The 57,158-nt window shown below is 56.3% G+C and carries 53 protein-coding genes and 1 tRNA gene (2 of these 54 cut by a window edge); 29 read left to right on the plus strand and 25 right to left on the minus strand.

Going from position 1 to position 57,158, the window contains the following annotated elements; genetic code table 11:
- Together bla and EUU23_RS00295 are read right to left on the minus strand one after the other, a co-directional pair.
- On the minus strand, positions 1 to 230 hold the 5' end (the start) of the coding sequence (gene bla, locus EUU23_RS00290) for a class A beta-lactamase (protein ID WP_160352157.1). It extends 724 nt beyond the left edge of the window; 230 of the gene's 954 nt are visible here — the first part of the coding sequence; the start codon lies at positions 228 to 230; its stop codon lies off the left edge, out of view.
- 3 nt (positions 231 to 233) lie between these two features.
- Positions 234 to 728 (minus strand): helix-turn-helix domain-containing protein, encoded by a 495-nt coding sequence (locus EUU23_RS00295; RefSeq protein WP_218939472.1) that lies wholly within the window; start codon positions 726 to 728, stop codon positions 234 to 236.
- 102 nt (positions 729 to 830) lie between these two features.
- On the opposite strand from EUU23_RS00295, the gene EUU23_RS00300 reads away from it, so the two are divergent.
- Positions 831 to 1,787, plus strand: coding sequence for a S41 family peptidase (locus EUU23_RS00300; RefSeq protein ID WP_160352158.1), 957 nt, complete (start codon positions 831 to 833; stop codon positions 1,785 to 1,787).
- A 114-nt stretch (positions 1,788 to 1,901) separates the two neighbouring features.
- On the opposite strand, the gene EUU23_RS00305 is transcribed toward EUU23_RS00300, so the two are convergent.
- The 3 genes from EUU23_RS00305 to EUU23_RS00315 form a co-directional block, all read right to left on the minus strand.
- Positions 1,902 to 3,878 carry a S41 family peptidase gene (locus EUU23_RS00305; protein ID WP_160352159.1) on the minus strand — a complete coding sequence of 659 codons (1,977 nt, stop codon included), beginning with the start codon at positions 3,876 to 3,878 and terminating at the stop codon, positions 1,902 to 1,904.
- 70 nt (positions 3,879 to 3,948) lie between these two features.
- On the minus strand, positions 3,949 to 5,067 hold the full coding sequence (locus EUU23_RS00310; protein WP_160352160.1) for a helix-turn-helix domain-containing protein: 1,119 nt from the start codon (positions 5,065 to 5,067) through the stop codon (positions 3,949 to 3,951).
- Between the two features lie 231 nt (positions 5,068 to 5,298).
- Entirely contained in the window at positions 5,299 to 5,763 is a 465-nt protein-coding gene (locus EUU23_RS00315; protein WP_160352161.1) for a YHS domain-containing (seleno)protein, read from the minus strand.
- A 187-nt stretch (positions 5,764 to 5,950) separates the two neighbouring features.
- Here EUU23_RS00315 and EUU23_RS00320 point away from each other — a divergent pair, with 187 nt between their 5' ends.
- The 5 genes from EUU23_RS00320 to EUU23_RS00340 are packed head-to-tail and all read left to right on the plus strand — an operon-like array spanning position 5,951 to position 10,520.
- A complete protein-coding gene (locus EUU23_RS00320; RefSeq protein ID WP_160352162.1) occupies positions 5,951 to 6,427 on the plus strand; it encodes a hypothetical protein in 477 nt (158 codons plus the stop codon).
- A gap of 1 nt (position 6,428) precedes the next feature.
- Complete coding sequence (locus EUU23_RS00325) at positions 6,429 to 6,998, plus strand: DedA family protein (RefSeq protein WP_160352163.1); 570 nt, start codon at positions 6,429 to 6,431, stop codon at positions 6,996 to 6,998.
- A gap of 21 nt (positions 6,999 to 7,019) precedes the next feature.
- Positions 7,020 to 8,243 carry a tetratricopeptide repeat protein gene (locus tag EUU23_RS00330; RefSeq protein WP_160352164.1) on the plus strand — a complete coding sequence of 408 codons (1,224 nt, stop codon included), beginning with the start codon at positions 7,020 to 7,022 and terminating at the stop codon, positions 8,241 to 8,243.
- Positions 8,230 to 9,339 (plus strand): ATP-grasp domain-containing protein, encoded by a 1,110-nt coding sequence (locus EUU23_RS00335; protein WP_160352165.1) that lies wholly within the window; start codon positions 8,230 to 8,232, stop codon positions 9,337 to 9,339. Before EUU23_RS00330 ends, EUU23_RS00335 begins: the two co-directional genes overlap by 14 nt.
- Positions 9,336 to 10,520 carry a serine hydrolase domain-containing protein gene (locus tag EUU23_RS00340; RefSeq protein WP_160352166.1) on the plus strand — a complete coding sequence of 395 codons (1,185 nt, stop codon included), beginning with the start codon at positions 9,336 to 9,338 and terminating at the stop codon, positions 10,518 to 10,520. The genes EUU23_RS00335 and EUU23_RS00340 overlap by 4 nt, the downstream gene beginning before the upstream one ends.
- Before the next feature lie 90 nt (positions 10,521 to 10,610).
- Here EUU23_RS00340 and phbB read toward each other — a convergent pair whose 3' ends face one another.
- The 5 genes from phbB to EUU23_RS00365 all read right to left on the minus strand — a co-directional run bounded on the left by phbB (position 10,611) and on the right by EUU23_RS00365 (position 15,238).
- Entirely contained in the window at positions 10,611 to 11,333 is a 723-nt protein-coding gene (gene phbB, locus EUU23_RS00345; protein WP_160352167.1) for an acetoacetyl-CoA reductase, read from the minus strand.
- An 89-nt stretch (positions 11,334 to 11,422) separates the two neighbouring features.
- Positions 11,423 to 11,920: a phasin family protein gene (locus tag EUU23_RS00350; protein WP_160352168.1), complete on the minus strand. Its 498-nt coding sequence runs from the start codon at positions 11,918 to 11,920 to the stop codon at positions 11,423 to 11,425.
- 42 nt (positions 11,921 to 11,962) lie between these two features.
- A complete protein-coding gene (locus EUU23_RS00355; protein ID WP_160352169.1) occupies positions 11,963 to 13,102 on the minus strand; it encodes a patatin-like phospholipase family protein in 1,140 nt (379 codons plus the stop codon).
- 19 nt (positions 13,103 to 13,121) lie between these two features.
- Positions 13,122 to 14,444: an NAD(P)/FAD-dependent oxidoreductase gene (locus EUU23_RS00360; protein WP_160352170.1), complete on the minus strand. Its 1,323-nt coding sequence runs from the start codon at positions 14,442 to 14,444 to the stop codon at positions 13,122 to 13,124.
- Entirely contained in the window at positions 14,429 to 15,238 is an 810-nt protein-coding gene (locus EUU23_RS00365) for a 3-hydroxybutyrate dehydrogenase (protein ID WP_281346865.1), read from the minus strand. Before EUU23_RS00365 ends, EUU23_RS00360 begins: the two co-directional genes overlap by 16 nt.
- Before the next feature lie 209 nt (positions 15,239 to 15,447).
- Here EUU23_RS00365 and EUU23_RS00370 point away from each other — a divergent pair, with 209 nt between their 5' ends.
- The gene (locus tag EUU23_RS00370; protein WP_160352172.1) at positions 15,448 to 15,912 is read left to right on the plus strand and encodes a cupin domain-containing protein; all 465 of its coding nucleotides are present in this window, start codon (positions 15,448 to 15,450) and stop codon (positions 15,910 to 15,912) included.
- A gap of 137 nt (positions 15,913 to 16,049) precedes the next feature.
- On the plus strand, positions 16,050 to 16,823 hold the full coding sequence (locus EUU23_RS00375; protein WP_160352173.1) for a GNAT family N-acetyltransferase: 774 nt from the start codon (positions 16,050 to 16,052) through the stop codon (positions 16,821 to 16,823).
- Here EUU23_RS00375 and EUU23_RS00380 read toward each other — a convergent pair.
- The 3 genes from EUU23_RS00380 to EUU23_RS00390 are packed head-to-tail and all read right to left on the minus strand — an operon-like array spanning position 16,793 to position 18,972.
- Positions 16,793 to 17,542, minus strand: a complete 750-nt coding sequence (locus EUU23_RS00380; protein ID WP_160352174.1) for a lysophospholipid acyltransferase family protein — start codon at positions 17,540 to 17,542, stop codon at positions 16,793 to 16,795. The two genes, EUU23_RS00375 and EUU23_RS00380, sit on opposite strands and share 31 nt — an antisense overlap.
- A gap of 9 nt (positions 17,543 to 17,551) precedes the next feature.
- Positions 17,552 to 18,502 carry a YeeE/YedE thiosulfate transporter family protein gene (locus tag EUU23_RS00385; RefSeq protein ID WP_160352175.1) on the minus strand — a complete coding sequence of 317 codons (951 nt, stop codon included), beginning with the start codon at positions 18,500 to 18,502 and terminating at the stop codon, positions 17,552 to 17,554.
- Positions 18,499 to 18,972 (minus strand): DUF302 domain-containing protein, encoded by a 474-nt coding sequence (locus tag EUU23_RS00390; protein WP_160352176.1) that lies wholly within the window; start codon positions 18,970 to 18,972, stop codon positions 18,499 to 18,501. The genes EUU23_RS00385 and EUU23_RS00390 overlap by 4 nt, the downstream gene beginning before the upstream one ends.
- 221 nt (positions 18,973 to 19,193) lie before the next feature.
- Here EUU23_RS00390 and EUU23_RS00395 point away from each other — a divergent pair, with 221 nt between their 5' ends.
- From EUU23_RS00395 to EUU23_RS00405, 3 genes are all read left to right on the plus strand, one after another.
- Positions 19,194 to 19,880: a peroxiredoxin-like family protein gene (locus tag EUU23_RS00395; protein ID WP_218939473.1), complete on the plus strand. Its 687-nt coding sequence runs from the start codon at positions 19,194 to 19,196 to the stop codon at positions 19,878 to 19,880.
- A gap of 272 nt (positions 19,881 to 20,152) precedes the next feature.
- The gene (locus EUU23_RS00400) at positions 20,153 to 20,956 is read left to right on the plus strand and encodes a lipid II flippase Amj family protein (RefSeq protein WP_160352178.1); all 804 of its coding nucleotides are present in this window, start codon (positions 20,153 to 20,155) and stop codon (positions 20,954 to 20,956) included.
- Between the two features lie 114 nt (positions 20,957 to 21,070).
- Complete coding sequence (locus tag EUU23_RS00405; RefSeq protein ID WP_160352179.1) at positions 21,071 to 21,298, plus strand: hypothetical protein; 228 nt, start codon at positions 21,071 to 21,073, stop codon at positions 21,296 to 21,298.
- Positions 21,299 to 21,768: 470 nt separating this feature from the next.
- Here the strand turns inward: EUU23_RS00405 and EUU23_RS00410 are convergent, their stop codons facing one another.
- A complete protein-coding gene (locus EUU23_RS00410) occupies positions 21,769 to 22,191 on the minus strand; it encodes a hypothetical protein (RefSeq protein WP_160352180.1) in 423 nt (140 codons plus the stop codon).
- A 234-nt stretch (positions 22,192 to 22,425) separates the two neighbouring features.
- Here EUU23_RS00410 and EUU23_RS00415 point away from each other — a divergent pair, with 234 nt between their 5' ends.
- Both EUU23_RS00415 and EUU23_RS00420 read left to right on the plus strand, forming a co-directional pair.
- Positions 22,426 to 23,049: a hypothetical protein gene (locus tag EUU23_RS00415; protein WP_160352181.1), complete on the plus strand. Its 624-nt coding sequence runs from the start codon at positions 22,426 to 22,428 to the stop codon at positions 23,047 to 23,049.
- A gap of 171 nt (positions 23,050 to 23,220) precedes the next feature.
- Positions 23,221 to 23,826: a hypothetical protein gene (locus EUU23_RS00420; RefSeq protein ID WP_160352182.1), complete on the plus strand. Its 606-nt coding sequence runs from the start codon at positions 23,221 to 23,223 to the stop codon at positions 23,824 to 23,826.
- A gap of 127 nt (positions 23,827 to 23,953) precedes the next feature.
- On the opposite strand, the gene EUU23_RS00425 is transcribed toward EUU23_RS00420, so the two are convergent.
- Positions 23,954 to 24,028: transfer RNA gene (locus EUU23_RS00425), tRNA-Thr, on the minus strand.
- Between the two features lie 87 nt (positions 24,029 to 24,115).
- Here EUU23_RS00425 and EUU23_RS13955 point away from each other — a divergent pair.
- The 4 genes from EUU23_RS13955 (at position 24,116) to EUU23_RS00440 (ending at position 29,272) form a co-directional block, all read left to right on the plus strand.
- Complete coding sequence (locus EUU23_RS13955; protein ID WP_179956495.1) at positions 24,116 to 24,256, plus strand: hypothetical protein; 141 nt, start codon at positions 24,116 to 24,118, stop codon at positions 24,254 to 24,256.
- Between the two features lie 269 nt (positions 24,257 to 24,525).
- Positions 24,526 to 25,563: a quinone-dependent dihydroorotate dehydrogenase gene (locus EUU23_RS00430; RefSeq protein ID WP_160352183.1), complete on the plus strand. Its 1,038-nt coding sequence runs from the start codon at positions 24,526 to 24,528 to the stop codon at positions 25,561 to 25,563.
- Positions 25,564 to 25,608: 45 nt separating this feature from the next.
- Positions 25,609 to 27,351 carry a gamma-glutamyltransferase gene (gene ggt, locus EUU23_RS00435; protein ID WP_160352184.1) on the plus strand — a complete coding sequence of 581 codons (1,743 nt, stop codon included), beginning with the start codon at positions 25,609 to 25,611 and terminating at the stop codon, positions 27,349 to 27,351.
- Between the two features lie 160 nt (positions 27,352 to 27,511).
- Entirely contained in the window at positions 27,512 to 29,272 is a 1,761-nt protein-coding gene (locus tag EUU23_RS00440) for an AMP-dependent synthetase/ligase (RefSeq protein WP_160353457.1), read from the plus strand.
- Between the two features lie 297 nt (positions 29,273 to 29,569).
- Here the strand turns inward: EUU23_RS00440 and EUU23_RS00445 are convergent, their stop codons facing one another.
- On the minus strand, positions 29,570 to 32,233 hold the full coding sequence (locus tag EUU23_RS00445; protein WP_160352185.1) for a M1 family metallopeptidase: 2,664 nt from the start codon (positions 32,231 to 32,233) through the stop codon (positions 29,570 to 29,572).
- Positions 32,234 to 32,259: 26 nt separating this feature from the next.
- Positions 32,260 to 33,000, minus strand: a complete 741-nt coding sequence (locus tag EUU23_RS00450) for a TlyA family RNA methyltransferase (RefSeq protein WP_160352186.1) — start codon at positions 32,998 to 33,000, stop codon at positions 32,260 to 32,262.
- A gap of 49 nt (positions 33,001 to 33,049) precedes the next feature.
- On the opposite strand from EUU23_RS00450, the gene EUU23_RS00455 reads away from it, so the two are divergent.
- The gene (locus EUU23_RS00455) at positions 33,050 to 33,580 is read left to right on the plus strand and encodes a hypothetical protein (RefSeq protein WP_160352187.1); all 531 of its coding nucleotides are present in this window, start codon (positions 33,050 to 33,052) and stop codon (positions 33,578 to 33,580) included.
- 412 nt (positions 33,581 to 33,992) lie between these two features.
- A complete protein-coding gene (gene sppA, locus EUU23_RS00460; protein ID WP_160352188.1) occupies positions 33,993 to 35,867 on the plus strand; it encodes a signal peptide peptidase SppA in 1,875 nt (624 codons plus the stop codon).
- Between the two features lie 9 nt (positions 35,868 to 35,876).
- On the opposite strand, the gene EUU23_RS00465 is transcribed toward sppA, so the two are convergent.
- Genes EUU23_RS00465 through EUU23_RS00475 form a run of 3 tightly spaced genes read right to left on the minus strand, consistent with a single transcriptional unit; the run spans position 35,877 to position 38,684 of the window.
- Positions 35,877 to 36,188 (minus strand): hypothetical protein, encoded by a 312-nt coding sequence (locus EUU23_RS00465; protein ID WP_160352189.1) that lies wholly within the window; start codon positions 36,186 to 36,188, stop codon positions 35,877 to 35,879.
- Entirely contained in the window at positions 36,185 to 36,721 is a 537-nt protein-coding gene (ppa, locus tag EUU23_RS00470; RefSeq protein WP_160352190.1) for an inorganic diphosphatase, read from the minus strand. Before ppa ends, EUU23_RS00465 begins: the two co-directional genes overlap by 4 nt.
- A 19-nt stretch (positions 36,722 to 36,740) precedes the next feature.
- Positions 36,741 to 38,684: a M61 family metallopeptidase gene (locus EUU23_RS00475; RefSeq protein ID WP_343032662.1), complete on the minus strand. Its 1,944-nt coding sequence runs from the start codon at positions 38,682 to 38,684 to the stop codon at positions 36,741 to 36,743.
- A 939-nt stretch (positions 38,685 to 39,623) separates the two neighbouring features.
- Between EUU23_RS00475 and hisS the strand changes: the two genes are divergently transcribed.
- Together hisS and prfA are read left to right on the plus strand one after the other, a co-directional pair.
- The gene (gene hisS / locus EUU23_RS00480; RefSeq protein ID WP_160352191.1) at positions 39,624 to 40,952 is read left to right on the plus strand and encodes a histidine--tRNA ligase; all 1,329 of its coding nucleotides are present in this window, start codon (positions 39,624 to 39,626) and stop codon (positions 40,950 to 40,952) included.
- 241 nt (positions 40,953 to 41,193) lie between these two features.
- Entirely contained in the window at positions 41,194 to 42,270 is a 1,077-nt protein-coding gene (gene prfA, locus EUU23_RS00485; RefSeq protein ID WP_160352192.1) for a peptide chain release factor 1, read from the plus strand.
- Between the two features lie 64 nt (positions 42,271 to 42,334).
- On the opposite strand, the gene EUU23_RS00490 is transcribed toward prfA, so the two are convergent.
- From EUU23_RS00490 to EUU23_RS00505, 4 genes are read right to left on the minus strand one after another with little or no spacing between them, the layout of a single operon-like run.
- Positions 42,335 to 43,399, minus strand: a complete 1,065-nt coding sequence (locus EUU23_RS00490; RefSeq protein WP_160352193.1) for an LLM class flavin-dependent oxidoreductase — start codon at positions 43,397 to 43,399, stop codon at positions 42,335 to 42,337.
- Positions 43,396 to 44,298, minus strand: coding sequence for an aldo/keto reductase (locus EUU23_RS00495; RefSeq protein WP_246155969.1), 903 nt, complete (start codon positions 44,296 to 44,298; stop codon positions 43,396 to 43,398). Before EUU23_RS00495 ends, EUU23_RS00490 begins: the two co-directional genes overlap by 4 nt.
- The gene (locus tag EUU23_RS00500) at positions 44,295 to 45,323 is read right to left on the minus strand and encodes a LacI family DNA-binding transcriptional regulator (protein ID WP_160352194.1); all 1,029 of its coding nucleotides are present in this window, start codon (positions 45,321 to 45,323) and stop codon (positions 44,295 to 44,297) included. The genes EUU23_RS00495 and EUU23_RS00500 overlap by 4 nt, the downstream gene beginning before the upstream one ends.
- Positions 45,320 to 47,332, minus strand: coding sequence for an alpha-glucosidase (locus tag EUU23_RS00505; RefSeq protein ID WP_160352195.1), 2,013 nt, complete (start codon positions 47,330 to 47,332; stop codon positions 45,320 to 45,322). Before EUU23_RS00505 ends, EUU23_RS00500 begins: the two co-directional genes overlap by 4 nt.
- Positions 47,333 to 47,548: 216 nt before the next feature.
- Between EUU23_RS00505 and EUU23_RS00510 the strand changes: the two genes are divergently transcribed.
- The 8 genes from EUU23_RS00510 to EUU23_RS00545 all read left to right on the plus strand — a co-directional run bounded on the left by EUU23_RS00510 (position 47,549) and on the right by EUU23_RS00545 (position 56,974).
- Entirely contained in the window at positions 47,549 to 50,005 is a 2,457-nt protein-coding gene (locus EUU23_RS00510) for a TonB-dependent receptor (RefSeq protein ID WP_160352196.1), read from the plus strand.
- A 326-nt stretch (positions 50,006 to 50,331) separates the two neighbouring features.
- Positions 50,332 to 50,703, plus strand: a complete 372-nt coding sequence (locus tag EUU23_RS00515; protein WP_160352197.1) for a BlaI/MecI/CopY family transcriptional regulator — start codon at positions 50,332 to 50,334, stop codon at positions 50,701 to 50,703.
- Positions 50,700 to 52,316 (plus strand): M56 family metallopeptidase, encoded by a 1,617-nt coding sequence (locus EUU23_RS00520; RefSeq protein WP_160352198.1) that lies wholly within the window; start codon positions 50,700 to 50,702, stop codon positions 52,314 to 52,316. Before EUU23_RS00515 ends, EUU23_RS00520 begins: the two co-directional genes overlap by 4 nt.
- A gap of 103 nt (positions 52,317 to 52,419) precedes the next feature.
- Positions 52,420 to 53,346 (plus strand): MBL fold metallo-hydrolase, encoded by a 927-nt coding sequence (locus EUU23_RS00525; RefSeq protein ID WP_179956496.1) that lies wholly within the window; start codon positions 52,420 to 52,422, stop codon positions 53,344 to 53,346.
- 60 nt (positions 53,347 to 53,406) lie between these two features.
- Positions 53,407 to 54,183: a hypothetical protein gene (locus tag EUU23_RS00530; protein WP_160352200.1), complete on the plus strand. Its 777-nt coding sequence runs from the start codon at positions 53,407 to 53,409 to the stop codon at positions 54,181 to 54,183.
- Between the two features lie 84 nt (positions 54,184 to 54,267).
- On the plus strand, positions 54,268 to 55,257 hold the full coding sequence (gene nadA, locus EUU23_RS00535; protein WP_160352201.1) for a quinolinate synthase NadA: 990 nt from the start codon (positions 54,268 to 54,270) through the stop codon (positions 55,255 to 55,257).
- A 138-nt stretch (positions 55,258 to 55,395) separates the two neighbouring features.
- The gene (nadC, locus tag EUU23_RS00540) at positions 55,396 to 56,244 is read left to right on the plus strand and encodes a carboxylating nicotinate-nucleotide diphosphorylase (protein ID WP_160352202.1); all 849 of its coding nucleotides are present in this window, start codon (positions 55,396 to 55,398) and stop codon (positions 56,242 to 56,244) included.
- Positions 56,231 to 56,974, plus strand: coding sequence for a ribonuclease T2 family protein (locus EUU23_RS00545; protein WP_160352203.1), 744 nt, complete (start codon positions 56,231 to 56,233; stop codon positions 56,972 to 56,974). The genes nadC and EUU23_RS00545 overlap by 14 nt, the downstream gene beginning before the upstream one ends.
- Here the strand turns inward: EUU23_RS00545 and EUU23_RS00550 are convergent.
- Positions 56,971 to 57,158: the 3' portion of a DUF4112 domain-containing protein gene (locus tag EUU23_RS00550; protein ID WP_160352204.1), read on the minus strand. 235 nt of this gene lie beyond the right edge of the window; 188 of the gene's 423 nt are visible here — the last part of the coding sequence; its start codon lies beyond the right edge, outside the window; its stop codon occupies positions 56,971 to 56,973. The two genes, EUU23_RS00545 and EUU23_RS00550, sit on opposite strands and share 4 nt — an antisense overlap.

Genomic DNA, 57,158 nt, shown 5'->3' on the forward strand with positions numbered 1-57,158 from the left:
CCAAATCGTTCGCCGCCGCGATGGCTGATCGATTGTCCAGTTCGGGTATTGAGAATTGTTGCACCCAGTTTCCCGCCCGCGCTGCGCTCGAGTTCTGCCAGCGCAGTTTCAGCGCCTCCAGCTGTACCAAGTGTCGAGCATCCTGAAGCAAGTGCGAATCCAATCGTCGTCAGGCCTAGGTTAATTTGTCTTCGCGACAGCGAGAGTTCGAGCATGTTGGTCCGATCCATGGGTCATTTATAGGCGTTCGCAGCAGATGTCGGAACATATATTTCTGTAGCGATACGTTCAGCAAATGGCTGGTGCTCCAACGCCGCGATGGCTTCACCGACGATTTGCAGCAGCGATGCCGATAATTCAGTGTCAAGCTTCGCTGCGGCGCGGTATGTTGCGGCCCATTGGATGTGAAGCAGCGGTAGCATTTCCATGAGCTTCTCGGTCGGCTGTGCAATCCGTTCCCTGCTATCACTGCCCGGCTTCAACATTAGCAACCCATATTTTTCCATCTGCGCCACGGTCTGGCTGACGGCGGAGTGGGAAAGGCCACTATGGTGTGCAATTGACTTGATCGAAGCCGGTCCGACTATTTCCAAAGACCTCACTATCGGAGTGAACCGAGCACGGTAATCGAGACCTAGCGACGCATAGCGACGTTCCACATCGCCATCGAGAAGTTCGAGCAGACGGCGAAGTTCGGTACCAAGAGAAGATGGTATTTTCAAGCCCATTGCCAATATATAACAGCGCTATTATATATTGGCAATGGGTTTCGTTTGTATCATGAAGCATGCAGCTTGACTCTCGTGTCGATCTTTTCACCCGGAGAATTTATGAAATATGTCGCAATCGTCTTTGCCCTGTTGATTACTCCGGTCAGCGCGTTCGCTACGCCGTTAACCGCGGAGGATCGCGACGCGGTCCTTCGGGAGACAGCGACCCTGATCGAGGCCCGCTACGTCGATCCTGCCAAGGCCAGGTTGATCGCGCGCGAGATGCGAAAGGCTGCGCCGAACTGGCGGACCATTTTCGATGCGGAAGAATTTGCGCGAACGATTTCGCAATGGCTGCGAAAGACCGCAAGTGATGGTCATTTTGCGCTGGATTATTCTCCAGCCGAAATAATTGAAAATGAACCTTCGTCCTTTGGTGAGGCGGAAATGATCAAATATTATGGTCCACAGGTTAATCATGGCATCGAAAAGATTGAGCGATTACCAGGCAATATCATCCTGTTAGACGTTCGGGTGTTTCCGCCACTGCCCATGGCCGCCGATATGTTTACAGCGATGATGACAATTGCCGCACAAGGTGATGCCCTGATTATCGACCTTCGCCGAAATGGAGGAGGAGCGGACACCGCGAATCTCATGAGCGGCTATTTGCTACCGCCGGGCTCCAAAATGAGCGGCGGATATGATCGGCCAAGCAATAGCTATTCGACGCAAATTTCGCCCTATTGGGTGCCGGGCCGAGTTTTCGGCAGCGAAAAACCGATCTACATTCTCACCAGCAAAAAGACATTTTCTGCTGCAGAAGCTTTCGCCTATGATTTTCAGGCGTTGAAGCGGGCAACCATTGTTGGAGAAGTCACTGGCGGTGGTGCCAACCCGTTCGAGTATCGTCGTGTCCACCCGCATTTTGCTTTAAGCTTGCCTGAAGCACGCTCGATCAATCCGATTACCGGTACAAACTGGCAAGACGTCGGCGTGCAGCCAGATGTTTTGGTAGCCGCAGACCAAGCGCTGGAGACCGCGCTCCAACTCGCCCAAGAAAAATTGAAAAAGTAGCGCAAGCCAATCTTATTGCTTGGGATGTGATGGACGTTGGGGACAGTCCCCAAGGGGACAGTAGCCAGATAACACAAGGCCGGGGACTGTCCCTTTAGGGACTGCCCCCTTTTTTTAACCCCTGGGCCCAAGTTCATAGCTGTGTCGCATAATGAAGGGTTCCCCGGCCTGCTTGGTCATTTTGGTTAACCTCAGCTGCGTTGCGCTCTTGGTCAGGATAAGGCGAGCGGTCACTTTCTTGCCGTTCTCGATAGTGTGTCCGTCGAGAACCATGGTGAGGGCATTACCGTCCTGCGCTGTCCTCAGCTCGGCTACCCGATAGGATTCGGCATTCCCGTCCTGTGTGATGGTGAGCGATTGCCCCGACTGGTCGAATGTCCAAACTTCTGCAGAACGGACAATCTTGTCGGGGCCATCGTCGTACGTCCAGTTCAAGGTAAGGCCATTGATTTCCAATATCGTTTGCAGCGTCGTTCGTTGGTCATTGCCATAATCACGGTAATCCAGCGTACCGGTCCAGCGCCCGGCGAGCGTTTGCGTAATAAGCGCAGCAGGGTCGGCAACAAGGGTCGGCCCGGTTCGCGCAACGTCGACGGCACGATCACGTCCGGCCTGAAAGTCGGCCAGTGTTGGAACGACGAGATGATCGGCTGGCACACCCATTCTGGGCACCCAGCTTTTTATGTTCGTCCGGTTCCATGCCTCGGGTATCCGCACTTTCAATCCGCTTTTTGGCAAAGTCATCAGAAAGATACTGCCCGATGTTGGACCCTCGGCGCTCCCGGAACTATCTTCCCCAATGATGGTTGCATCTGCTTTTTCTTTCAGCTGGGCGATGGTCCGGGTTCCGCCTGATCCATTTTGCGGCCCGCTAAGAACGGTCAGCCGGCCGATGAAGCGATCCGCACCGGCGATTTGATGTTGGACGGTGCTTTCATCGTCACTGTCCTCGGGCGCATTGGATACAGGGATACGGTCATACCATCCATCGGCCGTCTCTTTGAAAAGCGATAGCGGCGGATTGAAGCGCGCTTCCGAGTCTCCCCATGTCTCGATGTGCTGTGCAAGATCGCCAAAACGGACAGCCTTGTAGCGCACCGGCTTCGACCAGATAAATGGCCTGTCGAATAGATAACGGCCAAGCGCGATCGACACATCTTCAGAACCGCCACCATTGTTGCGTAGATCAAGGATGAGATGTTCGATGCCCTCAGACTTCATCGTTTTGAAAAAGCCGCGGAGGAAGGCGGTCGGTTGGACAGGGTTGCGGTAATTGACAAAGGTATCGATTTTCAAACGCGCGACTTTCCCGGCCATCCGCCATGTGACCGAGTTATAAAATTCATTCCGGTATTTGCCACCCGGCGCATCCAATTTGACCCATTTTTCAAAAGTGATGGGCTTTAAGGTCGACAGCGAAACTGATGCGCTGCCCACAATCTTCCAGCCAATTTTCCATTCGGTCGGAAAGCCGAAGAAGGAGGGATAATATTCGTTGAAATCATCCCCCATCAGATCGCTGTCGTCGCCCAGTTTGACCGCAATGGCCTGATCGGTATCGCCGTCATAGGCTATGGTCTTGCCAAGTTTGATAAGCAGATTTGGAACAGTCATGCCATTTACGGTCAGAATCTCTGAACCAAGCGGCGGAGATGATGGCTGGCCGTCACTGGAAATGACGATCATCCGGCCTTCGATCAGGCGGAAGCGGAAGGGTAAATGGGTGGGGTTGGCCTTGCGATATCTCGTCAGCGCATCCGACATTTCGGCTTTGGTATGATCGCAATGGATCTTTGCAAGCATGAGCGCAATTTCACCGTGTAGCGCCAGCTCGGATATGGGACGCGAGGCCGCTTCCTCCAACCTGGCAAATGCTGCGTCGATTTCTTTTTTGGCGGCATATCGGTAAAGGCCTGGATGGATTGTTTCAAATCCGCGCCGAAGCAATGCAACGTCGGCGCGCGCATCTTCGGCAGAGATAGTGCGCGGCTGGTACGCTGCTATTTCCATAGGCTGCTCAGCTAATGCGGACAATGGCGAGAGCATGGTTAGCGCGACTGCGGTGGCAGAGGTGAGGAACAATATACGCATCGGGATAACTCCATTTTGGTGATGACCAAAACGGACTGTTCAAACAGCGAACAAATGTCGCCTCACATCATCAAACGCTTTCCAGCGCCCTTTGTTTTTGTGATTTGAGACGCCACGCACTCGGGCTCATGCCTGCAAAATCGGCGAAAGCGCGGTTGAAACTGGCCTTTGAACTGAACCCGGCTTCGAAAGCCAATGTCATAAGGTCGCGGGCTTCGTCCGGCGAGGATAGCCATTGCTGGATCGCAGCCACTCTGCGCCGATTGATGATTGCGTTGAAATTCTCGCGCGCGCTCTCGTTTAACGCACGGGACAGATAGGCGGTGTTGGTCCCAAGTCGACGGGCAAGTGAGGTCAGTGTCAGTTCCGGGTCCCGCCAATATTCTGCTTCGTCAATTTCGCGGAGCCAATTTTTCCCCCGGCCGGTCCAGTCCCGTTCCATCACTGGCTTTTCTACATCGGACCTGCCGGGCTTTTCCGGTTCCATCCGAAAGGCAGGAAAGGGTGTCTCGCCATGGCGCCATCCCGCAATGCCAAGATAGATGACAAGCAGCGAGAAGACCACATAGAGCAGGAACTGGTCGAAATAATTGCGCGCAGGGTTAATCAAATTGGCAGCCATAAAACCCAGCCAGATTAAGGCGACAAGGGCCAGGGCGATCAGAAAATTGCGTATCCAGCTTGGATCAAAGTCCACGCCGTCAGTCCTGTTGTCGGCGAGCCATTGGCGGTACAGTCGATATCGACGAAGGGCGGCAATGCCGTAAGCGGCCATAGAGATAAGGGTGGCAAACTCCAACATCGGCGAAATGACCGGGGCGTGAGCAAAACCGTCCCACCAGTTTTTGGTTGCAAGAGGAAGTGGGAAGACAATCGCATCTGCCAGAAACTGGAACAGGACAGGAAGGAAATGCGGCCACCGGCGTGTCGGTAACCTGTCCATCAGGCTTAGGGCGTAGAAATAAATGAGCGGACCGAACGCTAATGTGTAAGAAAAAGGCGCAAAGCTGAGCCATGGCCATTTATCATAAAATCCCGCATAACCTATGATGTAAGGTGTGATTAGGGCCGCAACAGCCGTAATGAGAAGTGCAAGAAACCGGTTTGCTGTCTTGTTACGGCGGGCACAGAGTAACAAAAACGCGAGGACCAAACCTTGGCCGGCGCAGAGCAGCAATGTGATACTCATAGGGCCAAAGCTGATCATGCAGCGATATTTGCATCAGACTGTGTCAAATTGAAATCGCAAATTTGGGCGTCCGCGCAACTACAAACCTCGACACCGAAATGCAGGAATAAGCGGTCTGGTCTGACAGCGCCGGTTGCGCGGATAATCCGCTGGATTGGCAGCCGCAGCGTCACATTGTGGGGTTCAGTCGGCGGCAGTTATCTGGGGACGCCCAGCATCGGTAATGCCGACCTATTTGGCAAGAAGCTTTGGCCAATTGGTGTTGGCAGAGCGAATGTGGCCCGGAATGTTCTTTTCCCACCTGCTGCCGACTTCGCGATTGTAGTTGAGGTATAGCTTGCCGTTCACAATTTTCCAGACAGTCGGATCGCCTGACGCGGTGTATCCTTGGCTGACTGCCCAAGCGCAGTAGCCGCCAAATTGAGGGGCGTAGGCTGTTGGATTGGCCTTGAACTTTGCAAGATTAGCTGCATTGGCGAAACGATATTCGGCACCCTTGTGGCTAAACTTATAGGCTGCGTTGCCTTTGACCGGCTTTCCATTGGTGAAATAGGCGACGGGGTCGTAACCTGATACCGCGACATTGCTGAATGTTCCGGTGTAAACCGGCTCGGTTTTGGCAAAGCCTTGAGTAGGATGGAATGCGACTGCACATCCAAGTGCAGCAGCGGCAATGATAGCAATATATTTGGCCATGAATCATCCTTCGCAAAACGTGCAATCGTTTCATGTTCATTCGTGACCTTGGACCCCCCGGTTACAATTTTTTGGCGAAGACGGGCCCAACCCCGTTCGTGCATTGAAACGATAACCAAAGGTGATTTTATCCTCGGGCTAGTATTTGGCATTTGTTCCTCATCGGAACCACCGAGGAGGAAATGCCATGTTACGCAAATATCTGCCGATTGTACTAACGCTCTACATAGCGTTCGTGTTCATCCAGTCGTTGTTTTTCAAGTTCACCAATTCGCCGGAGACGCAGTATATCTTCGGCACCCTGGATGCATGGAGTGGCTCGTTCGGCTGGCCAGGGCTGTTTGCGCCTACCGGTATTTTCTCCCAATATGTCGTCGGAACCGGCGAGCTGATCGCTTCGGCCATCTTGTTAGCAGCACTGTCCAATGGCTTTCGCATTCTTCGTCCGCTCGGCGCGTTGATGGCGATTGGCGTTATTTCCGGTGCGATCTTTTTTCATTTGTTCACGCCACTGGGCGTATCCGTGCTCAACACCGACGGAACGCACGACGGCGGCGAGCTTTTTGCGCTGGCTTGCGGAGTCTGGATATCAGCCGCCGCCTTGCTGTGGATGAGCCGCGATACGATTGCCGACCTTATCGGTCGCGTTCGCGGAGCGCGCTGAAATGCCTAGCGAGCTTCTCCTGTCGCTCAGCCAGCAGCCATTGCTGCTCGGTCTGACCCTGTTTGCAGCCACTTTTGTGGCAGAAGATGTGGCAACGGTCGCGGCTGGCGTGCTGGTCGCACGGACCGGCGCCGATCCATTCGCGGCGCTATCCGCCGTGATTCTGGGCACCGCGGTTGGCGATCTGGCTCTCTATCTGCTGGGCCGATGGGGCGGCAACTCAAAATTAGGACGCAAGTTACGCGGCCGTGCCGATGTACAGCGCGCCGAAGGCTGGATATCGGGCCGGGTTCTGGCTTTGGTGTTTGCCGCGCGCTTCCTGCCCGGATCACGCCTGCCGGTGTTTACCGCCAGCGGCCTGGTCGCAGCACCGTTTGCCGCCGTTGCCGCAATCATCGCCGTTACTACTCCGTTCTGGACAGGCGCGCTGTTTGCCGTCGCCCATTATGCAGGCGAAGCAGGTGCACAGCAACTGATTACCGCCGCACTGCCTGCGGGCATGGCGCTCTTGCTTGGGTCTTTATGCTTCCGTTGGGCAAAGGCCAAGATTTTCGAACCGAAACTCACATAGAATAACTGAGAGGATAGCATCATGAACGAGGAATATTTCCATCTGCCAATAACGACTATCTCGCCGCCCGCTGCATCGGCGATTCACGCCTTTGCTGAAGAATTGCTCAGCCACGGCGCTGGCGCGAAGATCATCTTCGATGCCGTGGCCGAGGACCGTGAATGTGCGCTTGGCCATGCCTATGCAGCGGCAGTGTTTCTAACACAGATGACGTGCGAGGGTCAGGCGCAGGCCGCTCCGCATATCGCGGCAGCCTTGGACAATAATGCCTTGTGCAGTGAACGCGAGAAAGGAACGATTGATGCGATCGCGGCGTGGGGTTGCGGCGATGAGCGGTCGGCGATTTCGTCGCTGCGCCGCGTCGTCGAATGCGCGCCGCATGATCTGGTTGCGGCAAAACTCTGCCAGATACTCGAATTGAGCAAGGGCGATATCATCGGCATGTTGAGGACTTCGGGTATGGCGGCTTCGGTTGAAGGGCGAAGCGGATATGCACTTGGGCTTCATGCCTTCGCGCTGGAGCAAGCAGGTCATGCCGAGCTGGCCGTTCGCTTTGCGCGCCGGGCAATCGATATCAATCCAGATCGCGACCCTTGGGCGCAGCACGCGTTGGCTCATGCCCTGCTGGCGATGGAACAGCCTGTTGAGGCGCGGGCGTTTCTTCATAGTGTTTCGCAAAGCTGGGACCGCTGCTCATCCTTCATGTTGACGCATAATTGGTGGCATCTGGCGTTGATCGAGCTTGAGCTGGGTAACAAGGCGGCGGCACTTGCGCTGTTCGACGACAGGGTCTGGGGCCAACGAAAAGGCCATGCACAAGACCAGATAAACGCAATATCGCTGCTGTTCCGGTTGGAAATGCAGGGCGTCCGGCCCGCGGCTCGATGGGATGAGATTGCAATATATGTCGAGGGACGTGTTACCGACCGCGTCAATGGCTTCCTTGATCTGCATTATCTGATTACACTGCTGAAAAGCGGGCGGACCGATGCGGCAACGCGCCTGACCCAATTGTTGCAGCGCGACCGGGTCGCGGGCGCAACTGCCAATGCTATCCAGTCTTATTCTGCGGAAAATTTCCGCGAAGCCGCAGCGGCTCTCGCCCCTGTCTGTCATCATCTTTCTGAACTCGGCGGCAGTAATGTCCAGCGCGAACTGTTCGAATCGATCTTTGTCGACAGCGTCCAACGCTCACGCTGCCAAACCGTTTCTTCCGCTCACGATTATAGTCGTGTCGCAGCCTGAAGGCCTAATAGCGGGATCGGCGATGCCGCCGTTCGGGGATGGCCCGGCCTTGTCACATTTCGAGTTCTGGCCTGCCTGGAAATTCTACGCGCCGGTGTGGCTCTGGATTGGTTGCCTGATGTTCCGGCATCGAAGCATCCGTGCGCCGCTCGTCGCAAATCCGGGTTTTCCGGCTGGCGGGTTGGTCGGTGAAAGGAAGAGCGAGCTTTTTGCGCGTTTAAGTGGCCCCGAACGCAGGCATCTGCCCGATTATGTCGTGGTAGAACGCCTTGATGCAGCATTCGATGTGCAATGGCAATCAATCGAGGCGGCTATCGAGACTGCGGGCCTGGAATATCCCATGGTTGCCAAGCCCGATATCGGTTGTCGCGGTGCGGGTGTCCGCCCCGTCCGTTGTCCCGCCGAATTGCGCCAATATGCCGAAGACTTTCCGAAGGGCGAAACATTCCTAGTCCAACGCATGATCGATGTCGAAGGCGAAGCAGGTGTTTTTTATGTCCGGGAGCCCGGTTCAAAATCAGGCCATATCCACTCGCTGACGCTTAAATATTTTCCGCATATTGTTGGCGATGGTCGTTCGACCTTGCGTCAGCTAATCCTCGCGGATACCCGTGCAGGCATGGTACCCCAGCTATATCTCGGGCGGTTCGGTAATGCGTTGGACAGCATCGTTCCAATGGGCGAAAGTCGGCGGCTGGTTTTCTCTGGCAGTCATTCGAAAGGTGCGATTTTCCGGAATGGCAACGACTATGTCACAGAAGCGATGCGCGCGCGGTTCGACGCGATTGCCGATGCTATCGATGGCTTCCATTTCGGCCGCTTCGATGTCCGATTTGCTGACTTTGCGGCATTCCAGCGCGGCGAGGATTTTGCTATCATTGAATATAATGGCGCAGGTGCTGAAATGACGCATATCTGGGATAGTCGTACAACAGTGCTGGAGGCATGGAGCACATTGTTCCGTCAGTTTTCGATGCTGTTCAAGGTCGGTGCAGCAAATCGCAAACGCGGTGCGCGCCCCGAAGGCTGGCAGAGCTTCTTTCGGCAATGGAAGCGTGAAAAGTCATTAGTTGACCAATATCCTGTGACAGGATGACATTACCCCCTCCGCTAGATTGGCAGATCGCCAAGATTGGTCCGGGACAAGAGGTGCCGCCCGAACATCGCGTGACGCGCGAAAACTGGAGGCTCTATCCCTATTCACGCTGGGCCTTCCAGCACACAAGGGAGCTTGTACCTTCGCGCGCGCTGTGCCGCAGTACTGCCCCACGCCGTCTCGACGAAGGTTTTGTTCCGTTGGATGATTTGCCTAGTGTTGGGGACGACGCCGGTGGTGCAATCAGTTGGGCCGAATTTGAAGCGCAGACCTACACCGACGCAATGCTGATCATCCACAACGGGACGATCATCCACGAACGCTACTATAATGGCATGACGCGGCACACACCGCACCACGCTTTCTCGGTCAGCAAGTCGTTCATTGGGCTCTTGGCAGAAAGCATGATTGCCGATGACGTGCTAGATAAGGACGCTCCCGTTACGACCTATGTTCCTGAACTTGCCGACAGCGGTTTTGCCAAGGTAGACGTCCACCATCTTCTCGATATGACCGATGGCGTTGCGTTCGATGAAGATTATGCCAATCCGGGTGCTGATGTGCATCGTTATTCGGCGAATTATTGGACGCCTGCGCTGGCTGATGGCGGCGTTCGCGCAGCGTTAGCAAGGCTTACTGGACGAGATCATGATCCCGGTAGCGACTTTTCCTATCGCACCCCGGTCACCGATGCCTTGGGCTGGGTGATTGCTCGGGCGGGCGGAAAGCGGCTTGCCGACCTGTTCTACGAACGGATGTGGCAACCCGCAGGTTGCGCGGATGAAGGGCATTTTCTCGTCGATACCGCAGGCGACGAAATTGCTGCATCGGGCCTGAACACCACGGCCCGGGATATGGCGCGGCTGGCGTTACTCGTAAGTGAAGGCACGGGAATTCCAACTGCGGCGCGGGCCAGCATCCTGAGCGGTGGCAACCGCGACCTCTATGCCAAATCAAAATATGCTGAACGATCACGCGGCTCCTACGGCAGCCAGTGGTGGGTCGCGCATGATGGCTTCGGATCGATTTCAGCGTTAGGTGTCTATGGCCAGCGCGTTCACATCGAGACGGAAACGGGACTGATTATGATCCGCTTTGGCTCGCATCCATTGGCGTCAAATCTCCACACAGACGGTTTGCACAGGCGGGCATTCGAGGCTCTTCGCAATTTCCTGCGCTAGATGGTTGCAATGAACAGGTGCTTTTTGACGCTTATTCTGTAAGTCATCCCGTCGCACGGTATCGCTTTTCGGTGCCCCATTCTTTGGCCTTCAATACATATGCTGGCCGCCGTTGATGCTGATCGTTGAGCCGGTGATGAAACTGCTTTCTTCGGCACACAGAAACGCGACAACGCGGGCAATTTCATGAGCCTCACCCAGTCTGCCGACCGGCACTTTGGCAACGATTTTGGCCAGTTGTTCAGGAGGGACAGCAGCGACCATGTCAGTGTTGATATAGCCTGGAGCGACGGTATTTACGGTAACGCCGAACCGCGCGCCTTCCTGCGCCAGCGCTTTGGTGAATCCGTGGATTGCGGCTTTGGTCGCCGAATAATTGACCTGTCCGAATTGCCCTGCCTGACCATTGATCGAGCCGATGTTGACGATCCGGCCCCATCCGCGCTCGCGCATTGCGGGCAAAACTGCCTTCACCATATTGAAGCCGCCGGTCAGGTTGGTATCGACTACATCGGACCAATCTTCGCGCGACATTTTCAGTACCGAGGAGTCGCGCGTAATCCCTGCATTATTGATGAGGACATCGACCGGTCCCAATGTCGCCGTGATCTGATCGACAGCCGTATGGCAGTCGTCGTAATCGGCGACATTCCACTGGAAGCTGTCGATCCCTGTTCGCTCCGTAAAGGAACGCGCTCGCTCGACATCGCCGACAAAGCTCGCAGCAACGCTGAAGCCAATATCGCGCAATGCAATGCTCACTGCTTCGCCGATTCCGCGAGTACCTCCGGTTACGACCGCAACGCGTGTCATAGATTCTCTCCTAATTTAGGTCGAATATCAGGCGCACCACAGCGTTTGCTTTAATCGAAGCATTGCGGTCAGTGGCGCTTGAATTATCGTTATTCTTTCATCAGATCCTTGATCTGAGCGGCTGTAATCGCCTGTTTCTGCAGCGGCTCGAACATTGCGGTCAGTGTCTGAAACATCGTCTGGGAAAGCTTCGAATATTCCGCGATGGCCGTGGTAAACTCGGTGCGTGCAAATTCACTTTGAAGCTGGATCAGTTCCGGTGCAGTTCTGGCAAGCGCCATGGTCCGGCCAGCAGTCGTCGTTCGTTCGAACGTCTGTTTTCCGTAATCGGCAACTTCCTGCGCTATAACCTGCATGCCACCAGCAGCGGCTCGCGAGGATTCGAGCAGTGCATCGACATTGCCGCGGGTCATCTCCGTGACCACGCCCACGGTCTTCATGCTCTGCTCCATCGCTTCGCGGGATTTCGTGGCGATCTGTTCAAAGCTGGCTTTTGCCATCGTAATCGCCTGTTCAGCCTGCGCCGTCATCAGAGCTGCCGGGCCTGGCGTTACCGATTCTGCATTCTTCTTGGTCATATTACTCATCAGTCTATCCTTTCCATTATTTGTTTCGGGTATTGCCCCCGTTCAATAGGCGGGCGGGGTTTCTACTATTTTGCCTGCCATTGCTTCGTGCAGGACGAACCCTTCCAACGGATCGGCTTCTGCCCGCCAAGGTGCCTTTGCGAGCATCTCGCTGGTGTGCGCGTAGCCGGCCTCCCAGCGATTGCGAATGCCGCCGGGGCTGAAATCCACGTCTTTGGTATGGTCTTCATTGTCGAGTTGCGGCGCGAGCAGGCGGACGACGTGCATTGTCGTCGAACAGCCATAGCTTCGCATCGTCTTCAGATCTTCGTTCGATACGGCATCGGGCGGGACAAGCTGGGCAAGTTGCTGGATGATGTGGCGCAATTTGTGCAGCTGCCGCTGGCGTTTGATATGCGTATTGCCCCGGCTCGAATATTGGACATCCTTTTGCCGGTTGGTGACGTCCCAGATCGACTGCGGCTCAGCGCCGTGCGGGTTCCACAGGTGCACAGCAAAGACGATGGCGTTGCTTCTGGGGTTGTCGTCAAACACCGCTTCGACCGGCGTGTTGGACACGATGCCGCCGTCCCAATAGAGCTCCCCGTCAATGCGGACGGCGGGGAAGGCGGGCGGGAGTGCTCCCGAAGCCATGACATGGCGCAAATCAAGCGGCATATCGCGCGAGTCGAAATAGTGCATTTCGCTGGTCTGGACATTCGCCGCACCGACGGTCAGCCGTGTCGGACCTGAATTGACCAAATCGAAATCGACAAGTTCAGTCAAGTTATCACGCAGTGGGTCAACCGAGTAATAGCCAGCATGTTCGGCGCCTAGCGGTATTCTCTGGCCCATGAACGCAAGCGGATTGGGTTTGAAAAAACCGGGAATACCCGACATTACTGCGTTCATCGTTCGCAACGGGGCAAACATATTCGCCATCGGGCCGTCAAAAAACTGGCCATGTTCGACCCGCCGCCAGAATTCGCGAAGCTTGTCGAGCCGGTCGCCAGGTGCATTGCCGGCAATCAGCGCTGCGTTGATAGCGCCGATGGAGGTTCCAATCACCCAGTCAGGTTCGATACCGGCTTCCTGAAGCGCTTGGTAGACGCCGGCCTGATAAGCTCCTAGCGCGCCTCCGCCTTGGAACACCAGTACGGTCTGGCCGAAGGCGGAGATTTCCTTTTTGAGGTTCTGGGTCATCGTCATTTTCCTTTGATGTTCAAATGTTGAGGGGGCGCAACGCGGGTCGTGGCACGAGCGTTGCTGGTAAATCGGGCGAAACTTCGCCGGTGATGAGACGGGCACCGCGTGTGTATGTGAGGTAGTTCCAAAGCCAGTTCGCGCCAACGACGAAACGGTTACGATATCCCGAAAGAAACCAGATATGTGCGACGCACCAGAGCAACCACGCGAGATGGCCCGAGACCTGAATGCGCCCGAAATCGGCAACGGCGCGGTTTCGCCCGATGGTCGCCAGATTACCGTAGTTGCGGTATTGAAACGGCTCGATGCTTCGGCCTTTGATTGCCGCAATTATGCTGTTCGCGACATGCATGCCTTGCTGTTTTGCGACTGGCGCGACACCGGGAAGCGGCTTTCCGTTGGCACCCGAGCACGCTGCGGTATCGCCGATAACGAATACAGCGCTCTCGTTCGGTGCCCGCAAGTCGCAACCTACAGGTACCCGGCCGGCACGATCAGGGGTGATGCCCAACCATTCAGCAGCGCGAGAGGCCTGGACGCCGGCCGCCCAAATCGCTGTCGATGCGGCAATGAATTTTTCGCCTACCATCACGCCCATTTTGTCAACCGACACGACCTGCTGACCAAGCCAGACATCGACGCCCAACTGCTCGATGGCTGTTTTTGCTTTCGCCGATAGCGCCTCTGGAAAGCTTGCAAGCAAGCGGTCGCCGCCCTCGACAAGAATGACTTTGGCGCAGCGCGGCGTGATGCTGCGGAAATCCTTCGACACCGACTGGCGGGCGAGTTCGGCGATTGCACCCGCCATTTCGACGCCGGTCGGACCGCCGCCGATTATCACAAATGTCAGCAAGGCCTGGCGCTTGTCGGGATCAGCTTCGGTCTCGGCACGTTCCATAGCCATCAGCACCTTTCGGCGGACGGCGGTAGCGTCTTCGATTGTCTTGATTCCCGGGGCAAAGGGCGCCCAGTCGTCGCGTCCGAAATAACTGTGGCGTGCCCCTGTAGCAAGCACCAGCCAGTCATAAGACATCGGCTCACCATCACCCAATATGATGCGCTTATGTTCTGTATCTACGCCATATACGCGATCAAGCACAACGCGGGTATTGGCATTTCGTTTCAGGATGCCGCGGATAGGCGCGGCGATATCTGCTGGCGACAGCCCCGCCGTTGCGACCTGATAGAGCAATGGCTGAAAGAGATGGTGGTTCCGTTTGTCGATCAACGTCACATCGACGTCGGCGTTGCCCAAGCCTTGGGCAGTCGCCAAACCGCCAAAGCCTGCGCCAACGATTACGACATGGGGTCGCTGCAACGAAGTCACTGGCTGGTCCATCCGCCATCGACGGGTAATGCAACCCCCGTAATCGATCGCGCGCTTTCGCTGCAAAGGAACACGGACACCGCACCCAATTCTTCGACCGTGACAAAGCGTTTGGTCGGCTGGGCCGCTAGCAGGACATTGTTGATGACATCGTCGCGGCTGATCCCGCGCGCCTTGGCAGTATCCTCGATCTGACCTTCGACCAAAGGTGTCCAGACATAGCCCGGGCAAATCGCGTTGCAGGTGACCCCGAACTGTGCGCCTTCCAGACCGACGGTCTTGGTCAGACCCAAAACGCCATGTTTGGCGGCAACATAGGCGCTCTTGTATGGCGAGGCGATCAGGCCGTGGACCGAGGCCAGATTAATTATCCTGCCCCATCCGGCTGACTTCATCGCGCCAAACGCGGCGCGCGTGGCGTGAAAGCTGGCCGACAGGTTGAGTGCCTGGATCGCGTTCCATTTGTCGACTGGGAAATCCTCAACCGGGCTGACATGCTGGATACCGGCGTTGTTGACGAGAATGTCGATTTTTCCGAATTCGTTGATGGTGTCGGTAACCAGTGCTGCTGCATCCGCCCCATCGAGAAGATTGGCACCATTATAGTTCACCTGCACTCCAGTGGCGGCGGCAAGTTCGCTGCGCGTGGTTTCGATTTGACCGAGGTCGCCCAAGCCGTTCAGGACAATATCGGCACCCGCCTCGGCAAGCGCGCGAGCGATGCCGAGGCCGATGCCGCTGGTCGAACCAGTGATGATTGCCACTCTTCCCATAAGCGGCGCTGTTATTGCGGTCATCGAAGTCATGTCCATTCTCCTGCGTTTGATGAAGAAGAATATGCGGCGGAGTGGCAATGAATAGAAATGCCGTTTGTGCATCGAATTCATGCCGACAATCGAATGGTTGCCGCATCGGCATTGGCTTAATTGAACGTCACGCCAACGGTGCTCGTGGATAAAATATCTGTGAAACCGGCTTCGGTGGTCAACCTGTTTCAAAAAAGAAGGAATGATTTATGAAAACGACACTGGCTCTTATTGCCGCACTTGCAGTCGCAGGCTCAGCTGCACCCGCTTTTGCAGGGACGTGCCCAGCAGGGCAAGAAGGCACAAATGCTCTCGCCGGTGCGGCAACGATACCCTCCAAGGTGACCGACAATGTGCTCGGCACCGTCGATCTTGGACCCGAAATCAATGTTGCCGGCCGCTCTTTGCGTCTCCGCAAACTCGTGCTTCAGCCTGGCGGCGTTGTACCAATGCACAGCCACGGCGACCGTCCAGCCTTGATTTTGACGGCAAGCGGCACAGTCACCGAATATAGTTCCAAGTGCCTTGTTCCAATCGTCCACCGTGCTGGCGAGGTTTCGACCGAATCGAACGGCGTGACGCATTGGTGGAAGAATACCGGTAAAACTGTTGCGGTGCTTTACTCATCGGATGTGCACAACGACGCGATGGCGATGCGTAACGCAATGCAGTAACAACGTCTGGATTCCTCCCCCCAATACCAGACGCAACTGGCACCCTGCATAATCCGTGCGGGGTGCCAGACCATTTTTGTCACGACGATTACGCAAAATCCGTGCGACGGTTCCGGATAGTTCAGAAAGGTGCTGCCATGCAGAGCATCGCGTCCATAATTCCCAAATCACGCATGCTATCGGTCCGGTTGGGATCATCCGCCGCCGATATCGAGGCCGCGCAGCGGTTGAGGTGGGACGTATTCTATCGGGAAAGAGGTGCAACGCCACTGGAAGACACTCCGCTAGACCGCGACCCTTACGACCCGGTCTGCGATCACCTGCTGGTCGAGGATAGCGCGTCGGGAACACCCAAAGTTATCGGCACCTACCGCTTGCTTCGGCAAAGTGTGGCCGACTCGCGCGAGGGTTTTTACAGCGCAGGTGAATATGACCTCACCCCGCTTTCTCGCAGTTCAGGCGAACAGCTTGAACTCGGTCGGTCATGCGTCGCCGCCGAATATCGCGACGCCGGGACCATCCAATTATTATGGCGCGGTATCGCCTCCTATCTCCGCCAACATCAGATTTCGACAATGTTCGGGTGCGCGAGCTTTCACGGCATCGATCCCGAAGCGCACGCTGACACGCTTTCTTATCTCTGGCATAATCACCTCGCGCCGCCTCCTTTGCGAGCTCGGGCGCTTGACGAGAGATATATTGATATGGCGCGGTTGCCGCTTGGGAGCTACGATCCACGCCAGGCCATGCGTAAACTACCTCCGTTGATAAAGGCCTATCTCCGCGTCGGTGCACAAGTCGGTGATGGTGCAGTCATAGACCATCAGTTCAACACAGTGGATATATTCATTGTCATGCCCGTTGCCGAGATTTCAGATCGCTATTTCGGGCGGTTTGGTGCAGCGGCATAAGCTGCGAGCATGTGCTGCCGAATTTTTTCCGCCAGAGCTTTGCGATCATCCATAGCTTTCACCGGTGGCAGGAAATCGACGCGCGCCAATGTTGTCGATTTGGCGAGGCGCGCCGCCCCAGAAAGCAGGTCATCATCGTCAATCCACGCGACCTCGCGCCGACGGTCAAGCGACAGCGCCGCGCCATTTGGCATCAAATAGCTTAAGATAACCGGCTGGATAACCGTTGCAGCATCGGCCGCCGACAACAGGCTGGTGCGGAACGCCAATATGCTCGCGCCGTCCGAAGTCGTTCCTTCGGGACACAATATTACCGAGCGCCCCGAATTCAACCGGGCGCGGATCGCATCGGCCTGTGCATGGCTGCGGTGCCGCTCGTCCCGGGCGACAAAGACAGGGGCAAACCGACGCGCCAATGCTCCGATAACCGGCCAGCTCTGCATTTCGGACTTGGCGACGAAATCGGCGTCCAGAATCGACATTGTCACCGGGATATCGGCCCAGCTGATATGGTTCATAATGAACAGCGTCCCCGGCGTTGTGGACGGCGCCCCCTGTAGCGAAATGCGGATGCCGAAGCCTTCCGATATGGTAGCAAAGAACGTTTGTTCGTGACGGCGGCGCTGATTTTGTGGGGCTGCCATCCAGAATGGTATCCGCAGCAAGGCGAACGCGAGTGTCGCGAAGGCTTTGGTCCGGCCGAACGGGCGCTTAGTCAAATCCTACCCTTACGCAAATTTCTGTTCGATCTTGAACGCGACCCAGATCACCGCACACATGATAAAGATCGAAACCCAGGCATAAGGCCAGAGCAGCGGCATACCAACCAGGATCAGCCCGTCATTGCTTCCAGGGACAAGCAAACTGCCCCAACCCATCAACATTCCGCCAGTGATGCACCTGGCAAGCGTGACAATATTTTGTCGGTGCCATTTGAGACTGCCGCCAACCCATCCACCTGCGACCGCACCGAAGAGCAATGCGAGAAACAGCAGGCCCTGCCAAAACAGGTTGTCCGACATTCCTTTGGCAAAGTGGATCAGCAAATCCACGTAGCTCCATGCGCCGACTGTAACGAGCATGATGACAAATGCGATGCCAATCACGATGGTCGCTTCGTGCGGAGCCCAAATGCGCCGCCATCCGAGAGCTTCCGGATGCGGGGTTCGGGCGATGCTGACGATACGCCAGAGCGCGTAAGCCGCAAACACCGGGGCAAGCCAATAGGGCAATGCGGAACGCATCGACAGCGTATCGATCGGCGCCGGCATCATCTGGCTGAACAGCAAGGGTGCGGTCAACACGCCGATGAAGAAGCCCAGCGGGGTCAGCGCATACGCCCATTGGCCCGACCCGAGCCTGGCAATCGCGCCAAAAACGCAGGCCTGATTTACATAGGCGCCAAGACCCAGCAGCACCGCGCCGACTGCCGTCCAATGGCTGAAGGCAAAGCCACCGGGTAGGTTGGGCAAAAAGCCAAGTGCGCGGGCGGTTAACAGCCCTCCTGCGACCCAGAGTGCGGTTTCTGCCAAAGCGACGATTTTTGTTGTCTTGCCGTTATGGACAACCTCGCCGACAGCCGCGACGGTGCACGTCGCGCCGCGCTGGATGGCGAAACCCATCAGTGCGGCGCAAATAGCTGCCAGCAGAAATGCTAAACTGGCAATTGCAACGGTCATTTGGTGGTGCTTGACGCGATGGAAGCAGCGACTTCGCTGGCCATCTTGAATTGCGCTTCACGGTCCGTGATGCTGTAGCGTTTGGCGATATAGCCAAAATCGGTCCACGCAACGCTGACGCTACCATCCGCTTCCTGCAGGATCAACATCCGCACCGGCCAGTCAAGGCCCGAATAGGGGTTCGACGACAGGAATTGAACGCCAAGCGGCGGATTACCGAACAGGATCAGTTTCGATGGGCGGATATTGATATTTGCACCTGCACCCAGTTGCGACTGGTCGATCTCGGTGAAGAATTTGATGCCCTTCGCTGCGATATCGGCTTTGATGCGTTCGACGGTTTCGTCCACACCGTGCAGGCTCTTCACCCTCAGCACGCCTTGTGCTGGCGCGGTTGGTGTGGACATTTGTGCTTGGGCAGCCGGTGCGATCAGCATGGCAGCGCACAGCGCGATCACGATCTTTTTCATATTGTGTTCCTCAATGGCTTCAATTTCGGGGAAGAGTATTTGCTCCCGCGCTGCTTTTGCCACCGCATCGCTTTCGCTTGAAATTGCATTCGTGCATGACAGCCATAACCGTAGGGCATTTCAATTTTTGGATAATAGTGTGTATTCCTGTTAGGAACAGCGCAAACTGAACGCACAGCGTTGCGGACAATTGAAAGTTTTTAGGTATGAACCAACCGTTGATGACCTCACTCGAACAGGCTTTTCAAGACATAAGCGTCCGCAACGCCCCCTTGAGCGAACGGCTTGGCTATATTGCGGATAAGGTGCGCGCGCTGAGCCCGTCTTATGGCGCAGCCGTCGACGCCTTTGTTGACCGACTTGAGCAGGCCGGAGCGGGTGATGAGGCTCCGCAGGTTGGCGAAGCCATGCCAGGCTTTGTTCTTCCCGATGATCAGGGGCATCTTGTCAGCCTTGAACAACTGCTAGAAAAAGCGCCGGTTGTTGTCGCTTTTCATCGCGGGCATTGGTGCCCTTATTGCCGGTTGAATGCCATAGGGCTGGCCGAGGTTGAAGCCGACATAAAGCCGGTGCAAATCGTCGCGATTTCGGCCGAAACACAAACCTATACCAAAGCAATAAAAGCCGAGGCAAAAGCCGGATTTCCGTTTCTGACCGACTTCGGCAATGGCTATGCGCTGTCGCTTAACCTTGCGATTTGGGTTGACGACGCCATGGCCTCATTGATCGAAGGATCGGGTATAGACATCCCGCAATATCAGGGGTCAGAAGGGTGGATACTGCCAATCCCTTCGGTTTTTGTCATTGGGCAGGACGGGTTGATCAAGGCACGCCATGTCGATCCGGACTATAGGCGGCGGCTGGAACTTGATGAGCTACGCAAAGCTGCACGGGCGGCTTTGTTATAGCTGCTGTTTGCAGCAAGATTAACGATCTAGCGGGCCATCGACAGGGTGAGACTATAGTCTTTCGCGAAAGGCCTTCGAGCACGATCCGGATCTTCTCCTCCGCACCATATTGCTTGCGCGGATGGCTTTGAGTGTTTTGCGTTCATCTTCATTCCTTACAGTCACTATGATGAACCTAAAACACTCTCCTATTTTATGCTGACATATGTCTTAAATTATGTGACGACGGATAGTCACCCCGAGCTCAGACAACGTACGTGAGGAATCAAGTTATGGACGGGGCGCTCGTCAATATTTGCCTTTTGACCTTGGTCATTCACCTGATCGGAACGCTCGCATATGCTGCACGGATCGCCGGCGTTCGCACGCATAAAATTGCCCTGTCGTTCGCCCTGTTCAACATCCTTGTCTTGGTATCGAGAACGTCAAATAGCTTTTTAGGGCCATTTCTAGCGAAGCGTATCGAGAACGCATTGGCGAATGGCACCGGTGACCGGCTGCTGTGGGATTTAAGGTTAGTTCTGTTTTCCGCGACAATTGCCACGGTTCTTGGTGCTCTGGCGGTTCCAACGGTGCAGCGGTGGTTTGCAGGTGCCATCAGTGAATTTCATGTGCACCGGTCTGTTCCCAAATTGTTTCTTCACGCACTGGCACCAAAAAACTGGCGGCGGATCACCGAAACTATGGCATTGCCTTCATCTGGCCATGCCAAACAACTTGGCAAACCCAGTGCGGTGTCTTGGAATGTGATTGCAATGAACGTCATTGCACAAGCGCTACTTACCGTCGGTGTCATTGCATCGCTTTACGCTGGATATATTTACCCGGAGTTTCGGGTCACTGCCTCTCAGCTTTCGGCGGTGGTCAATGGGTTCGCTACGATATTGCTGTTTGTTCTGATTGACCCGCAGCTTTCGGTGATGACAGATGATGTTGTGGAGGGCCGGGTTTCGGAAGCAGATTACCGACGAACGATTGTCTGGCTGTCCATGAGCCGCGTTGCCGGTACGTTGGTGGCGCAGTTACTCCTGTTACCATCCGCGTGGCTGATCGTATGGGTTGCGATGCGTGTGTGATGCGGTCCCATGCATCTTTGAAAACGGGTAAATTATAGTTTAGTGTAAACTGGCAAACGCATAGCTGTGATTACTAGGCCGTGAACTCATAAATATCGTCGTCGAGGCGTCAAAATGGCGAAGATATCGGGCCAAAATGCGCGCCGTCAGGCAGTCACTCTGCCTGCAAGCGTATTTTGGTTCGAGATCGAAGCCAATTTGGCGTCCGAAGGATTTGACCCATTTTGCCCAGGGCTGCGTCAGAAAGCCTTGAGATATATCTATATCCCTGCGACTTCCTTCCTTGCCCTGTGCAAAATGGCCTCAAACCTCGACGACGATATTTATGAGTTAACGGCCTAGCTTTTTTCGGCGTTGAACGATCATATCCGGGTCCAAAGTTGCGATTAACGCTCTGGCGTCGTATCACGAAAACCAGCCGCCACACGTGACCAAAATTGCGGGAAAATTATCGCCAGAAGGCAATTATCTGAAATCGCCCAACATATTGAGGACTGGCTGGTGCTGCTGGGGAGGATTGAACTCCTGACCTCGTCATTACCAACGCAAGGGAAGGACGGCTGGCTGGTGAGGATTTCCGTCCGTTTTGGGTGATCTTGGTTTTTCTTTTGCCAAGGACCCACACCATATCCAAACTGTCCGGAGTTCCGATCTTGGCGTCTTCCTATTGAAAGTTCTTTGGCCGAATAAGATTGCAAAAAGTGACCTGCGCGGGATTTACGGACGACCGGCCGGAACCGTCTGAACCAACGTCGGCTTTTGAGGACGTAAACCTGTAGCGCTGACGGCAGGAATGTTGTGGAATGCAGACATTAGCCGTTAGAGATCTTATTCTCCGCAATCACCTGACCAGATCGTTTCAGCTCGCTACTCACAACGCACATCCCCAGTATTGCGATGGCCGGAGTTGCCATGTCCAATGCGATGGAGATCAGCTTGAATGCATCCCAAGCAAATTGGCCAAGATAAAACCGCCAAACAAGATCGAAACATACCATCGCACCACCGACCACAACGGCATCCGCACGTGGAAATGCAGCTGCTCTGACACCTCGCCACGCGGCAAGAATGACGACTGTGAAAAATAGCGATATGGTTCCGAACACCAAAATTTTACCAATGACGGGTGCCAACAACCAACCGTAGAAGCTCGGAGAGCTATAACGGATCGCTGTAAACCACAGTGCAAAAACAACGTAGAAAGCGATGGCTAAGGGCGTTGCGCGGATATGCATGTGCATAACATCTACCAAACCCTGACCGTCCGCAATGTTGTCGTGTCCTGGTAGTCCGCTTTGGCGAATTTGTTTTGGAAAGCGGACGTAATCCGAACTGTTGCATTTGCGAAATTGATACTATTTGCTAGCCTATCATATGGAGATGGGCTCTGGGCTGGCCAACTCTTGACTTCGCTCGTACGAGTATGGCGTATCATCTTTGGCCCTCGACCTGGAGGACACTTGCATACTATGCCGATTGGACATTGGGCTCTGCGCGAGACTCCTAAAGCTGTTCGACATTTAAGGATCTCGATCTTTCTGGTTTTGCTCTTGGGAGCATGTTCGAAAGAACAACAGACACTTCCAGATGAGTTGCAGTTGTCTGACCCCGCCTACGAAATATCAGTTTCGCACGCCTTTGGGCCCGGTGGAATAAATCACGCCTTCAAAGTCTATGACCTAGAGGCAGATGTTGGCCGCAAGATAAACCAATCGGGTCTTGGGTTTCTCAGCAAAATGGAGTCCGCTGTAAATTATCCCGATGAGAAAAATGAAGCGAGAAAGGAGGGCGGGTACTTTGGGCCGTATTGGACGTCATACACGGATTGGAAACCGTTACCCATTCCCAAGGACGACAATTGGATTAGGCGCGCGCGTGTTGTTGCCGTTTCGGATCAGCCCATAGTCGAAGAGTTTTTTGGCGACAACGACAGCCAAGGCTTCACAAGCACCATTGATCGCAGTGAGATAGATAAGTTTCTCGAGGTAATTCGCGGTAAAGAGGGTTACTATTCTTATGGCGGCTATCGTGAAATGAACTTACTCGTCGTGTCCCCGCATCACGCCAAGGCGTATTACTTGTTCAGGGATTAGCTAGAACCATCGCTTTCATTTAGATTGCGCTCAATGGTCGGGGCACAACCTGTGCGAACGTCCGCTACGTTGTCGTGTCCTTATAGTCCGCTTTCGTTGCATAAGTTCGTTTAGCTGCCTTTCGTTCAGCGTATATGCTAGGCAAGATTTTTGAGGCTGAAGGCATAAAATATGGCCGAACAATTACTCGCATTCGCTGTGTTGATCGCGTTGATCTTTGCCCTCAACCTTATTCCGGTATTTGCTCCACCGACATGGATGGCGCTCGCGTTTGTGGGTTTCCGATTCCCTGAAACCAACCCCTGGGCTTTGGCATTGGTCGGTGCCGGGGCCGCCACATCGGGACGGCTGACACTGGCACTTTTGTCGCACAAGATTGTCAGCAGGAAGCTTTTATCTAAGGCGCAGCGCGCCAATATTGATGTAATCAAACGGCGTCTAGAAAAACGGAAGACGCTGACATTCGGTATTTTTCTATCTTACGCTTTCAGTCCGCTGCCATCGAACTTCCTGTTCATTGCCTATGGTTTGACCGGTCTACCGCTGCTTAGAGTAGCATTGCCGTTCTTTCTTGGACGTTGCGTGAGCTATGCGTTTTTCATTTTAAGTGGTCAAGCTGCAGGAAGGCGTTTCGAGATCGATTCAATCGAAACGACGCTCTATGCTAGCGGTTATTTTTTCATCACCCAGTTTGTGGTGATTGCCGCGCTTTACGCGTTCACACGGATCGATTGGGAGGTACTTCTCGACGACCATCGTTTTGTATGGAGGCGTTAGTGGATGACGACAACAATCCATAAATCGAGGTTGTCAGACAGACAGACAGACCCAAGTGACCGAAATTGCGGAAGAATTATCGCCCGCAGGCAATCATCTGAAATCGCTCAAGATATTGAGGACTTCGTGGTGCTGCTGGGGAGGATTGAACTCCCGACCTCGTCATTACCAATGACGCGCTCTACCACTGAGCTACAGCAGCTTGCACCGAATTGGCGGCGCTATGCGAAGGGTTGGTCCTAATGTCAAGCCGCTTGCGCGTTGCGGTCCTATTTGGCATCGGGCGATCATGTCAAAAGAAAGTGACCAGCGGCAAAAGGAACGTGCGGAACGATTGCGTGCGGCGCTGCGTACCAATTTGCGTCGCCGAAAAGCAGCGGGAAATAGCAAAGCAGAGGTCGCTGGTGATGATCCCAAATCAGGCGGTTAATGTCGCCCCAAAAAAAAGCCCGCTGTTTCCAGCGGGCCTAACAGGAAAAAGAACTTGGCGCCATTCGGCGTCGAGCCCTTCGGGTCGCACACCCTCTATTCACTGAAAACAGGAGTCGCTCTTGCACGGAATCGTCATAGCTGTCGATTACATTTGACATTTTCGGCCAACTTGATCGCGCCCGTAGGTAACATATTGGAAAAGGGCAATTCTTGCATAATTGTGACACCACCATTGCGTTGGGTAATTTTGTGAGAGATAGCGGGCCGATGTTTTACACCCTTGCCCGACCTATTCTGTTCCTTGCCGATGCAGAGCACGCCCACAATCTGTCGCTTGCCGCGTTGAAATTTGCGCCAATACCGATGGCAAATGATGCCGACCCGGTTCTGGGTCAGGATTTCGCATCGCTGCATTTTGCAAATCCTGTCGGTCTTGCGGCGGGGTATGATAAAAATGCCGAGGTTCCGCTCGAAATTTTGCGGCTTGGATTCGGATTTGCCGAAGTTGGCACTTTGACGCCGCTGCCACAGTCCGGCAACCCGCAACCGCGTCTGTTCCGATTGGTCGAGGATCGGGCCGTAATCAACCGGATGGGTTTCAACAATGCAGGGCAAGATGCCGCGATTGCCCGGTTGTTGAAAATATCCGGGCGGGCGAAATCCGGACCAATCGGCATCAATATCGGTGCGAACAAGGATAGCACGGACAGGGTGGCGGATTATGTTACCGGTGTTCGCAAGATGGAATCGCTGGCCGATTATCTGACCATCAACATCAGTTCGCCAAACACACCGGGACTGCGCGCTTTGCAGGACAAGGGCGCGCTGGATGACCTGTTGGCACAGGCGATGGCGGCGCGGGTGCAGGGCAAATCTGTGTTTTTGAAAGTCGCCCCGGACCTGCAACCCGCGGATATTGACGACATTGTCGAAGTTGCCATGGCCCGTGGAGTCGCGGCCTTGATTATATCCAACACAACGATTGGCCGCCCGGCATTGAAATCCCGCCATGCGGACGAGTCAGGCGGCCTGTCCGGCGCCCCCTTGCGCGATCTGGCGCAGCAGCGGCTGGTTGATTTCCGCAAGGCCAGCGGCGGGCAGATACCCCTGATCGGTGTCGGCGGCATTGCCAGTGCACAGGATGCCTATGCCCGCATCCGTGCAGGCGCGTCGCTGGTGCAGATATACAGCGCATTGGTGTACGAAGGGCCGGGGCTTGCAAAGCGCATCAATACGGGGCTGGCACGAATGCTGAAAGCTGACGGATTTCAGAGCCTTGCCGATGCGATTGGGGTCGATTCCTGAAAAGGGGCTTTGCCTTGGCGGCGCAGCGCCGCTAGACAGGGGCTTATGAAAAGAATTTTTATTGCGCTGTTCGCACTTGCGCTGGTGCCCCAAAATGCTGTTGCAAACACTGTTGGCGTTGCGTCTTCCGCTGACCCCCGGGTGACCGAGGCGGGCATGGAAATGCTGGAGCAGGGTGGCACGGCGGCGGATGCGGCCATGGCGATGATGTTGGCGCTGACGGTGGTAGAGCCGCAGTCGAGTGGGATCGGTGGCGGCGGGTTCCTGATGTATCAGGATGCAAGCAAAGGCATATTGAGCACGCTGAATGGCCGCGAGACTGCGCCTGCTGCGGCGACGCCGGACCGCTTTGTGGGGCCGGACGGAAAACCCATGCCTTTCTTGCAGGCATTTCAGGGTGGCCGTTCCGTGGGCGTACCGGGCAATGTCGCGCTGATGGCCGAGGCGCACAGGAAATGGGGCAAGCTGCCCTGGGCGACGTTGTTCAAGCCCGCCATCCGGCTCGCGCAAGACGGATATGTGGTCAACGCCACGCTGGAATCGCGGTTGAAGATGGTCGAGCGCCTGTGGCCCAATTTTGACGATGCGCGCGCTATTTACTGGGCGGACGGAAAGCCTGTCGTAGCCGGTGCGACCATCCGCAATCCGAAGCTCGCCGCGACGTTGAAGCTGATCGCCAAAAAGGGACCGGATGCCTTTTACAAGGGCGTGGTGGCCAAGCAGATTGTCGATGCCATCATCACCAGCAAAGTCAGTGCAGGCGACATGACCCTGACCGATCTCGAGAAATACCGCGTCAAGGAACAGGCGGCCGTGTGCGCGCCTTACCGTGTTTATGTCGTCTGCGGCATGGGCCCACCTTCGTCAGGCGCAACCACGGTTCTCCAGATTTTGGGCAGCCTGCAGCGGTTCGACATGGCGGCGCTGGGCAAGGATAATCCCAAAAGCTGGTTCCTGCTGGGGCAGGCGATGCAGCTCGCCTATGCCGACCGCGAGAAATATCTGGGCGACAGCGATTTTGTCGAGGTTCCGGTGAAGGGCTTGCTCGACCCTGAATATCTGAAGGCGCGCTCAGCGCTGATTGATCCGGACAAGGCGCGCACGGACTATCCGGCAGGGACGCCCCCCGGCGCGATGCCGCGCACTGCGGCGCTTTCAAGCGAGGTTGCGGGCACCACACATTTCGCCGCCGTCGATGCCAAGGGCAATATCGCCAACATGACGTCGACCATCGAAAGCGTCTTCGGCAGCCAATTGGTCGCGGGCGGATTCTTCCTGAATAACGAGCTTACCGATTTCACCTTCGCGCCCGAAAAAGACGGCGCGCCGGTGGCCAACCGCGTGACGGGCGGCAAGCGACCTTTGTCGTCCATGTCGCCCACGATCGTGTTCGACCGCGATGGTCGGGCGGTCCTTACCCTTGGTTCTGCGGGCGGCAAACGGATCATCATGCATGTCACCAAAACGCTTGTCGGCATACTCGATTTCGGCCTGTCGCTGGATCAGGCCATTGCGCTGCCCAATATCTATTTCGGGCAAGGCGAACTGCAAGTGGAAGAAGGCAGCGCGCTGGCCCCGATGGTCGATACGCTGTCGGCTTATGGACAGAAGGTGCGGGCAACCGATCTGGGGTCCAAGGTGAACGGGGCACAATGGGGCGCAGATGGATGGACCGGCGCGTCCGACCCGCGTAGCGAAGGCACGTCGGCGACATTGGATGATAAGGGCAAAGTGACGGTCTCGGCACCGAAAATTGCCCCCGCCGCACCGACGGCAAGCGTACATTGACCCTGTTTAGAACGAAAGCCTGATTGCGCTGCACCGCAGGCCGCGCTAGCAACAGCGTCAAAGGTTTAGGTTCGAAACGGACCGGCCCGAATAGTCCGAGGAGAGAAGTGTGGCTGCCGAACAATTTGATGATTTTGACAGCTTTCCCAATCTGGTGTCGATGTTTCTCGCACGCGCCCGCTACCGGGGCGATGCGCCGTTCCTTTGGGCAAAGAAAGACAGCGACTGGCAATCGCTAAGCTGGGCCGAAACCGCCCGACAGGTGGCCGGTTTCGCCAAAGCGCTCCGCCAGCTTGGCTTGCAAAAGGGCGACCGCGTCATGCTGGTGTCGGAAAACCGGCCCGAATGGTGCATTGCCGATCTCGGCATCATGGCCGCAGGCTGTGTCACAGTTCCGACCTACATCACCAACACCGAACGCGATCATCAACATATATTGGATAACAGCGCGTCGCGGGCCGTCATTATTTCCACCGCCAAGCTGGCAAAAACATTGTTACCCGCGGCGATCCGCTCGTCCGAAGCCGAATTCATCATCGCCATGGAACCGCTGCAATCAACACAGCAAGGCCAGTTGTCGATCCACAACTGGCACGACATGGTCAATGGTACCGACGCCGACGTGCGCGCCACGGAAGCGGCGATGGCAACCGTCACCCGCGACGATCTGGCGTGTATCATCTACACCAGTGGCACCGGCGGTGCGCCGCGTGGGGTGATGCAGCAGCATGGCGCAATCCTGCACAATGCCGACGGTGCGGCGACGGTCCTGCGCGAAGATTTCGGTCTGGATGAGGAAGAGGTCTTCCTCTCCTTCCTGCCGCTTAGCCATGCCTATGAACATTCGGGCGGGCAATTTCTGCCGATCGGTGTTGGCGCGCAGATTTACTATTCGGAAGGGCTGGAAAAGCTCGCCTCCAATATCGAAGAAACCCGGCCTACGATTATGATCGTTGTCCCGCGCCTGTTCGAGGTGCTGCGCCAGCGGATGATCAAGGCGGTCGAAAAGCAGGGCAAGTTCCCCAATTATCTGCTCGACAAGGCGCTGACCATTGGCGAGCGCGATTATAAGGGCAACAAACGCCTGCGCGACGCACCGATGCGCGTGCTGTTGTCGCGGACAATCAAGCCCAAGATCCAGGCCCGCTTTGGCGGACGGATGAAGGCCATGGTGTCGGGCGGCGCGCCGCTCAACCCCGATATCGGCGTGTTCTTCCAGTCGCTGGGCATCACCCTGCTGCAAGGCTATGGCCAGACAGAGGCCGGACCCGTGATAAGTTGCAACCGGCCCAGCGTCGGTTTGAAAATGGATACCGTCGGACCTCCGCTTAAAAACACCGAGGTCAAGATTGCCGAAGATGGTGAGATCCTTGTGCGCGGGCCGCTGGTCATGCGCGGATATTGGCGCAACAAGACCGAGACCGATCGCGTCATTTTCGACGGTTGGCTGCACACGGGCGATATCGGCCATATTGACGACAAGGGCCGGATTGCGATTACAGACCGCAAGAAAGACCTGATCGTCAATGACAAGGGCGACAATATCGCGCCGCAAAAGGTGGAAGGGATGCTGACGCTGCAACCCGAAATCCTGCAGGCGATGGTGTCGGGCGACAAGCGGCCTTATATTGTCGGCCTGATCGTTCCCGATCCCGAATGGACGCTGGATTGGTGCCGGGCGCAGGATATCAAATGTGATTTTGCCGACCTCAACGACAATCCGCAATATCGCTCGGCGCTACGTGCCGCCGTTGACCGGGTGAATGCGGATTTGTCGGTGACGGAAAAGGTCCGCCAGTTTGAGCTGACCGACGAACCTTTTACCATCGAAAATGGCGAAATGACCCCGAGCATGAAAATCCGCCGCCACGTCATCCGCGAACGTTATACGGCGCGGGTGAATGGGATGTATAAGGATTGAGGGTAGCGGCGTAGGGTTGGTTTTGAACTTCGCGCGCCGTTGCTTTACGCTGTAACCAATATCCAATTTTGTCACCCTGAACTTGGTTCACCTTCGGTGACTGCGTTCCAGGGTCCATCGTGCAGTGGCCAACTCAGCCTGAAGGAAAGCGCAACCGCGTGTCACGCTATGGCTTGTCACAACAGGGCAGGAATGGGCTGGCAAATGGACCCTGAACCAAGTTCAGGGTGACGGGTCCTATGAGGAAGCGTCAAAACTGAGGGAACAGTCCCTTCAGGCACTGTCCCCGCAAATTGATCACTGCCCCGCTTTTTCATCCAGCCAAGCCGATGTTTCGGTCCGGATCCGCGGTTGCGACTTGATGCGGGTCTGGATTGCGGCAATCGACTGATCGACCGGTTTGCGCGATTCAGGTGACAGATAGGCTTTGGCATATGCTTCCAGTTTGCCAACCATCGCCGGGTCGCTGGAGCCATTGCCAAGGCCGGGAATGAATTCCGACTTGGACGACACATCGACCAGAGCCTCCACCGCCTCCCGGTTCGCCAGCGCGAAATCGACGGCCAGATCGGGATGGTCGCCCGATACGCCATTGATAATCGAGGCGCTCAGCGTGGGGCCGGGTTCCTTGGTCAGCGCGAGCGCCAGCGCCTGCTTTGCAAGCGCCGTGTCGCGGGCCGAGCCCAGCAAGCGGTACATGCTGGATCGTACAAGAAAGTTTTCCGCCGTCTGGCCCAGCTTACGCATCTTGTCCCAGTCGGCTTGATTGGCATTTTGCGCGATCACGCCGAGCCATGTTGTACGCAGGGGGCCATCCAGTGCTGCCGGGTCGGTTTCCAGTTCGGCGAAAAGCCGCTTGGCTTCGGCCACGACCGCTGGATCGCCCATATAACCGAGGGTGCTGATCAGCGCGCTGCGTAGATTGGCATCCAACGTGCTGTCGGACGGGCTCTGCTTATAACCTAGCTTGGCAAGCGCGGGACCAAAACGGTTGCTGGCCAGCTTCGCGAGCTTGGCTTGGCGTGCAGGGTCCTTCTCATACAAGCCGTACAGATAGCTGTAGGTGGACACAATATCCTCGGTCACCCGCTGGCTGGTATCGGATGGCACCGCATCCATCAGATTCAGCGCCATGCGTACCGGCTGATATTCGTTGAAGGCGAGGCTTTGGCCGTCGTTCAGCAATCCCAACTGGTCGATTACGGGAAGCTTCGCGAAATCCTTCTGCAAGGCCGCCATCATATCGGGTTGGTAGAGCACACGGTAATAGCCGCTTTGTCCGGCATTCACGATAAAAGCGCCGCATCCTGGGAGTTGTAGCGTGCCGTTGCCGTTTGAAATGACCGTCTTGCTGGGCGCTTGCCCGATGACCTGCGCGATCACCGGCACGTTCCATCGTTGTGGCTTTGCCGATGTTTCGGCCTTGCGGTCCCGCGAAAACTCGCTCTGGGTCAGGGTCAACAGGGTCGAACCATTAACGCATTTTGACGACTTCACTTCAAGCAAGGGCACGCCCGGCTGTTTGGTGAAATCATGCGCGATTTTGACCAGCCCCTTGGCGCCGGCGGCTTCCACCGCGTTCCACAGATCGTCCGTGCGGGTGTTGGCATAGGCGTGCTTCTTCATGTAGGCGCGCAGGCCGTCGCGCCAGATCGTCTCACCGGCAAAGGCCTCCAGCATGGTGATGACGGCTTCACCCTTTTGGTAGGTGATCGTATCGAACGCCTGACTGGTCTGTTCAACGGTGGAGATTTTCTGGATCACCGGATGGGTGGTCACATAGGCGTCGAGGCCCATGGCACCTTCGCGGCCATTGACGCGGTCCAGTTCACTCTGCCAGTCGGGATTGAAATGGGCGGTTGCCTTGCTTTCCATCCAGCTTGCAAAACCTTCATTCAGCCACAGATCGTCCCACCATGCCATGGTGACCAGATTGCCGAACCATTGGTGGGCGATTTCATGCGCGTCGGTGGAGAAAATTCCCTGGCGCGTGCGGGCGCTGGTGATTTTGGGGTCATTCAACAGCACCCGTTCAAAGGTGAAGATCGCGCCCCAATTTTCCATCGCGCTGAAAAACTGGCTTTGTCCCGGCCCAGCGACATTGTCCAATTTGGGCAGCGGGTAGGGGGTGCCGAAATAGTCGTTATAATAGGCGACCAGCTTGGCCGATGCGTCGAGTGCATATTGGCCTTTCGGGCCGTTGCCCTTGCCGACAATCACGCCGACTTCGGTGGGTCCTACCTGTTTGGTGATCCGGTCAAATTCGCCCGATCCGAAAAACAGCAGATAGGTCGACATTTTGGGCGATGTGCCGAAACGCACTTCGGCCAAACCATTGCCGATGTCGCGACGGGCGGCGACGGGCATATTGCTGACCGCCATTTGGTCGGCAGGAACTGTCGCAGTCAGGTCAAAGGTTGCCTTATAGTTCGGCTCATCCCAGCTCGGCACGAAACGGCGGGCATCGGGGGCCTCGAACTGGGTGAATAGCGCGCGTTTTTCAACGCCTTGCGGGTTTTTGTAATCCAGCGCGAACAGGCCGTTTGCCTGTTGCAGGATCTTGCCCGAATAGTCGATGTTCAGCGTATAGCGACCGGCGGCGAGCTTCTTGCCGAAGCTGATCGTGGCCGTTTGTGCCGCTGCGTTGACCTTGGCGGTGGCAGGCATCGCTGCCGCGCGGCCCTTGGCGACGGTTACACGGCGAAAGTCGATGTCCGCCGCGTTGAGCGTGATGCTGTCGCTGGGGGTCTTCAACAGGAATTCGATAAGGACATTGCCGTCAAAGCTGAGCTTTTCCGCGTCGGGCGTGACTGTAATGCTATAGTGCAGCGGGGCTGCATTGCGGGGCAATTGCGACGGTACCTCGCTCGCGGCGCTTTTTGCCGGTGCGGCCAATGTGGCGTTGACCGGCGACAAGGCCAGCAAGGCAGCAGACGCCGCAAGTGAAACAGATATTTTCATTTTGTGCTCCCCGAAAAGGACGGGCTTCAGTTTTTCTGTGCCCAGATTAGAAATTCGACATTGCCTTGTGGCCCTGTAATCGGGCTGGTTGTCAGACCGCGTACAGTCCAGTTTTTTTCGACCAACCACATTTGGACTTCGTCGCACACGCGCGCGTGTATCGTTTCGTCGCGAACAACGCCGCCTTTTCCGACTTCGCCGCGCCCGGCCTCGAATTGCGGTTTGATCAGGGCGATGATCTGCGCGCCGGTTCTGGCGAAGGTCAGCGGGGTTTCCAATACCTTGGCGAGGCTGATGAAACTGGCGTCACACACGATGATATCGATGGGTTCGGGAATATGGCATTCGGTCAAAATCCGGGCGCTTGTCTGCTCATGCACGATGACGCGCTCGTCCTGCCGCAATTTCCACGCGAGCTGGTTCGTGCCGCTATCCACGGCGTAAACACGCGCTGCACCGTTGGTCAGCAGCACATCGGTAAAGCCGCCGGTCGATGATCCGACGTCCATGGCGATCACATCGGTGACATCGATGGCAAATTCTTCAAGGGCATGGGCAAGCTTGATGCCGCCGCGCGAAACCCATGGGTGGTCGCTGCCCTTCACCTGTAACGGGGCATCTTCGGCAACCTGCTGCCCGGGCTTTTGCGCCTTTACATCGCCGATGAAGACCAGTCCTGCCATCACCAATGCCTGAGCGCGCGTTCTGCTGTCCGCAAGATTGCGGTCCACGATAAGCTGATCCAAGCGTATTTTTTTCGTCGCCATGGCGCAGGGCGCTAGCTCAATGCAATGCTTTTGGCCATAAGCAGTCGTCATGAAACCCTATCATCCCCTATTTGCCGGATTGCTTGCGCTGTCTGGCTGTGCATCGCCCCTGCCGCCTGCGCCCCCGTCTGCACCTGTGGTAAAGCTTGCGCCGGTCGTCACAGAAGTTCAGTCAGCACGCCACGCCGGGGACTGGCCCGATTGGCCGGTTGAGGCCGGCGACTGGGTGTACCGCCGGGATGATCGCGGATCGGTGGCGCTTTTTGGACCAGTTGGGCAGAATGCCATTATAACCCTGCGCTGTGACAGGGCGCGCGGGCGTGTCTATCTCGCCCGTGCAGCTGCCGGTCCACCCGCCAAAATGGTGATCCGTTCCAGCTCCATGATGAAGGAATTTGCGGCCAGCCCCACCGGTGCTACGCCGCCCTATCTGGCCGCAGAAATCATGCCGGGCGACCCGATATTGGACGCCATGGCGTTCAGCCGCGGTCGCATTGCGCTGGAGGTAGAGGGGCAGAAGGCAATCGCCATTCCGTCCTGGGCCGAAATCGCACGTATCGCTGAAGATTGCCGAGCCTAGGTCCTGACCCTAAGACGCTTCAAAGCAGAACCTCAATATTTGCCGGAAAAAAAATATATTACAAGACTTGTTTCCAAACTTTGTTTGATTCACTTATCGAGTCGCGGAGGGCAGATATATGTTTGATGCAAGCAATTTCCATTCAACGAAAGGAGGTGATCCGATGTCTCATGGTTCAGTTAAGAGGTCGGGCAATTCCGTTCGGGAGATCGGCCGCTGATCCTATCAGCGATGCCGGTCACGGCATGAAAGCAACTTCCGGCAGCGGCACATCCGACCGCTGACCCATGTTTAAGGGCCGCTGGCGCAAATCCGGCGGCCCTTTTCTGTGCTTCCGCAGTCGTTGGTCGAAACGGTGCTGGAAATCCGGTGCAAAATGCCTACATCAGCCTGGCGTAACAAAGGGTAATTTATGACATTTTTGCGGATCAGCTGGAAAATCATCGTCGGTTTGAAAGACTTGATGGTGCTTTTGCTCCTTTTGTTGTTTTTCGCACTGCTGTTCGCCGCGCTTAGCGCCAGCCCGAACCCAGGGATGGTACGCGAAGGCGCGCTCTGGCTGAAACTTGACGGTGTTGTGTCCGAACAACCTGCGGAGATTGACCCGATCACCGCGCTGACATCGACCGCCGCCCCGGTTGGCGAAATCCGGCAGCGCGATATCATCCGCTCGCTGAAAATTGCCGCAAATGACAAGCGTATCAAGGCCGTGGTGCTGGATATGGACCGCTTCATGGGCGGCGGGCAGGCCAGCCTTTCGGCGATTGGCGATAGCCTTGACGCCGTAAAAAAGGCGGGCAAGCCGGTCTATGCCTTTGCGACCGCCTATAGCGATGACAGTTACCAACTGGCCGCCCATGCCACCCAAATCTGGGTGGATCCGCTTGGCGGCGCGATGTTGACCGGTCCCGGCGGGTCGCAACCCTATTATAAGGGCCTGCTCGACCAATTGGGTATCAAGGCCAATATCTATCGCGTCGGGACCTATAAGAGCGCGGTTGAACCCTATATGCGATCCGACCAGTCGCCGGAATCGAAGCTAGCGATCAAAGCGGTCTATGACGAGATCTGGGGCCAGTGGAATGCGGATGTCGCCAAAGCCCGTCCGCAGGCGCAAATCGCACAGATGCTCCGTGATCCAGCGGGCGCGGTCGAGGGCGCGAAAGGCAATCTGTCGCAACTGGCCTTGTCCAACAAATTGGTCGACACATTGGGCGACCGCATTGCTTTTGGTAAATTTGTCGCGACGAAAGTGGGCGCAGACCATAAAAACACGACCGGCGGGTTCGCCGCCGTCCCGATGGATGCATTGCTGGCCAGCTATGGTCCATCGAGCGCCGGGCAACAGATTGGCGTTGTGACCATCGCCGGGACCATTGTCGATGGCGAGGCTGGGCCGGGCACGGCGGCAGGCGATACGATCAGCGGCCTGATATATGATGCGCTTGATAATAAGGACCTGAAAGCCCTTGTCGTTCGCGTCGATTCCCCCGGCGGATCGGTGACCGCGTCGGAAAAGATAAGGCTGGCTATTGCGTCGGCCAAGGCGAAGAAAATTCCGGTCATCGTCTCCATGGCCAATCTGGCGGCCAGCGGCGGCTATTGGGTATCCTTGCCCGCCGATGTTATCTTTGCAGAGCCGTCGACCATTACCGGCTCCATCGGCATATTCGGCGTCATCCCCAGCGCGCAGGCCGGTTTGGCCAAGATCGGGGTCAACGCCGATGGTGTGAAAACAACGGCCCTGTCGGGGGAGCCTGACGTGTTGGGTGGTTTCAGCCCCGAATTTGACCGTGTCGCGCAAAGCGCCATCGAAAATGGCTACCGCGAATTCATCACCCGGGTTGCGACCGCCCGCAAAAAGACGCCAGAACAAGTGGATGCGATCGCGCAAGGTCGCGTCTGGGCGGGTGGCACCGCGCGTCAGATCGGTCTCGTGGACCGCTATGGCGGCATGGATGATGCGTTTGCCGAAGCAGCCAAGCGCGCCGGATTAAAGGCCGATGGCTGGCATGCCGTCTACATCGAACCGCAACCCAGCTTTGCCGGCGCCCTGCTCGGCGGGTTGATGCCCAAACGGGCGAGCGTTGCCGCGCCGATGGATATCTTTGCCCAAGCCGCGTGGCAGCAGCAGTTATTTGTGCAGCGCATGGTCGCCGATCTTGATATGCTGACCGGTGTGAAAGGCGTGCAGGCCCGTTGTCTGGAATGTGCCGACTTCACCCCGCCCGCCCCGCCCAAGGCGGATGGCGGCTGGTTGTCGGTACTGGCGAAATTTTTTGCTTAGGATGGCGACCTAAGCCTTAACGGCGCAGATCAGGCCGGACGAGCTGACGACCCCGAGAATCTCCGGGTCCTGAAGCGACCGCGTGCGTTTCAGAAATTCGTCCACCGAAAGCTTGCGGACATCCTTGTCGCGCAGCTTTTTAAGGCCGGACAGCTTGTTGAGCTGTATCAGCGAGAGCCGGTCCACCATCCGGTCGGCCATGCAGGATGCCACGGGCTTGGAAAGTCCGGCATTCATCAATGCCGTCCGAACCCGCGTTTCAGGCGTGGCACATGCCGACAGCATCATGACGACCAGAATTGGACCGGCGCATCGCATCATTTCTTGTTGTCCTGTTCGCGCTGGATCGCTTCCAAAAGCACACGACGCGCTTCATCAGCATCGCCCCATTTGCCGACCCGCACCCATTTCTCAGGCTCCAGATCTTTGTAATGGGTGAAGAAATGTTCAATCTGCTGCATGACGATTTCCGGCAAATCATCGCTTTCGGTAATTTTGCGATAATATGGGAATGTCGCATCAATCGGTACGCATAACAGCTTTTCATCGCCGCCATGTTCGTCTTCCAAATTCAACACCGCGATCGGACGGCAGCGCACAACACATCCCGGCATGAAGGGTGAACGGGCGATAACCAGCGCATCCAACGGGTCGCCGTCGGGGGATAAGGTGTGGGGGATAAATCCGTAATTTGCGGGATACCGCATCGGTGTGTGCAAAATACGATCCACGAACAAGGCACCGGATGCCTTGTCGAATTCATACTTCACCGGCTCACCGCCGATAGGAACTTCAATGACAACGTTGATATTTTCGGGCGGGTTTTCGCCGGTAGGGATCATATCGATACGCATGGGAGAATGCTTTCCTAGGTTATTTGGTGGTCCTCCGCGGAGCCAGCAAACGATCTATCGCCGTTTCACCTTTGCCCACAGATTCGAGGTGCGGATAGCGCAAACCGCCGGAATAGGCGATGTCTATTTGTTCAAATCGTTTGTTGCGTTCGATGATTAGCCGGATCGGCGTCTTGCCATCCTTGGCCGCTGTGACCGCTTCGGTAAGCCGGTCTTTGGTAAAGCCCAATCCGCCCACGGCCAGAATCTTCGCGCCATTGACGATATCCGCCTTGAACGCCGGGCCATTCCACATGACCGAAGTGACCTTGCCTTCCTTGTCCAGCGTCAGGCCGAGCGAATGGGTAAGATCTGCGCTGCCGCCATCCTTCATCCGTTCCTTGTCATAGACATTGGGCTCTTCTTTCCAGATGAGCCGATACCCGCCCTTTTCAACACCGGTAAGCGGCGCAGGCTGCCCGGGTTTGCGTAATTTTGTGTCCAGAAATGTCGCCCAATCATAAGGCTGGACAGCGTTCAATGTGCGGACGACTTCGTCGAAATCATAGGTCAGCACCCCCCAATCGGCATCGCGCACGCCGAAAAAGGCCTTGGCAAAATCATCAAGCGATTTGGTGCCTTTGGACAATTCGCGGATGGTCATGTCGGCGGCGAGCCAGACCAGCGAGCCTTCATTATAATAATCTTCGCCGCGCGCCTGGCTTGAAAAGGGTTTGGCTTTGCGGGCACCGAAAATCGGATCATGCGTGGTGTCTTCAACCGAACGCCAGTCGCGGCCCGGCTGTTCGGCATAATAGCCCGCTTGTCGCGCCCATTCGCCCAGCACCATTTCTTTGCTCTGCAAGCCCGAACGGGCGGCCAGGACAAGATCCCAATAGCTGGTCTGCCCTTCATAAACCCACAGCAGATTGTCGCGCATCGGGGTCGAATAATTGGGTGTCCACATGTCCGCCGGACGGCGGAATTTGCCGTTCCAGCTATGCGTCAGTTCATGCGGCAACAGCCCGCGTTCGGATCCATTTTCCGCCCAGTTGGTGAAATAGTCGGTATCGCGGCTATTTTCCGAACTGCGATGATGTTCTAGCCCGATGCCACCCAATTCGTCGGTCAGTGCGAGCAGAAATTCATAGCGGTCAAAATGTTTGGACCCGAACAGGATTACAGCCTCGTCGACCAACGCCTTGTGCGCGGCAATATGTTCGGGTTTGGCTTCCAGAAATTTGGCTTCATCGGCCCACACATTCAGCGTTACTTTATTGCCCAGATCCCATTTGCGATAATGGGGTCCGGCAAACATCGGGCTATCCACCAATGTTTCATAGCTGGTCGGGGCATAGTCGATACGGTTGCCCGTTACCTTGCCGCCGTCGAGGGCCGCAACGCCGGTCCAGCCGGACGGAAGGGTGATCGAAGGTTTCACCTCGATAGCGCGCGTGAAGTGACCTGCGGGATAGAGCGATACCTGTTCCCATTGCACATTCATCATTGCAGGCGTGACCACAATGCGCCCCTCGCTGTCGCGCACGGGGGAGGTGAACTGGAATTCGACATCGACCGATTTCGTTCCGGCAGGGGTATCGACATGGAAGGCGTAGACTTCAACCGGATCGCGCGTCCAGTTGAGGAGCTGTCCCCCTGCGCGAACTTTGAGGCCCGTCATTTCGGCCAGCGCGCCGCGCGGGCCATGCTTTCCCGGCAACCATTGGGGGTAAAGGAGCGTCAGCGGCTTGCCCGGCTCGACCGGGATGGTCTGCTTCACGCGGAAAATGGCGCGCGCAACATCGGTCGCATCCACCTCAAGCACCATCGGGGCGGGCAGGGGACGGTCTTCCGGTTCGGGCACCCGGTCAATAATCGGCACCGGCTGCGGTGCGCTTTTCTGGGCAAGGGCTGCAGATGCAAGGCTGGAAGAAAGGGCGAGTGCGGCAAGTGCGCGCGTAAATGTGCGTGAATTCATAAACATGAGTTTTGCCGAATGTGTTTGCGGACGTCCAGTGGAATGTGAGGGTAATCGTGCACCATCCCCCCTCCCGCGGGCGGGAGGGGGACTTCTGCCCTCCTTCTCCCCTCCCGCTTGCGGGAGGGGCTGGGGGAGGGTGTTTCGGCGAGGCCCACAAGGCGGACCTACGGCCCGCCCCCTCCCCTAACCCCTCCCGCGGGCGGGAGGGGGATTGGTACTTTTATTGACTCGACCAATTCTACTCTCTCCGCGAACTCCGCGCTCTCCGCGTGAACCAAAAACACAACTCTAATTAGGTTCACGCGGAGTTCGCGGAGAGCGCGGAGGAGGTAGACTTCATCCGGAACCTTCATTCCCTTCCCGTTGAATCCTACTTACCCGTCACCCTGAACCAAGTTCAGGGTGGCGGTGCGGGGGAGGTTCAGGGTGGCGCGAGGGGGATTTCGGCCTACTTGCTCCCCTCCCGCTTGCGGGAGGGGCTGGGGGAGGGTGTTTCGGCGAGGTCGCAAGGCGGACCTGCGGCCCGCCCCCTCCCCTAACCCCTCCCGCCTGCGGGAGGGGGATTGCTAACCGTTGGGACCTGTCCCAAACCGCTTCTGTCATACCCAACGTCACCCTGAACTTGGTTCAGGGTCCATCGTGCAGCAGCCACCGCAGCCTGAAACAGAACGCAACCGCGCGTCACGCGATGGCTTGCCACTACGGAACAGGAGCGGGCTGATAAATGGACCCTGAAACAAGTTCAGGGTGACGGGTTTGTGTCGGCGGAGAGAGAATTCGGCCTTCTTGCTCCCTCCCGCAAGCGGGAGGGGGATTGCTAACCGTTGGGGCCTGTCCCCGTGGACGGCATACGGGGACTGTCCCCTTGGGGACTGTCCCCAACCTTAGCAGAAACCAAAGCACTATTCCCCTCTCCCGCAATTGGCGCTAGGGCGCTTGCCGATGGCAAAGATACAGACCCCGCAGCCCGTCCGTGGCACCCAGGATATGTTCGGTGAAACCGAAGAACGCTTCGCGCATGTCGTGGCGACCTTTGAACGGGTGCGGCGGCTTTACGGGTTCAAGGGCCTGCAATTGCCGGTGATCGAGCCGACCGCCGTTTTTTCACGCAGTCTGGGCGAGGCGACGGACGTTGTTTCCAAGGAAATGTACAGTTTCGAAGATCGCGGCGGGGATTCCATCACGTTGCGGCCCGAATTTACCGCAGGCATCGCGCGCGCCTATCTGACCAATGGCTGGCAGCAATATGCGCCGATGAAGTTGTCAGTGCATGGGCCGCTGTTCCGCTATGAACGCCCGCAAAAGGGCCGCTATCGCCAATTTCACCAGATTGATGCGGAAATCATCGGCGCGGCGGAGCCTGCCGCCGATGTCGAATTGCTGGTCATGGCGGACCAGTTGCTCAAGGAATTGGGCATTGATGACGGCGTTACCTTGCAACTGAACACGCTGGGCGACACACAAAGCCGCGATGCGTGGCGCGCGGCGCTGGTCAGCTATTTCAATGATCATCGCGACGTCCTGTCCGAAGACAGCCTTGCCCGGTTGGAAAAGAACCCCTTGCGCATTTTGGACAGCAAAGACCCCGATGATCGCGGCGTCGCCTATGCGGCCCCCAAGATCGACGATTTTCTGTCGGCCGAAGCCAGCGACTTCTTTGCAGCGGTGACCGCCGGGCTGGATGCAGCGGGTGTGGCTTGGACCCGCAATGCAGCGCTTGTCCGCGGCCTCGACTATTACCGCCACACGGCCTTTGAATTTGTCACCGACCGGTTAGGCGCACAGGGCACTGTACTCGGCGGCGGGCGTTATGATGGTCTAATCGAGAATTTAGGTGGACTCGCAACGCCCGCTGTCGGTTGGGCGGCCGGGATCGAGCGGTTGGCGATGTTGCTAAATGGCGTTGGCAAACCACTTAGGACAGCCTCCATTGTCGTTGAAATTGACAGTGACAAGCTTTTCTCGGTTGCTAAGCAAATGGAAAAGCGGATTAGAAAAGAAGGGATGCCCTGTGGAATAATCTCCGAGGGAAACCCAAAAAAGAGGTTCGATCGCGCAAAGAAGCTAGGAACAGATTACATTCTGACTCTAAACGAAAATGCGGATGGCAGTTTTGCTTTTGGAGTCAAAAGAAACGTTCTGGACCGCTACAAAACGACAGGACGACTGAATGTTGCGCTCAAGTTTTACCTGCGTGATGTGTTTGGTGTTTCGCCGACTGACTGGAGAGTTGTGTCGCATGGCGGCGGCACGTTGAAGCTCGACAAGTGACAGAAATTTCTGTGTCTTCGCACCTTTGCGTGAATCCCTTCCTTTGTCCTTCCCGCGAAGGCGGGAATCCATGGCATTATCTGTCGGAATTAGGGTTCGCACAAAGACACGAAGGCACAAAGAAGTTGCTTCGTGTCTTAGTGTCTTTGTGCGAACCAAAATTGTCTCGAGTGTGGAGGTATCAGCCCATGGATCCCCGCCTGTGCGGGAATGACAATATTGGGGTTTTGGGGTTGGCTCTATGAAAATCTCCCCGCAACGGATCGCGCTGATTGAATCGCGTTTTGCCGAGCTTGAGGCGCGGATGGCTTCGGGGCAGATGGAGGGCGAGGCTTTTGTGGCCGCGTCCAAGGAATATTCCGAGCTGGAACCTGTGGCTTTGGCCGCAAAATCGGTGCGGCGTCTGCGAAGGGAAATCGAGACGCTGCAGCATATGGTCAAGGATTCTTCTGACCCGGACTTGCACGACATGGCGGTTGAAGAGCTGGAGGATGTGACCCAGCAATTGTTCGAGGCCGAAACGGCGCTGGCCATTTCGCTGCTACCGAAAGACGCAGCCGATGAACGCCCTGCGATGCTCGAAATTCGTGCCGGAACCGGCGGGGATGAGGCGGCCTTGTTCGCAGGGGACTTGTACCGCATGTATGAACGCTATGCCGCAGGGCAGGGCTGGAAAATCGAACCGATATCGATCAGCGCCTCTGATGTCGGTGGGTTCAAGGAAGTCGTGGCCTCGATCAAGGGCAATGGCGTGTTTGCCAAGCTGAAATTCGAAAGCGGCGTCCACCGGGTGCAGCGTGTGCCGGTCACTGAATCGGGCGGGCGCATCCACACCAGCGCGGCGACCGTGGCGGTGCTGCCCGAACCGACCGAGGTCGATGTGCATATCGAGGCGCGCGATCTGAAAATCGACGTCTACCGTGCATCGGGGGCAGGCGGCCAGCATGTGAACACAACCGACTCCGCCGTGCGGATCACCCACTTGCCGACCGGGATTGTGGTCACCTGTCAAGACGGGCGCAGCCAGCACAAGAACAAGGAACAGGCGATGCAGGTGCTGCGCGCGCGGATGTACGAAAAGGAGCGCGAAGAGGCGCAAGGGGCCGAGGCCGAGGCGCGCAAGGCGATGGTCGGTTCCGGCGACCGTTCCGAACGCATCCGAACCTATAATTTCCCGCAAGGCCGCGTGACCGACCACCGCATCAACCTGACGCTGCACAAGCTGCCCGAAATATTGGAAGGCGGCGGGCTGGGCGAGATGGTCGACGCGCTGATCGCCGAAGACCAGGCCGAACGGATGGCGGGTCTGGGGGAGTAGGGGTACATCTGAAACTTTGGTTTCTCCTCCCCATCGCAAGTCGATGGGGAGGAGTCTCCCTGCACTAAACCTCCAGCCGCCCATGCTCCAGCCGTGGCAGGACATAGCGGGCGAACATGTCGCATTCGTTGATATGCGGATAGCCCGACAGGATGAACGCCTCGATGCCGACGGCCTTATAAGCTTCCAGCTTGGCAAGCACCTGGTCGGGGTTGCCGACGATGGCCGCGCCGCAGCCCGAGCGGGCACGGCCGATGCCGGTCCACAGATTATCCTCGATATAGCCGTCATTGGCTGCCGCGGCCTCGCGCAGTTCCGCCTGCCGCGCCACGCCGAAGGTCTGCGCGTCGAGCGATTTGTTGCGGATCGCCTCGCCGGTTCCCGCGTCCAGCTTGGAGAGCAGGCGGTCGGCATAAAGGCGGGCTTCGGCTTCGGTTTCGCGGACGATGACATGGCTGCGAAAGCCGTATTTCAGCGTGCGCCCGAATTTCGCGGCGCGCGCGGTCATGTCGTCGATCAGGTCCTTTGCGCCTTGCACCGTTTCGGGCCACATCAGGTAGACATCGCAACCCTCGGCGGCGGCTTCCTTGGCGGCTGGTGACAGGCCACCGAAATAGAGCGGCGGGCATTTGCCGCTGACCGTCTTCATCCGCGGCGGGTCGAGGTCGATCTTGTAATGCTCGCCATCGATGGACAGATGCTCGCCGTTGAGCAGCGTCTTGAGGATATGCATCGCCTCCACCGTGCGGCGGTAGCGCGGTTCGCTGTCCATCTGGTCACCGGGCAGGTCGGAAGAGATGATGTTGACGTTCAGCCGCCCGCCCGAAATCTGGTCCAGCGTCGCGATTTGCCGCGCCAGTTGCGGGGGCCAGCTTTCGCCGACGCGCACCGCCATCAACAGCTTGATCCGCGTCGTCAGCACCGCAATCGCGCTGGCAAAAGCGGTCGTATCGAGACCAAGCGCATAGCCCGAGGGCAGCAGGATATTGTCAAACCCGCCCTTTTCGGCGTTCAGGACGATATTGCGGCAATGCTCCCAGCTCGACGCCAGCATCGGGTCGGGTTGCCCCAGAAATTCATAGTCATCATCGCACAGCGCGGAAAACCAGCTGACTTCAACAGGCTTCATGGAAGTGGCACTCCTCTTGCGGCGACCAGCACGCTGTACCAGTCCGCGCGGGTCCATGTGATTTTGAAGGCATCGGCGGCCTCGGCAATGCGCGCCGGATTTTGCGAGCCTACGATGGGGATAGGACGCGCCGGATGCGCCATGATCCAGCTATAGGCCGCCGCCGTGCGCGACACGCCATGCGATGCGGCGACACCCGACAGGGCGCCAGCGACATTCTGTTCACGCTCATTGGAAGGATCACCGATCCGCCCGCCACCCAGAGGCGACCAGGCAAGAACGGCCATGTCCATGGCAATCGCCTGATCGAGCTCGCCATTTTCGATGGTATCGATCCGCAGCGGCGACAGTTCGGGCTGTGTCGACACAATCGGCACCGCGCTGAATTGCGCCAGCGTCGCAATCTGCGCCGGCGTGAAGTTGGACACGCCAAAGGCGCGGATCTTGCCTGCTTTGTGCGCCGCCTCGACCGCGCGCGCGATTTCTTGCGGATGCGTCAATATGTCGGGCCGGTGTATTTGCCACAGGTCGATGCGGTCGGTGCCCAGCCGTTGCAGGCTGTCGTCAATCGCTTTCGTTAGATATTCGGCGCTGCTGTTATAGGGTGTGGGCGGGGTGATGCCGCCCTTGGTCGCCAGCACCATCCGGTCGCGATAGTCCGGTGCGTCGGCAAAGACGCGGCCCAGCAACTCTTCGGCCTTGCCAAAGCCCTGCTCGCCAAAACCATAGATGTCGGCCGTGTCAAACAGGGTGATGCCCGCGGCGAAGGCGGCGTCAATGGCGGCACGCGCGGCGGACAGCTCCAGCCCGGCAAAGCGCCACATGCCCCATGCAATAGAGGATATTTCAATGCCGCTCTTGCCCAGTTGGCGGGACAGCGGCGGTTTGGGAAGTGTCATATTTTTTTGCTCTTTTGTGAAGGTGAAAAGGGAGGGGCAACGGATTCGCGGTTGATCAGCTCGTGCGGCAAACGGCGATGTTCTATTCCACCTTCGCCAAATAACAGGTCGGCGGCGGTCGAGGCCAGATCGCGCACGGGCTGGCGAATGGTGGTCAGCGGCGGCCATACGACGCGGGCCAGGGTGGTGTCGTCAAAACCGGCAACTGAAAGCTGTTCGGGAACTTGCATCCCCCGACGGTGCGCGACCGCCAACACGCCCGACGCCATATCATCGTTAGACGCGAATATGGCGGTCGGCGGATTGCCCAGCGAGAGAAAAGTCTCTGTCGCGGCCACGCCGCTTTCAAAATCAAACTGTCCTTCGGCAATCAACGCCGGATCGACCGAAATGCCGACGCGGCCCAATGCCCGTTCATAGCCCGCCTGTCGTTCGGCGCTCGCCATATGATTGGGGTGCCCCATGATGAAACCGATGCGGCGGTGGCCGATATTGATCAAATGCGTCGTCATGTCGTCGGCGGCCTGCGTATCGTCCATGAATACCGATGACGTCAGCGCATGATTGGTGCCGGGCGAGATGCGGACAAAGGGAATGTTGAGCGCCTCCAGCGCGGAAAGCACGGGCGCGCAGTCGGTGACCGGCGACGACAGGATCGCGCCATCGACATGCGTCTGGCGCACCATGCCGCGTACCTGTTCGCCGACATCGGGGTCCGCGACATCCACCGGCTGTGCGATCAGGCGCATGCCTTCTTCATGGCACCGGTCCCAGCATCCCTGCATGATCTGGTGCATATAATAGGGCGAATGATTGTCGTAGATCAGCGCGATCTGTCCCGATTTCGTCCCCGCCAAGATGCGCGCTGCAATGCTGGGGGAAAAGCCGAGTTCGGCCATCGCGGCATCGACCTTGGCCTTGGTGGTGGCGCTGACATAGGGGTGGTTATTCAGGACACGGCTGACGGTCTTGACCGCGACCCCGGCCAGTTTGGCAACGTCCCTGATGTTCGAACGGGTGTTCATTCCCCGAATTCCTCCGTGATGGAGGCGAACAATGCCGCATGCGCGCTGTCTTTGCGATAGAAAACAGGTGGCTGGCCATATGGGGCGGTTACAGGGTGGGTCCCACGGGCATAATCTTGCCCTGTCCACAGGTGGCACCATGTTGCGTCCGGCAAGATGACCTGACGGCCATGCTGGTCGGCATGGACAACCGGGGCGACAAGCATGTCGGCACCGTAGAGAAATTGGTCCTGAATGTCATGATAGGCCGCATCGTCATAATGCAAAAATAGCGGGCGTTGCAGCGGCAGGCCGGTTGCCACCGCTTCGTTCGACAATGCGCGGACATAGGGGGCCAGCCGGGCGTGGACATTGCTCATGCGGGCAAAATGGGCCAATATCGCATCGCTGCTGTCTATTTGCAGATTATCTGCGGGGCGATTGCCTTCATGGCTTCGCATCACCGGCGCAAATGCCGCCATATCGATCCAGCGGTGCATCAGATCCGGGGTGCGAACAACGCCGTGCAGGCTGGTATAGCCGCCCAAATCGCTATGATGATAAGCATTGCCCAGCAAACCGGAGGATAGCGCGCCGGTGATGACCGTATTGATACCGTCATGTCGCGAAAAATCGACGCATTGGTCACCGGCCCATAGCAACGGGCAATAGGCCTGCACCCCCGAATAACCCGCGCGCATGAAAAAGGTCGCTTCACCCGTCTTGCCACGCGATGCTATGGCGTCGGCATTGACCTTGGCCCAAAGAACCGGCCAGCGATTATGCGCCTCCATCGGGTCAGATCGGTCAAATAACCGCACATCGGTGGGCAGATATTCGCCGAAATCCGCCATCCAGCCCGACAGGCCGAAATCAAGCATTTCCTGACCAATTATCCGTTCGGAAAACCAGGCGGCAGCGGCAGGGTTGGTAAAATCGACGACGCCTGCGTCAAATTCCCCGAAATCGACCGCATATGGGCTGTCGTCATGTTGGTGCAACGCCAGATAATTTTCTGCCAATGCCTCTTGATAAAGTACGCCGTCGACCGCGAGGTAGGGATTGACATAGCCGAGATAATGGATGCCCTGTGCGGAAAGCGCGGTAATTTTTACAGGCAGGTCGCAATAGCGTGCGGCATTCCATTTCCAGTCCCAAAACAGCCGCTTGCCAAAACTGGTCTGGCGAATACCGACCCAATCTTCGCACCATAAACCGGAAATCGCCGCGCCCGATGCCGCAATTTTATCAAAACGGTCGAATGTTGCATCGCCATCTTTCAGCCCGACAATCGCGCCTGATATTGCCCAATCGGGCAGGGGCGGCTGGCGACCGAAACGGTCGGACAATCGGGTAACCAGATCAGGCAGCGATTCATCTGCGAACAGTTCAAGGTCGAGATCCGCTTTCCAGCATTCCACCGCAACCCGGTCGGCTTCGATCAGGTCCAGCACCGAATAGGCCGCTGTTTCCAGATGAACCGCGTACCGGTCTGAACTTAGCCAGGTCGGCTGGGGATAGTTGGTGGTCCAATAATCGCCCCCGGCCAACCCTTCGGTATCCATGATCTGCGTCAATTCGGTTGTTTTGTCGCGGCCCACACCGGGTTCGGATGTCCAGAATGGAAAGCGCCGACCGTTCAGGCGCAAATAGGACATTTGTTCGCCGCCGCCCCAAAAGGATTCGTCGGCATCACGTGCCATCGCAATCCACATGCGGTTGATATTTTTATCTGTGCAGCGAATTTTCAGCCGCGCGTGATGGGCGTCGATATCGATACCGATCCCGACGATTGTTTCGGGCTGGTCTGCATTCCAAAGACGGATGGCACCATTGTCATCGGCAAAGCAGTTCAAGGGCAGCCGCCTGTGCAGATCGTCGGCAATGCGGAAGTTTCCGCGCACCATTTCCATATCAGGCACGCCGGTTCCGATTTCAAAGGCCGGGTCATCGGCACGATGCGATAGAACGCACCGGTCACCAAGGCACAGGTCAAAACCATTGGCGTGCATGATGAACTGCAATGGCAATGCGCTCTCCTTATCTTCGGTCCAGAAGGACTATGGCATCCTTGCCACAGTCGTCACGATAATGTTGCTGCATATATGACACCGCTAGACATATTAAGTCAATCTGGTTAGGACGCGAAAGTCATCGACGGCATATCCCGATAAAGCTTTTCTTGCTTGTACTAACTCAAGCAATTTGGTTGAGAATTGGGGGGCCGAATTTTAGGGAGGTACATCATGGTTAAATCATACATCAAAACCCCGACTCTGCTGCGCGCGGCACTGTACGGAACAAGCGCCCTCGCACTTGGCATTGCTGCACCCGCCATGGCGCAGGACGCGGCAAGCGAAGATGATTCTTTTACCAATGAAATTATCGTGACCGCTCAAAAGCGGTCTCAGAATATTCAGGATGTTCCAGTTGCGGTTTCGGTCATTTCTGGCGCAGCGCTCGAGCAGCAGGGCGGCGTAAACATCGAAAACGCTCAATATCTGGTACCAAGCTTGAATTTCCGCAAATCGGGCAGCGCGCTTAATCAGTCGCTGTATCTGCGTGGTGTTGGTACCACGACATTCTCCATCGGCGGCGAGCCATCGGTTGGCACAGTGCTCGACGGCGTCGTGCTTGCGCGTTCGGGCGAAGCGTTCAGCGACCTTGTTGATATCGAGCGCATAGAAGTTCTGCGCGGACCGCAAGGCACCTTGTTCGGCAAGAACGCCAGCGCTGGTGTCATCAACATCGTCAGCCGTCGCCCTAGCGACACTTTTGGCGCGTCCGTTGAGGGCGGTTTCTTCTTTGGGAACGGGCAGGAATACCGGGTTCGTGGCGGTGTTGATGCGCCGCTTTCAGAAAAGGTCGGTGCCCGCATTACCGGCTTCTATTCGAAATGGGATGGTAACATCCGTAACGAAACACTTGACCGGCGTGTGAACGGCTATGAACGCTATGGCTTCCGGGGCATTGTTGAAGCAAAGCCGAGTGATAATGTCACACTGACGCTGATCGGCGACTGGCGCAAATCGAATGATGATTGCTGCGCCGAAGTCATCGGCTCGCCGGCTCGCAATGCGGACAACACGGTATTTGCAACTTTCACCGCGCGTGCAGCCACCGCGCTCCCTGCGCTTCTTGGGGATCGTACCCGCAGCGTCCGCCAAAATCTTCTGACGCAGGCGTTAGAAAAGGCGTGGGGCGTCTCGTTTCAGGCGGACATCGAATCGGACAACGGTCCTACGCTCACATCCATTACGGCCTATCGCAAATATGATAGTAACGAAGTCCGCGATGGCGATTTCCTGGCGACACCTTTTGTCGGCATCGCACAAAGCCATGATTTTGGACCGCAAACGGGCGATACCTTCACTCAAGAATTGCGGCTGACATCGCCTGCTGGACAGTTCTTTGAATATGTCGCAGGACTATATTACTATAACGCATCGCAAGAGCGTACATTTACCCGTGCAAACATAGCCTGCTCGGCCTCGACGCTACCGATACAAGGTGTCTTGACGCCGTGCTCGACCGCACCAGGTGCCTCGACCATTACATTTCCAATTGGCATTGCCAATTTCGGTACGACATTCAAGAACATGGCCGCTTTCGGTCAGACGACCTTGAATTTCAGTGATAGCTTCCGCGCGATTGTCGGTCTTCGCTACACGCATGACCAACTGAACGGCTTCCACATCCGCACAACGCCAGTTCCTGGTGCGTCGCAGCCGGTTTTTGACCAAGGCGTTTATAATGAATTCATTCGCCAGCTTGGGCTTGGAGCAACTCCAGCCGCCGCACAAGCAGCAGCAGTCCTTGCCTCTAACGGACAACCTTTCCGACAGAAGGTGACGAACAATAATATTTCAGGCAAATTCGGACTGCAATATGATCTGTCCGAAGACGTTATGGCCTATGCGTCATATTCGCGGGGTTATAAGGGGCCGGGCCTGAATATCTTTTTCAACCTCAACTCTAACGGCACACCGCCTCTCGCTGACGAAACCGGTGACAGCTATGAAGGTGGCCTCAAGACCACGTTCCTTGACGGGGCGATGACGCTGAACATTGCGGGCTATTATGCCAAGTACAAGAATTTCCAGGCGAACAATCCGGATTTCGTGCTTGGTCAGCGCGTGACGCGCTTTACCAACGCCGGTACTGTGTCGACCCGCGGCTTCGAAGCCGACTTGCTCTATCGTCCGTCCGATGATTTCACGATTTCTGGCGGTGTCGCTTACACCGATGCAAAGGTGGACAAATTCCGCCTACCGCCTGGAGCTCCGGCAACCGATGAGATTCCGGCTGGGACGGTGTTGCCATTCTCGCCGAAATGGAAAGCGTCGCTTGGCGGCAACTACACGATCCGCACCGGTGGATTTGCTGACATCGAACTTGGCGCACAAGGTTCGTATCAGACCAAGCAATTGTCGTTGCTCGTCGCCAGCCCGCTGATCCGCGAGAACGGCACGATCAAGGCTTACGGTTTGCTTGACCTGTCAATCGCATTGGTGGGAGCCGACGACAAGTTCCGTATTTCGTTCCTCGCAAAGAATGTGCTGGATACGAGTTTTGCCGCTTCAATCGTTGATGGCGGCCCACTGTCCGGGGGCAATACTGGAAGCTCCAGCTATCGCTTCATTATTCCCCGGGAAGCTGATCGGTATTTTGGCATAAATGCCAAGATCAATTTCGGCGGTTAAATAACCTGCTAATTTACGAAAAGGGGCTGGAATCCAAATCGGGTTCCGGCCCTTTTTTTGTCAATTTTTTGGGGGGGTAACCAGGACGGGTGGTGCGAGACCAGTAGCAAACCACCCGTCCTTGTTTGTGGGGTGTTGAACAATATTAGATATGCACCCGTCGTGCCAATTCTACATCTCCTATTATAAACAGGAACATAGGTGGTTACTGCGGTATTAACCATGTTGGCCGCTGTAAAGAAGTTCGACAAAATGCCGACGGGTGCGGACAAACAGCGTTTACATCTGTAATCGAATCGATTACGTCTGTAGTCGGAGAATATGCAATGACCATTGAACGTATTAGTGACGCAGAACTGACGGTATTGGAAATCCTGTGGGAACAGGCGCCGCTGACCGCGACCGAAGTGGCGGAACGGATTCCGGCGGATCGTGACTGGTCCTTGCCGACGGTCAAGACGCTGCTGTCGCGCCTGCTGGCCAAGGCGGCGGTTGAACATCGCGCCGATGGCCGCCGTTTCCTCTATTCGCCACTGGTGGAGCGGGAGGATTATGTGTCCCATGAATCCAGGCGGCTGGTCGACCGGCTGTTCGGCGGCAAGTTCATGCCGCTGGTCGCGCATCTCGCCGAGCAGGAAAAGCTGAGCGATGCGGACATTTCCGAGATTGAGAGATTGCTGAGGGAGATGAAGTCATGAGCGTTGAATTCAGTCAGGCATGGCTGGTCGACAGCTTGTTGGTAACAACATTGCTGATGGCCGCAATATTATGTGTCCGCAAACCGGTTGCCAAGCTTTTCGGCCCCGGCGTCGCCTACGCCCTCTGGCTCGTCCCCGCCGCCCGCCTTTTGATGCCCAGCCTTGAGGGCGAACCTGTGGTTTTGGCGGAAAACAGCCATTCCATCAGCGATACCGTCCGCCATTCGGTCCTGGCCCAAATACCGTCGGAAGCTTCAGCCGAATTAACAAGTTCGGCAAGCAGCGTCGTTCCGGCGATTGATTTCCTGGCATTGGGCATTACATTCTGGCTGGGCGGTGCGGTACTGTTTTTCATCATCCAGATGATCCGCTACGCCTCAATGCGCGACGACCTCCTCGCCGAGGCCGAGGAAATCGCGCAGATCGACGGCGTTAAAGTGGTGGCGTCCGACCTCGTCGCCGGACCACTCGCCTTTGGCCTGTTCAAACGCTACATCGCCGTGCCGCTGGACTTTACCAAAAGCTATTCCCCGGCAGAACGCGAACTCGCACTGGCCCATGAAATGGCGCACCACAAATCGGGCGATCTCTTCGCCAATCTGGTCGCCTTCATCATCCTTTGCCTGCAATGGTTCAATCCCATCGCCTGGATGAGCTGGAACGCATTCCGCTTCGATCAGGAAGCCGCCTGCGATGCCCGCGTTCTCGCCGGAAAGGGCGCAGAAGTGCGCGCCATTTACGGACAGGCGCTGGCGCGCACCGCCTTTGACGGCGTGCCAACATTCGCAACGGCGCTCAATTCGCCCAAAACCATCATAGAAAGATTAAGGAGGCTCACCATGAAGGATGCCAGCAATAAGCGGCGCATGTTCGGCAAAGTCGGCGTTATTGCGTCCGCCGCACTTATTCTGCCGCTGACCGCGACGGTCGTGCCGGCTGTAGTTGCTCAGGAGGCAGCAACGCCGGCAGACGGAGATTCAAAGCCCGACGTGGTTGATAAAAAGATCAAGGTCATGATGATCAAGAAGTCGGACGGTAAAACGGTTGACGTGATTGCGCATGACGGCGACGGCAAGGAAGTTACCAAAGTCGAACGAGACGGCAGGACCTTCATATTCCGCACCGACAAGAAACTGTCGGAAAACGAAGTTGAAAAAATGGTTTCGGAGGCTGAGAAGTCTGCAGCCGATGCAGAAAAACAGTTTGGTGAACAGGGTCAGGGGAAGGCCGTAAAAATTGTGCGGGTAAATAAAGACCGCAAGCTGGTTGATGAGGATGACGATGCTGTGCACTTTAGCGTCGACCAATTGGAAATCAGTTCGTACATCCCCGAAATCGACATCCGTGAAGTTACGATGGGCTGTAAAGAAGGCCAGCCAGTCACAACTGACGTGATCGGTTTTGACGGCAAGAACAAATCTAAGATCAAGCTCGTGTTATGTGGCAAGGGTCAGGCAAAAATCGCACGTGCGTCCGCGATAGAAGGTCTGCGTGACGCACGCGAAAATGTTCGGAATGATGCCGACATTCCCGAAAGCGTTCGCAAGGATGTAGTTGAAAAGCTCGAAGAACAAATTCGCAAGCTGGAGGCCGAAGCCGAAAAAGCTGGCTAAGCGCACTCGAAACAACCAGCTCCCCAGCTATGTTTCGATAATTCGGGCGGTTTCTTTGGAGGCCGCCCTTTTTCTTTCATGCTGGATGCGCCATATCAGTCCAATGAACGACTGGCCCGATACGATCACTGCAGGAGAAACCGAACGCCACGAGCCACTTGTGCGCCGCGTGTTAGCACCCAATCCCTCGCCTTATACCTATACGGGCACGCAAACTTGGCTGGTGGGCGCTGGCGACGATGTGGCGATCATTGACCCTGGACCCGTTGGAAGCGGCCAGAGTATTGGCGATCCAGCTGACATCAATGGTGAGGGCCATGTCGAGGCGATTTTGCGCGCCATAGGTGGCAAGACTGTGTCCGCGATTTTATGCACACACACCCACCGCGACCATTCACCGGCCGCTGCGCCGCTTAAGATCGCGACTGGTGCCCCGGTTATAGGATGTGCACCACTGGTCTTGAAGGATGACGGCCCACGGGCGGATAGCGCCTTTGACCCCGATTATGCACCCGACCAAATATTGACCGATGGCGAACGGATTTCGGGGGACGGCTGGACGATCGAGGCGGTTGCAACGCCGGGGCATACGTCCAACCATCTATGCTATTCGCTCATCGAAAGCGGCGCCCTGTTTACAGGCGACCATGTTATGAAATGGTCGACCAGCGTTGTCAGCCCACCCGACGGCGACATGAGCGCCTATATGGCTAGCCTACAAAAATTATATGATCGCGACGACCGCGTCTATTATCCGGCGCACGGCCCTGCGGTCGAAAATCCCCGTCAACTGGTGCGCGGTATGATCGGCCATAGACGGCAACGTGAACGGCAAATCGTCAAACTGCTCGAAGCCGGGCAAGGGCATATTCCCGCCATGGTCGCCGTCATGTATAAAGGTCTAGATCCGCGGCTCACAGGGGCGGCAGGACGTTCAGTGCTGGCGCATCTGGTAGATCTGCAAAATCGAGGAGAGGTCATGATGCGCGGCGATCTCTGGCAACTTTCAGGCAATCCACCGGCCGCTTGAGCTTTCGGCTATCGGGTGTTAAAACCCCGCTTGGGTCAGCGATTATATCGGGAGGGATATATGGCAACAATTGCGCCAGCGGCCCAGGCTGCAATCAGTGATGACCGTTTTTTCATGCGGATGGCAATTGTCATCGCGTTTACAATCATTTCCGGTTTCGTTTTGCATTTCGCCATGGGGCGGTCGTCGTTCGGCGCCCGTCCACTGGTTCATGTCCATGGACTGGCTTTTATGGGCTGGGTGGCTCTGTTCCTGACCCAAGTGCGGTTGGCAACTGGCGGATCGCTGGCCCTGCACCGGCGCCTCGGTTGGTTTGCGGCAGGTTGGGCCTGTGTTCTGGTCATTATGGGATTAGCGATAACAGTCGATGTTGCCCAGCGCGGTAGCACGCCCTTTTTCTTTCTGCCGCAACATTTCCTGATTGCAAACCCGATGACAATGCTTTGCTTTGTTGTTCTCACGACCGCTGCGATCCGTATGCGTCGCAACACCGACTGGCACAAAAGGCTGCACTTATGTGCGACAATCTCGATCGTCGGTCCAGGGCTCGGGCGGTTGCTGCCTTTGCCGCTGATGGGGCCTTATTCGTTCGACATAGTCATATTCGTTTCCTTGCTATTCCCGGTCGCAGGTATGTTCCGCGATTGGCGGCAAAGCGGCAAGGTTCATTCCGCATGGCTTTGGGGCGCATTCGCTATCTTCTTGATCGTACCGGCGTCGCAGATCATCGCGTGGTCGCCCGTTGGGGATTTGGTTTATGCTACAGTGACCGAAGGGCATCCCGGTGCAAAAGTACCCGGTCTTGAATTCCCACCTCCGCCGCCGATGCCCAAATAATGTCCGTGGACCATATTTGTATGGTGGACGCGCATATTGGCGACGCTTATTGCATAGGCGAACTTGAATAACTGGATACCCATTATGAACGCCCCTATCCGAGAAAATCTGCAAGCTGTAGACCTGCTTGGCGAAATCAAGCGGCTGAAGGCGGAACGTAATGCCGTCATCTTGGCGCATTATTATCAAAAACCAGAAATACAGGATCTGGCCGATTTCGTGGGCGATAGCCTTGAACTGAGCAAACGGGCCGCCGAAACCAATGCCGATGTAATCGCCTTTTGCGGGGTCAAGTTCATGGCAGAAACCGCAAAAATCCTAAGTCCGCAAAAGACCGTGATTTTGCCGGATATGGCTGCAGGTTGTTCTTTGGAGGATGCTTGCCCGCCGGGTAAATTCAGGGCGTTCCGTGCAGCGCACCCAGACCATATCGCCTTGACTTATATAAACTGCTCTGCCGAGGTGAAGGCATTGTCCGACATCATCGTGACGAGCAGCAGCGCCGAAACCATCCTCGCACAAATCCCGCCCGAACAAAAAATCATTTTCGGACCGGACCGGCATCTGGGAGGCTATTTATCGCGCAAGTTTAACCGCGAAATGCTGCTTTGGCCCGGTGTTTGCATTGTTCACGAAGCGTTTAGCGAGACCGAGCTGCTGAAGTTAAAGACCCAACATCCCGGTGTACCCGTCGCAGCACATCCCGAATGTCCTCCGCACATCATCGATCATGCAGATTATGTCGGATCCACTAGTGGCATATTGCAATTCGCCAAGACAATGGACGGCGATACGTTGATCGTCGCGACCGAACCGCATATCATTCATCAGATGGAAAAGGCGGAGCCGACCAAGACGTTTATTGGTGCGCCCGGTGCCGATGGCAATTGTGCATGCAATATCTGCCCCTATATGGCGCTGAATACAATGGAGAAATTATATTTGGCTCTGCGCGACCTGCAGCCACAAATCGAGATGGATGAAACCATAAGACTTGCGGCCAAGAAAAGTCTGGACCGAATGCTTGAAATGGCGAGCGGCACCCTCGGCAAAGGAGATTTGGGACGGGCGTGAGTTTGGTATCAACAGCGTAGTTAATCTGCTTTGCCAGATTCTATGCTTTGGCCTATCGGGACCTCTCTATTTCTGACAGAATTCCGGTTTAGAATGTATATTACGATAAAAAATGCACCATCATCGCCAGGCCCTATCATGAAATTCGCCCTTAAAGATTTTCACACACGGACATTTGTTGCTGCTACCCTGTCAGAGGATTTGGGGCCTACGGGACGCGACATTACTTCGGAAAGTGTTATTCCGTCCGATGTTAGATTTGCTGGAGTGATGGGTAGTCGTGACCCGATTGTCGTTGTCGGCTTGCCTATTGCAGAGGCATTTTTCAAACATCTCGATTCCGGTATGACGGTAGAAATATTGGCGGACGAAGGGCAGCAAGTTGCATCGGGAACTGATCTGATGTGGTTAAAAGGGCGCGCGCGCGCCATGCTGACTGCTGAGCGTTCGGCCCTTAATACGGTGCAGCATTTGTCAGGTATTGCGACCATGACACGCAAATATGTCGACGCGATTGCCGGAACCGGATGCAAGTTGCTTGATACCCGCAAGACGATCCCCGGTCTCCGCATCCTTGAAAAATATGCAACGCGCATGGGCGGTGCGACCAATCACCGGATGGGGTTATGGGACGGGGCCATGATTAAGGATAATCATGTTGCGGTCGCTGGCGGCGTTGAGGAAGCGGTACGCCGCGCAAAAGAAGCAGGGATTGCTGAAATCATTCTGGAAGTTGATCGCCTATCCCAAATCGAACCCGGCATGGCTGCCGGGGCGACCCATTTGCTGCTTGATAACATGGATATCGACGAATTGGCCGAGGCAGTATCGCTGGTGGCCGGGCGTGTACCGACAGAAGCTTCGGGCGGTGTCACTTTGGAAACAATCCGCGCCAAGGCTGAAACAGGGGTTACTTACATTTCGGTAGGCCGTTTAACGCAAAGTGCGCCAGCGGCCGATATAGGGCTGGATTTTGCGCAGACATAACCCCGTGCAGATGGGCTTTGCGTTTATGGCGGTGGTCGCATTGTTTTCAGCGACCCCTTCTATTGCACAAGCATGGCAATGTCGTGCGCCGAAATACCTGCCGCGTCCAGCATTGGAATTGCCTGGACCCGGGCAGATACGCCGGACTTCGATTGGCGGCTATACACTCGCCCTAAGTTGGAGCCGGGAATATTGCCGCGGTCGTGACCGTGATCCGGTAATGCGCTTTCAATGTTCGGGCGAGATCGGCGATTTCGGATTTGTGCTGCATGGTCTATGGCCGGAAAGTAACGGCCCGAACTATCCGCAATATTGCCGCAAAGTCGGCGTCCTGCGTCGTGAAATCATAAGTCGAAACATTTGCATGACCCCAACACCGCAGCTTTTGCAGCATGAATGGGCCAAGCATGGAACCTGCATGGCGAAAACACCCGATGCGTATTTCGGGGCGGCCAGGCTCCTGTTCAACGCGGTGCAATTTCCCGACATGGACCGGCTTTCGCGGCAAGTCGAACGCGGAACGCCATTGACAGCCGCTGGATTAGCTCAGGCTTTTGCGGATATTAATGACGGCCTTCCTGCCCATTCGGTGAAAGTCATTACGAATGGCAAAGGGTGGCTGCAAGAAGTGCGTATATGTTTGGGCAAAGATTTAAAGCCGCGCAGGTGCCCGCGCTATGCCCAAGGTTTAGCGGAACCTTCGGCAATCAAAGTCTGGCGGGGACGTTAACCCTCGATAATACGCGTTCCGGGATGATGCTTGTCGAGATGCTTTTTAATAATCCGCAGGTTCTTGCTGTTGGATCGCCAGACTAAGTCAAATGCATCGCCAACAAGCGGAATGGCGCCAATGGCTGTATCGATACCGACATTTGCCGCCATACGGATCAACTGCCATTTTGACATGCCAAGGT

Source organism: Sphingorhabdus profundilacus, from assembly GCF_009769755.1.
GTDB lineage: Bacteria > Pseudomonadota > Alphaproteobacteria > Sphingomonadales > Sphingomonadaceae > Sphingorhabdus_B > Sphingorhabdus_B profundilacus.

Bases quoted from the DNA above. Each gene is read 5' to 3' on its own strand.
- EUU23_RS00295 (WP_218939472.1), bottom strand. From the start codon at position 728: ATGGGCTTGAAAATACCATCTTCTCTTGGTACCGAACTTCGCCGTCTG.
- EUU23_RS00300 (WP_160352158.1), top strand. From the start codon at position 831: ATGAAATATGTCGCAATCGTCTTTGCCCTGTTGATTACTCCGGTCAGC.
- EUU23_RS00305 (WP_160352159.1), bottom strand. From the start codon at position 3,878: ATGCGTATATTGTTCCTCACCTCTGCCACCGCAGTCGCGCTAACCATG.
- EUU23_RS00310 (WP_160352160.1), bottom strand. From the start codon at position 5,067: ATGAGTATCACATTGCTGCTCTGCGCCGGCCAAGGTTTGGTCCTCGCG.
- EUU23_RS00315 (WP_160352161.1), bottom strand. From the start codon at position 5,763: ATGGCCAAATATATTGCTATCATTGCCGCTGCTGCACTTGGATGTGCA.
- EUU23_RS00320 (WP_160352162.1), top strand. From the start codon at position 5,951: ATGTTACGCAAATATCTGCCGATTGTACTAACGCTCTACATAGCGTTC.
- EUU23_RS00325 (WP_160352163.1), top strand. From the start codon at position 6,429: ATGCCTAGCGAGCTTCTCCTGTCGCTCAGCCAGCAGCCATTGCTGCTC.
- EUU23_RS00330 (WP_160352164.1), top strand. From the start codon at position 7,020: ATGAACGAGGAATATTTCCATCTGCCAATAACGACTATCTCGCCGCCC.
- EUU23_RS00340 (WP_160352166.1), top strand. From the start codon at position 9,336: ATGACATTACCCCCTCCGCTAGATTGGCAGATCGCCAAGATTGGTCCG.
- phbB (WP_160352167.1), bottom strand. From the start codon at position 11,333: ATGACACGCGTTGCGGTCGTAACCGGAGGTACTCGCGGAATCGGCGAA.
- EUU23_RS00350 (WP_160352168.1), bottom strand. From the start codon at position 11,920: ATGAGTAATATGACCAAGAAGAATGCAGAATCGGTAACGCCAGGCCCG.
- EUU23_RS00355 (WP_160352169.1), bottom strand. From the start codon at position 13,102: ATGACCCAGAACCTCAAAAAGGAAATCTCCGCCTTCGGCCAGACCGTA.
- EUU23_RS00360 (WP_160352170.1), bottom strand. From the start codon at position 14,444: ATGGACCAGCCAGTGACTTCGTTGCAGCGACCCCATGTCGTAATCGTT.
- EUU23_RS00365 (WP_281346865.1), bottom strand. From the start codon at position 15,238: ATGACTTCGATGACCGCAATAACAGCGCCGCTTATGGGAAGAGTGGCA.
- EUU23_RS00370 (WP_160352172.1), top strand. From the start codon at position 15,448: ATGAAAACGACACTGGCTCTTATTGCCGCACTTGCAGTCGCAGGCTCA.
- EUU23_RS00375 (WP_160352173.1), top strand. From the start codon at position 16,050: ATGCAGAGCATCGCGTCCATAATTCCCAAATCACGCATGCTATCGGTC.
- EUU23_RS00385 (WP_160352175.1), bottom strand. From the start codon at position 18,502: ATGACCGTTGCAATTGCCAGTTTAGCATTTCTGCTGGCAGCTATTTGC.
- EUU23_RS00390 (WP_160352176.1), bottom strand. From the start codon at position 18,972: ATGAAAAAGATCGTGATCGCGCTGTGCGCTGCCATGCTGATCGCACCG.
- EUU23_RS00395 (WP_218939473.1), top strand. From the start codon at position 19,194: ATGACCTCACTCGAACAGGCTTTTCAAGACATAAGCGTCCGCAACGCC.
- EUU23_RS00400 (WP_160352178.1), top strand. From the start codon at position 20,153: ATGGACGGGGCGCTCGTCAATATTTGCCTTTTGACCTTGGTCATTCAC.
- EUU23_RS00405 (WP_160352179.1), top strand. From the start codon at position 21,071: ATGGCGAAGATATCGGGCCAAAATGCGCGCCGTCAGGCAGTCACTCTG.
- EUU23_RS00410 (WP_160352180.1), bottom strand. From the start codon at position 22,191: ATGCATATCCGCGCAACGCCCTTAGCCATCGCTTTCTACGTTGTTTTT.
- EUU23_RS00415 (WP_160352181.1), top strand. From the start codon at position 22,426: ATGCCGATTGGACATTGGGCTCTGCGCGAGACTCCTAAAGCTGTTCGA.
- EUU23_RS00420 (WP_160352182.1), top strand. From the start codon at position 23,221: ATGGCCGAACAATTACTCGCATTCGCTGTGTTGATCGCGTTGATCTTT.
- EUU23_RS13955 (WP_179956495.1), top strand. From the start codon at position 24,116: ATGTCAAAAGAAAGTGACCAGCGGCAAAAGGAACGTGCGGAACGATTG.
- EUU23_RS00430 (WP_160352183.1), top strand. From the start codon at position 24,526: ATGTTTTACACCCTTGCCCGACCTATTCTGTTCCTTGCCGATGCAGAG.
- ggt (WP_160352184.1), top strand. From the start codon at position 25,609: ATGAAAAGAATTTTTATTGCGCTGTTCGCACTTGCGCTGGTGCCCCAA.
- EUU23_RS00440 (WP_160353457.1), top strand. From the start codon at position 27,512: ATGTTTCTCGCACGCGCCCGCTACCGGGGCGATGCGCCGTTCCTTTGG.
- EUU23_RS00445 (WP_160352185.1), bottom strand. From the start codon at position 32,233: ATGAAAATATCTGTTTCACTTGCGGCGTCTGCTGCCTTGCTGGCCTTG.
- EUU23_RS00450 (WP_160352186.1), bottom strand. From the start codon at position 33,000: ATGGCGACGAAAAAAATACGCTTGGATCAGCTTATCGTGGACCGCAAT.
- EUU23_RS00455 (WP_160352187.1), top strand. From the start codon at position 33,050: ATGAAACCCTATCATCCCCTATTTGCCGGATTGCTTGCGCTGTCTGGC.
- sppA (WP_160352188.1), top strand. From the start codon at position 33,993: ATGACATTTTTGCGGATCAGCTGGAAAATCATCGTCGGTTTGAAAGAC.
- EUU23_RS00465 (WP_160352189.1), bottom strand. From the start codon at position 36,188: ATGATGCGATGCGCCGGTCCAATTCTGGTCGTCATGATGCTGTCGGCA.
- ppa (WP_160352190.1), bottom strand. From the start codon at position 36,721: ATGCGTATCGATATGATCCCTACCGGCGAAAACCCGCCCGAAAATATC.
- EUU23_RS00475 (WP_343032662.1), bottom strand. From the start codon at position 38,684: ATGTTTATGAATTCACGCACATTTACGCGCGCACTTGCCGCACTCGCC.
- hisS (WP_160352191.1), top strand. From the start codon at position 39,624: ATGGCAAAGATACAGACCCCGCAGCCCGTCCGTGGCACCCAGGATATG.
- prfA (WP_160352192.1), top strand. From the start codon at position 41,194: ATGAAAATCTCCCCGCAACGGATCGCGCTGATTGAATCGCGTTTTGCC.
- EUU23_RS00490 (WP_160352193.1), bottom strand. From the start codon at position 43,399: ATGAAGCCTGTTGAAGTCAGCTGGTTTTCCGCGCTGTGCGATGATGAC.
- EUU23_RS00495 (WP_246155969.1), bottom strand. From the start codon at position 44,298: ATGACACTTCCCAAACCGCCGCTGTCCCGCCAACTGGGCAAGAGCGGC.
- EUU23_RS00500 (WP_160352194.1), bottom strand. From the start codon at position 45,323: ATGAACACCCGTTCGAACATCAGGGACGTTGCCAAACTGGCCGGGGTC.
- EUU23_RS00510 (WP_160352196.1), top strand. From the start codon at position 47,549: ATGGTTAAATCATACATCAAAACCCCGACTCTGCTGCGCGCGGCACTG.
- EUU23_RS00515 (WP_160352197.1), top strand. From the start codon at position 50,332: ATGACCATTGAACGTATTAGTGACGCAGAACTGACGGTATTGGAAATC.
- EUU23_RS00520 (WP_160352198.1), top strand. From the start codon at position 50,700: ATGAGCGTTGAATTCAGTCAGGCATGGCTGGTCGACAGCTTGTTGGTA.
- EUU23_RS00525 (WP_179956496.1), top strand. From the start codon at position 52,420: ATGAACGACTGGCCCGATACGATCACTGCAGGAGAAACCGAACGCCAC.
- EUU23_RS00530 (WP_160352200.1), top strand. From the start codon at position 53,407: ATGGCAACAATTGCGCCAGCGGCCCAGGCTGCAATCAGTGATGACCGT.
- nadA (WP_160352201.1), top strand. From the start codon at position 54,268: ATGAACGCCCCTATCCGAGAAAATCTGCAAGCTGTAGACCTGCTTGGC.
- nadC (WP_160352202.1), top strand. From the start codon at position 55,396: ATGAAATTCGCCCTTAAAGATTTTCACACACGGACATTTGTTGCTGCT.